The sequence below is a fragment of the Fibrobacter sp. UWT3 genome, assembly GCF_900230125.1.
GTDB lineage: Bacteria > Fibrobacterota > Fibrobacteria > Fibrobacterales > Fibrobacteraceae > Fibrobacter.
This window is the reverse complement of the sequence record NZ_OCSS01000001.1, coordinates 980,414-1,037,193: the sequence shown is the minus strand read 5'-3', so window position 1 is coordinate 1,037,193 and position 56,780 is coordinate 980,414. Positions and strand designations below refer to the sequence as shown.

Annotated in this window: 56 protein-coding genes and 2 tRNA genes (2 of these 58 running past the window's edge); 28 read left to right on the top strand and 30 right to left on the bottom strand. The window is 53.1% G+C overall.

The window, feature by feature from the left end; translation table 11 throughout:
• Together CRO08_RS04385 and CRO08_RS04380 are read right to left on the bottom strand one after the other, a co-directional pair.
• On the bottom strand, positions 1–1,437 hold the 5' portion of the coding sequence (locus CRO08_RS04385; protein WP_097035202.1) for an HD domain-containing phosphohydrolase. It extends 285 nt beyond the left edge of the window; the window shows 1,437 of its 1,722 coding nt (coding positions 1–1,437); the start codon lies at positions 1,435–1,437; its stop codon lies off the left edge, out of view.
• 3 nt (positions 1,438–1,440) lie between these two features.
• Entirely contained in the window at positions 1,441–3,135 is a 1,695-nt protein-coding gene (locus CRO08_RS04380; RefSeq protein ID WP_097035201.1) for an HD domain-containing phosphohydrolase, read from the bottom strand.
• Positions 3,136–3,250: 115 nt separating this feature from the next.
• On the opposite strand from CRO08_RS04380, the gene CRO08_RS04375 reads away from it, so the two are divergent.
• A complete protein-coding gene (locus CRO08_RS04375) occupies positions 3,251–4,021 on the top strand; it encodes a glycosyltransferase (RefSeq protein WP_097035200.1) in 771 nt (256 codons plus the stop codon).
• A 34-nt stretch (positions 4,022–4,055) separates the two neighbouring features.
• Here CRO08_RS04375 and CRO08_RS04370 read toward each other — a convergent pair whose 3' ends face one another.
• From CRO08_RS04370 to rpsO, 3 genes are all read right to left on the bottom strand, one after another.
• Entirely contained in the window at positions 4,056–5,978 is a 1,923-nt protein-coding gene (locus tag CRO08_RS04370) for an FISUMP domain-containing protein (protein WP_097035199.1), read from the bottom strand.
• A 62-nt stretch (positions 5,979–6,040) separates the two neighbouring features.
• Positions 6,041–8,317, bottom strand: a complete 2,277-nt coding sequence (gene pnp, locus CRO08_RS04365; RefSeq protein WP_097035198.1) for a polyribonucleotide nucleotidyltransferase — start codon at positions 8,315–8,317, stop codon at positions 6,041–6,043.
• Positions 8,318–8,338: 21 nt separating this feature from the next.
• The gene (rpsO, locus tag CRO08_RS04360) at positions 8,339–8,611 is read right to left on the bottom strand and encodes a 30S ribosomal protein S15 (RefSeq protein ID WP_072810239.1); all 273 of its coding nucleotides are present in this window, start codon (positions 8,609–8,611) and stop codon (positions 8,339–8,341) included.
• Between the two features lie 688 nt (positions 8,612–9,299).
• Here rpsO and CRO08_RS04350 point away from each other — a divergent pair.
• The gene (locus CRO08_RS04350) at positions 9,300–10,130 is read left to right on the top strand and encodes a hypothetical protein (protein WP_097035196.1); all 831 of its coding nucleotides are present in this window, start codon (positions 9,300–9,302) and stop codon (positions 10,128–10,130) included.
• A 179-nt stretch (positions 10,131–10,309) separates the two neighbouring features.
• Here the strand turns inward: CRO08_RS04350 and CRO08_RS04345 are convergent, their stop codons facing one another.
• Positions 10,310–11,506: an FISUMP domain-containing protein gene (locus CRO08_RS04345; RefSeq protein ID WP_141398231.1), complete on the bottom strand. Its 1,197-nt coding sequence runs from the start codon at positions 11,504–11,506 to the stop codon at positions 10,310–10,312.
• A 95-nt stretch (positions 11,507–11,601) separates the two neighbouring features.
• On the opposite strand from CRO08_RS04345, the gene CRO08_RS04335 reads away from it, so the two are divergent.
• The gene (locus tag CRO08_RS04335; protein ID WP_097035193.1) at positions 11,602–12,564 is read left to right on the top strand and encodes a bifunctional oligoribonuclease/PAP phosphatase NrnA; all 963 of its coding nucleotides are present in this window, start codon (positions 11,602–11,604) and stop codon (positions 12,562–12,564) included.
• Positions 12,565–12,984: 420 nt separating this feature from the next.
• Here CRO08_RS04335 and CRO08_RS04330 read toward each other — a convergent pair whose 3' ends face one another.
• Both CRO08_RS04330 and CRO08_RS04325 read right to left on the bottom strand, forming a co-directional pair.
• Positions 12,985–13,674, bottom strand: a complete 690-nt coding sequence (locus tag CRO08_RS04330) for a LysE family translocator (RefSeq protein ID WP_097035192.1) — start codon at positions 13,672–13,674, stop codon at positions 12,985–12,987.
• A 53-nt stretch (positions 13,675–13,727) separates the two neighbouring features.
• Entirely contained in the window at positions 13,728–14,111 is a 384-nt protein-coding gene (locus CRO08_RS04325) for a hypothetical protein (RefSeq protein ID WP_097035191.1), read from the bottom strand.
• 168 nt (positions 14,112–14,279) lie between these two features.
• On the opposite strand from CRO08_RS04325, the gene mraY reads away from it, so the two are divergent.
• A complete protein-coding gene (gene mraY, locus CRO08_RS04320) occupies positions 14,280–15,428 on the top strand; it encodes a phospho-N-acetylmuramoyl-pentapeptide-transferase (protein WP_072810228.1) in 1,149 nt (382 codons plus the stop codon).
• 3 nt (positions 15,429–15,431) lie between these two features.
• Here the strand turns inward: mraY and CRO08_RS04315 are convergent, their stop codons facing one another.
• The gene (locus CRO08_RS04315; RefSeq protein WP_141398230.1) at positions 15,432–16,466 is read right to left on the bottom strand and encodes a hypothetical protein; all 1,035 of its coding nucleotides are present in this window, start codon (positions 16,464–16,466) and stop codon (positions 15,432–15,434) included.
• 247 nt (positions 16,467–16,713) lie between these two features.
• Between CRO08_RS04315 and CRO08_RS04310 the strand changes: the two genes are divergently transcribed.
• The 5 genes from CRO08_RS04310 to CRO08_RS04290 all read left to right on the top strand — a co-directional run bounded on the left by CRO08_RS04310 (position 16,714) and on the right by CRO08_RS04290 (position 21,175).
• Positions 16,714–18,084, top strand: coding sequence for a hypothetical protein (locus tag CRO08_RS04310; RefSeq protein WP_097035189.1), 1,371 nt, complete (start codon positions 16,714–16,716; stop codon positions 18,082–18,084).
• Positions 18,085–18,111: 27 nt separating this feature from the next.
• Positions 18,112–19,446, top strand: coding sequence for a UTP--glucose-1-phosphate uridylyltransferase (locus CRO08_RS04305; RefSeq protein WP_097035188.1), 1,335 nt, complete (start codon positions 18,112–18,114; stop codon positions 19,444–19,446).
• Between the two features lie 27 nt (positions 19,447–19,473).
• Complete coding sequence (locus CRO08_RS04300) at positions 19,474–20,481, top strand: lauroyl acyltransferase (protein WP_097035187.1); 1,008 nt, start codon at positions 19,474–19,476, stop codon at positions 20,479–20,481.
• Between the two features lie 47 nt (positions 20,482–20,528).
• Positions 20,529–21,020, top strand: coding sequence for a Smr/MutS family protein (locus CRO08_RS04295; RefSeq protein WP_097035186.1), 492 nt, complete (start codon positions 20,529–20,531; stop codon positions 21,018–21,020).
• A gap of 81 nt (positions 21,021–21,101) precedes the next feature.
• Positions 21,102–21,175: transfer RNA gene (locus CRO08_RS04290), tRNA-Pro, on the top strand.
• Positions 21,176–21,401: 226 nt separating this feature from the next.
• Here the strand turns inward: CRO08_RS04290 and CRO08_RS04285 are convergent.
• On the bottom strand, positions 21,402–21,938 hold the full coding sequence (locus CRO08_RS04285; RefSeq protein ID WP_097035185.1) for a hypothetical protein: 537 nt from the start codon (positions 21,936–21,938) through the stop codon (positions 21,402–21,404).
• A gap of 181 nt (positions 21,939–22,119) precedes the next feature.
• Here CRO08_RS04285 and CRO08_RS04280 point away from each other — a divergent pair, with 181 nt between their 5' ends.
• The 3 genes from CRO08_RS04280 (at position 22,120) to CRO08_RS04270 (ending at position 23,410) form a co-directional block, all read left to right on the top strand.
• Complete coding sequence (locus tag CRO08_RS04280) at positions 22,120–22,401, top strand: type II toxin-antitoxin system RelE/ParE family toxin (protein ID WP_073115809.1); 282 nt, start codon at positions 22,120–22,122, stop codon at positions 22,399–22,401.
• Between the two features lie 9 nt (positions 22,402–22,410).
• A complete protein-coding gene (locus CRO08_RS04275) occupies positions 22,411–22,707 on the top strand; it encodes a HigA family addiction module antitoxin (protein WP_097035184.1) in 297 nt (98 codons plus the stop codon).
• A gap of 160 nt (positions 22,708–22,867) precedes the next feature.
• Positions 22,868–23,410 (top strand): TlpA disulfide reductase family protein, encoded by a 543-nt coding sequence (locus tag CRO08_RS04270; RefSeq protein WP_072810212.1) that lies wholly within the window; start codon positions 22,868–22,870, stop codon positions 23,408–23,410.
• Positions 23,411–23,570: 160 nt separating this feature from the next.
• Here the strand turns inward: CRO08_RS04270 and CRO08_RS04265 are convergent.
• Positions 23,571–23,644: transfer RNA gene (locus CRO08_RS04265), tRNA-Arg, on the bottom strand.
• A 96-nt stretch (positions 23,645–23,740) separates the two neighbouring features.
• Here CRO08_RS04265 and CRO08_RS04260 point away from each other — a divergent pair.
• From CRO08_RS04260 to CRO08_RS04240, 5 genes are all read left to right on the top strand, one after another.
• The gene (locus CRO08_RS04260; RefSeq protein ID WP_097035183.1) at positions 23,741–24,112 is read left to right on the top strand and encodes a hypothetical protein; all 372 of its coding nucleotides are present in this window, start codon (positions 23,741–23,743) and stop codon (positions 24,110–24,112) included.
• A gap of 106 nt (positions 24,113–24,218) precedes the next feature.
• Positions 24,219–24,743, top strand: a complete 525-nt coding sequence (locus tag CRO08_RS04255; RefSeq protein ID WP_097035182.1) for an HD domain-containing protein — start codon at positions 24,219–24,221, stop codon at positions 24,741–24,743.
• Positions 24,744–24,809: 66 nt separating this feature from the next.
• Positions 24,810–25,574, top strand: coding sequence for an EI24 domain-containing protein (locus CRO08_RS04250; protein WP_097035181.1), 765 nt, complete (start codon positions 24,810–24,812; stop codon positions 25,572–25,574).
• A gap of 104 nt (positions 25,575–25,678) precedes the next feature.
• Complete coding sequence (gene serC, locus CRO08_RS04245; protein ID WP_097035180.1) at positions 25,679–26,785, top strand: 3-phosphoserine/phosphohydroxythreonine transaminase; 1,107 nt, start codon at positions 25,679–25,681, stop codon at positions 26,783–26,785.
• A gap of 91 nt (positions 26,786–26,876) precedes the next feature.
• Entirely contained in the window at positions 26,877–27,767 is an 891-nt protein-coding gene (locus CRO08_RS04240) for a hypothetical protein (protein ID WP_097035179.1), read from the top strand.
• Positions 27,768–27,794: 27 nt separating this feature from the next.
• Here CRO08_RS04240 and CRO08_RS04235 read toward each other — a convergent pair whose 3' ends face one another.
• Positions 27,795–28,337 carry a hypothetical protein gene (locus CRO08_RS04235; protein ID WP_097035178.1) on the bottom strand — a complete coding sequence of 181 codons (543 nt, stop codon included), beginning with the start codon at positions 28,335–28,337 and terminating at the stop codon, positions 27,795–27,797.
• Between the two features lie 305 nt (positions 28,338–28,642).
• Here CRO08_RS04235 and htpG point away from each other — a divergent pair, with 305 nt between their 5' ends.
• From htpG to CRO08_RS04200, 7 genes are all read left to right on the top strand, one after another.
• Positions 28,643–30,529: a molecular chaperone HtpG gene (gene htpG, locus CRO08_RS04230; RefSeq protein WP_097035722.1), complete on the top strand. Its 1,887-nt coding sequence runs from the start codon at positions 28,643–28,645 to the stop codon at positions 30,527–30,529.
• Between the two features lie 95 nt (positions 30,530–30,624).
• The gene (locus CRO08_RS04225) at positions 30,625–31,062 is read left to right on the top strand and encodes a Fur family transcriptional regulator (protein WP_097035177.1); all 438 of its coding nucleotides are present in this window, start codon (positions 30,625–30,627) and stop codon (positions 31,060–31,062) included.
• On the top strand, positions 31,055–31,321 hold the full coding sequence (locus CRO08_RS16655; protein WP_141398229.1) for a hypothetical protein: 267 nt from the start codon (positions 31,055–31,057) through the stop codon (positions 31,319–31,321). The genes CRO08_RS04225 and CRO08_RS16655 overlap by 8 nt, the downstream gene beginning before the upstream one ends.
• Positions 31,322–31,405: 84 nt before the next feature.
• Positions 31,406–32,461, top strand: a complete 1,056-nt coding sequence (locus CRO08_RS04215; protein ID WP_097035175.1) for a metal ABC transporter substrate-binding protein — start codon at positions 31,406–31,408, stop codon at positions 32,459–32,461.
• A gap of 1 nt (position 32,462) precedes the next feature.
• Positions 32,463–33,119 carry a metal ABC transporter ATP-binding protein gene (locus CRO08_RS04210; RefSeq protein WP_072810186.1) on the top strand — a complete coding sequence of 219 codons (657 nt, stop codon included), beginning with the start codon at positions 32,463–32,465 and terminating at the stop codon, positions 33,117–33,119.
• Positions 33,120–33,160: 41 nt separating this feature from the next.
• Entirely contained in the window at positions 33,161–34,015 is an 855-nt protein-coding gene (locus tag CRO08_RS04205; RefSeq protein WP_176495054.1) for a metal ABC transporter permease, read from the top strand.
• A gap of 1 nt (position 34,016) precedes the next feature.
• Entirely contained in the window at positions 34,017–34,439 is a 423-nt protein-coding gene (locus CRO08_RS04200; protein WP_255252236.1) for a hypothetical protein, read from the top strand.
• A 12-nt stretch (positions 34,440–34,451) separates the two neighbouring features.
• Here the strand turns inward: CRO08_RS04200 and CRO08_RS04195 are convergent, their stop codons facing one another.
• From CRO08_RS04195 to cysT, 16 genes are all read right to left on the bottom strand, one after another.
• Positions 34,452–35,936: a DUF1846 domain-containing protein gene (locus CRO08_RS04195; RefSeq protein ID WP_097035174.1), complete on the bottom strand. Its 1,485-nt coding sequence runs from the start codon at positions 35,934–35,936 to the stop codon at positions 34,452–34,454.
• 104 nt (positions 35,937–36,040) lie between these two features.
• Positions 36,041–37,696, bottom strand: a complete 1,656-nt coding sequence (locus tag CRO08_RS04190) for a glycosyl hydrolase family 8 (RefSeq protein WP_097035173.1) — start codon at positions 37,694–37,696, stop codon at positions 36,041–36,043.
• A 205-nt stretch (positions 37,697–37,901) separates the two neighbouring features.
• Positions 37,902–38,312, bottom strand: coding sequence for a M67 family metallopeptidase (locus CRO08_RS04185; protein WP_097035172.1), 411 nt, complete (start codon positions 38,310–38,312; stop codon positions 37,902–37,904).
• A 67-nt stretch (positions 38,313–38,379) separates the two neighbouring features.
• Positions 38,380–39,189 carry a thiazole biosynthesis adenylyltransferase ThiF gene (gene thiF, locus CRO08_RS04180; RefSeq protein ID WP_097035171.1) on the bottom strand — a complete coding sequence of 270 codons (810 nt, stop codon included), beginning with the start codon at positions 39,187–39,189 and terminating at the stop codon, positions 38,380–38,382.
• A complete protein-coding gene (gene thiS / locus CRO08_RS04175; protein ID WP_072810170.1) occupies positions 39,189–39,395 on the bottom strand; it encodes a sulfur carrier protein ThiS in 207 nt (68 codons plus the stop codon). The genes thiF and thiS overlap by 1 nt, the downstream gene beginning before the upstream one ends.
• Positions 39,396–39,425: 30 nt before the next feature.
• Entirely contained in the window at positions 39,426–39,671 is a 246-nt protein-coding gene (locus tag CRO08_RS04170) for a sulfurtransferase TusA family protein (protein WP_097035719.1), read from the bottom strand.
• Positions 39,672–39,878: 207 nt separating this feature from the next.
• Positions 39,879–40,838, bottom strand: coding sequence for a serine O-acetyltransferase (locus CRO08_RS04165; protein ID WP_097035170.1), 960 nt, complete (start codon positions 40,836–40,838; stop codon positions 39,879–39,881).
• A gap of 99 nt (positions 40,839–40,937) precedes the next feature.
• Positions 40,938–42,683 (bottom strand): cysteine desulfurase, encoded by a 1,746-nt coding sequence (locus CRO08_RS04160; RefSeq protein ID WP_097035169.1) that lies wholly within the window; start codon positions 42,681–42,683, stop codon positions 40,938–40,940.
• On the bottom strand, positions 42,670–43,635 hold the full coding sequence (locus CRO08_RS04155; RefSeq protein WP_073115771.1) for a family 2A encapsulin nanocompartment shell protein: 966 nt from the start codon (positions 43,633–43,635) through the stop codon (positions 42,670–42,672). The genes CRO08_RS04160 and CRO08_RS04155 overlap by 14 nt, the downstream gene beginning before the upstream one ends.
• Positions 43,636–43,725: 90 nt before the next feature.
• The gene (locus CRO08_RS04150) at positions 43,726–45,204 is read right to left on the bottom strand and encodes a ThiF family adenylyltransferase (protein ID WP_097035168.1); all 1,479 of its coding nucleotides are present in this window, start codon (positions 45,202–45,204) and stop codon (positions 43,726–43,728) included.
• 158 nt (positions 45,205–45,362) lie between these two features.
• Positions 45,363–45,740: a Mov34/MPN/PAD-1 family protein gene (locus CRO08_RS04145; RefSeq protein WP_097035167.1), complete on the bottom strand. Its 378-nt coding sequence runs from the start codon at positions 45,738–45,740 to the stop codon at positions 45,363–45,365.
• A 9-nt stretch (positions 45,741–45,749) separates the two neighbouring features.
• Positions 45,750–46,607, bottom strand: a complete 858-nt coding sequence (locus CRO08_RS04140) for a 4Fe-4S binding protein (protein WP_097035166.1) — start codon at positions 46,605–46,607, stop codon at positions 45,750–45,752.
• A 49-nt stretch (positions 46,608–46,656) separates the two neighbouring features.
• Positions 46,657–47,883 (bottom strand): O-acetylhomoserine aminocarboxypropyltransferase/cysteine synthase family protein, encoded by a 1,227-nt coding sequence (locus CRO08_RS04135; RefSeq protein ID WP_097035165.1) that lies wholly within the window; start codon positions 47,881–47,883, stop codon positions 46,657–46,659.
• A gap of 122 nt (positions 47,884–48,005) precedes the next feature.
• Positions 48,006–49,064 carry an ABC transporter ATP-binding protein gene (locus CRO08_RS04130; RefSeq protein ID WP_097035164.1) on the bottom strand — a complete coding sequence of 353 codons (1,059 nt, stop codon included), beginning with the start codon at positions 49,062–49,064 and terminating at the stop codon, positions 48,006–48,008.
• A 17-nt stretch (positions 49,065–49,081) separates the two neighbouring features.
• Positions 49,082–49,924, bottom strand: coding sequence for a sulfate ABC transporter permease subunit CysW (gene cysW, locus CRO08_RS04125; RefSeq protein ID WP_097035163.1), 843 nt, complete (start codon positions 49,922–49,924; stop codon positions 49,082–49,084).
• Positions 49,924–50,754, bottom strand: a complete 831-nt coding sequence (gene cysT / locus CRO08_RS04120) for a sulfate ABC transporter permease subunit CysT (RefSeq protein ID WP_097035162.1) — start codon at positions 50,752–50,754, stop codon at positions 49,924–49,926. Before cysT ends, cysW begins: the two co-directional genes overlap by 1 nt.
• A 142-nt stretch (positions 50,755–50,896) precedes the next feature.
• Here cysT and CRO08_RS04115 point away from each other — a divergent pair, with 142 nt between their 5' ends.
• Positions 50,897–51,463 carry an HD domain-containing protein gene (locus CRO08_RS04115; RefSeq protein ID WP_097035161.1) on the top strand — a complete coding sequence of 189 codons (567 nt, stop codon included), beginning with the start codon at positions 50,897–50,899 and terminating at the stop codon, positions 51,461–51,463.
• 22 nt (positions 51,464–51,485) lie between these two features.
• On the opposite strand, the gene CRO08_RS04110 is transcribed toward CRO08_RS04115, so the two are convergent.
• The gene (locus CRO08_RS04110) at positions 51,486–52,544 is read right to left on the bottom strand and encodes an Rpn family recombination-promoting nuclease/putative transposase (RefSeq protein ID WP_097035160.1); all 1,059 of its coding nucleotides are present in this window, start codon (positions 52,542–52,544) and stop codon (positions 51,486–51,488) included.
• A 375-nt stretch (positions 52,545–52,919) separates the two neighbouring features.
• Entirely contained in the window at positions 52,920–53,969 is a 1,050-nt protein-coding gene (locus CRO08_RS04105) for a sulfate ABC transporter substrate-binding protein (RefSeq protein ID WP_097035159.1), read from the bottom strand.
• A gap of 245 nt (positions 53,970–54,214) precedes the next feature.
• Here CRO08_RS04105 and CRO08_RS04100 point away from each other — a divergent pair, with 245 nt between their 5' ends.
• The 3 genes in view from CRO08_RS04100 to bioB are tightly spaced (at most 10 nt apart) and all read left to right on the top strand, a layout consistent with a single transcriptional unit that may run on beyond the window.
• Positions 54,215–54,757, top strand: a complete 543-nt coding sequence (locus CRO08_RS04100) for a DUF6803 family protein (RefSeq protein WP_097035158.1) — start codon at positions 54,215–54,217, stop codon at positions 54,755–54,757.
• A 10-nt stretch (positions 54,758–54,767) separates the two neighbouring features.
• Positions 54,768–55,940, top strand: coding sequence for a MalY/PatB family protein (locus CRO08_RS04095; RefSeq protein ID WP_097035157.1), 1,173 nt, complete (start codon positions 54,768–54,770; stop codon positions 55,938–55,940).
• Positions 55,941–55,943: 3 nt separating this feature from the next.
• Positions 55,944–56,780: the 5' portion of a biotin synthase BioB gene (gene bioB / locus CRO08_RS04090; protein ID WP_097035156.1), read on the top strand. 114 nt of this gene lie beyond the right edge of the window; 837 of the gene's 951 nt are visible here — the first part of the coding sequence; its start codon is at positions 55,944–55,946; its stop codon lies beyond the right edge, outside the window.

Genomic DNA, 56,780 nt, shown 5'->3' with positions numbered 1-56,780 from the left:
CGCCACGTTCTTCGCAATCTCCACAAAGAAGGGTTCCTCGATTTCGGCAAGCAGGTTCTCCACGATGGCGGCCCCCTTCTCGGCATGCGTCTTCATCACCTCGAATTCTTCGGGCGTAAAGCTGCCGGGCTTGCGCAGGATCTTGTCGTCAATCGCAATCTTCCCGAGGTCGTGCATCGGCGCCGCCGCAATCAGCGCATCGTAATATTCCTTCGTGCGCCCAAAACCGGAATCCTTCCTGAGCTCTTCGGCCAGGATTCCTGCGACTGCACTCGAGCGCATGATGTGCCCGCCCGTATTGCTGTCGCGGCTTTCGACCATCTTCGCCATGCCCACAATCATCTGCTCCTGGATGGCGTGAATATGCCTGTCGTTATCCTTGATAACGTCCTTGAGCTTCGTATTGTGCGTATCGAGCTTCTTGATATAGCGCTGCAGCCTGGTTTCATCTTCGATGCGGAACAGCACGATATGCGAAATCTTGTTGCGGGCGACCTTGCGCACGCACACCCTATAGTTGCGTCTCCCGTACGCGAAGTAGCTGTCGCTCGGGGAATCCTTCCTCACGAACGATTCCATCAGCGAGCCAAAATGCTTGGAGATTTCAAGGTCTTTGGGCATCGCCCTATCCACGCGGAATTCACCAAGTTCCGGGAAGAACTTGTACGCAATGTCGTTGCACCCGAGGTAGATTCCCTTGTCCGAGAAGGCCACAAAGGCGTTCTGGTTTTCCGCCTCCAGCGATTCCAGCATGGCATCCGAGATATCGCCCATCCTTACGCGCAGGCACACGAAGAACAAGATGAACTCGTCTATCACGTACACGAGCGGCACCACCATCGTATCGCTCCCGATCTCGCGCGAAATAAGGAACGAGATGATGGAAATGAGCGTCATGAGGGCAACCGCAATCAGGTTCTTGTAACTCACGTTTATGCGGGTGCGGGCCGCGTAGGCGATTGTCACGATATTTGCAAGCGTATAGCCCACCAGCACAACATTCCAGAGGAAATGCAGGGGGCCGTATTCGCAGGCGCAGTACGCCACACCGTACATGTGCGTGTACGTGACCGACTTGTAGTAGATATCGCTATGCCCTATGGTACACGAAAGCAGGAGCACAGTAACCGAAAGCGCCCCCAGCAGGAGTTTCGCCCAGTCAGGGAAGTTGAACTTGCAAATGCGCAGAATCACAAAATACTCGAACATCGGCAAGAACACCGAACCCAGGTAACACGCCTTCGTCGCGATAATGACCGTTTCTTCCGATTCGGCAAGCGCCCCGGTGAGGTAGCCGACGTTCGCCACCAGCACGGACGCAAATATGGACGCGAAATAGAAATTCAGCTGCTTGCGGTACAGGAGTACCAGCGCGAACAGGTTCAGGAACGAGACCACGCACATCAGCACCAAGTAAGAAATCACCATGTTTTCCATACGCTAGTGCTCCACCGTCCTGTAGTATTCACGAAGCTTGGCCTCGCAATCCATGAAATACTTCTGGAGAGTCGGGTCAAACTGGGTCCCCATCCCCGCAAGGATAATCTCCCCCGCCTTGTCGTACGACATGCTGTCCTTGTAGCAGCGGCTGCTCACCAGCGCGTCGTAAACATCGGCGACCGCCATGATGCGGGCTTCCACCGGAATCGCGTCGCCCTTCAGACCAAGCGGGTAGCCTGTCCCGTCAAAACGTTCGTGATGGAAATTCGCCACGTTCTTCGAAAGTTGCACAAAGAACGGGTCTTCGATACCCGAAAGCAGGTTCTCGACAATCACCGCTCCCTTCTCGGCATGCGTCTTCATTTGCGCAAATTCGCTGTCGGTAAAGCGCCCCGGCTTCCGCAGGATTTCGTCGTCGATGGCGATTTTCCCGAGGTCGTGCATCGGGGCCGCCGAAATAAGCGCGTCGTAGAAGGAATCCGTCTGGGAATAAGCCATGTCCTTCCGCATCTCGGAAGCCAAAATGCGAATCACCTGGCTCGTGCGCTTGATATGGCCTCCCGTATTGCCGTCGCGGCTTTCGACCATATTCGCCATGCCTACAATCATCTGTTCCTGGATGGCGCTCACCGCCTGCGCGTTCTGCTCCACGACCTTCACCAGCTGGTTGTGGTCCTTGCCCAGCATGTCCACGTACATCTGCACCTTCGTGTCGTCCTCGATGCGGAACAGGCAAATCTGCATTACGTTCCATACCGGAATAATGCGGGCGGTACACCTGAAATGACGGTTGGCATACCAGAACTTGAGGGCATGCCGCAACCTGGTGTTTACCGCCTGCTCGAGCAGCGGCTTGAAAAGATCCCCCATCTCGTGCCCGCTCGGGATAGGCAGGTCCACGCGGCACTGCGCAAGTTTCGGGAAGAACTTGAGCGCGATTTCGTTGCAGCCGAGATATTCACCCGTGGAGGTAAACGAAACAAATGCGTTCCCGTTGTCCTTTTCGAGCGACTGCATCACGCTACGCGCAATATCGTACCATTTCACGTTCAGGCTTATGTAGAGCAAGAACACCTGGTCCGCGAGATACACGAAGGGCATGCAGAGCATGTCGTTTTCCATGTGCCTCGAAATGAAAAACGACGACACGGTGACAAGTTCCAGCATGAACATCGCAAATATGTTCTTGAGCGAGACAAACCGGCGCATCATGCAGGCGTGCACAATGACCCCGATATCGAGTACGGCGTACAGGATAATCATCACGTTGAATACGTCGTGACCCCAGCCGTAGGTCGCCACGTAGTTGCCCGCCCCGCTCTGCACCACGAACTCGACGGTCTTGTAGTAGATGTCGCTATAGCCCACCGTGAACGAGAGAAACAGCACAAAGCAGCTGAACACAATCAGGAGAATGCGCAACACGGGGAGAATCCGCAGGCGGCAGACTTCCGCAAGCGTAAAGAACATGAGCATCGGCAAGAACGCCGAGCCGAGGTAGTTTATCTTGTTCGAAAGGATGGCTCCGTCAACCGATTCCGAGAACCCCAGGAGCCAGTGACCGAAACAGCTGACGACGATGGCGACAAACGTAAAGAACATGTAATTGTTCTTCTGTTTGCGGAAAAGTTCCAAAAAGACAGCGAAATTCACTATCGATAAGACAAACGCCAATGTCAATAAATGCTGTCCCATTACTTACCTTGTTAGAAAAATATAACAAAAAAGGCCACTTTTACACATTTACGTGCATTTTTTCACACAAAATCGCAAAATAGGGGCTACGCTCGGTCAAAAAAAATGTTAAAATATGGGTATAGACGGAGCAAATCGTATGATCCCGAAGATATTTCATTATTGCTGGCTTTCGAACGAACCTTTTCCGGAAAAGGTTCAACGTTGTATGGAATCGTGGGAAAAATACCTGGGCGACTACAACTGCATTTTTTGGGATTACCAGAAGGCCAAGGCGACAGGCATTCCCTGGATTCTTGAAGCCATGGAGCAGGGCAACTGGGCTTTTGCCGCGGATGCGGTTCGCCTGTACGCGCTCTACACCGAAGGCGGAATCTACCTGGATTCCGACGTGCAACTTCTGATGTCGCCGAACCACCTGCTCGACCGCAAGTACATTCTCGGATACGAGAACGGTTCCAAGCGAATCGAGCCCTCGTTCCTGGGTGCAGAGAAAGGCTCGCCCATCATCGGCGAGGCGCTCAAGTACTACACCGAAAGGCATTACGAATACAGCGAGGAGAAGGTGGAACAGCTCGTGCTCCCGCAGATTCTCGCGAACGCCTGTGACAAGTTCAACGGGCTGGATATTCTGCCCGAATGGTACTTCTCGCCCAAGCGCTTCTTGGACGGGGCAATCAATACCGCCGACGAGACGGTGAGCATCCACCACTTCGGGAGCAACTGGCGCCCCGAGAACATCCGCATCGGCATGAAGCGCAGGCAGTACATCTTCAAGAAGTTCCCGCGCCCCATCGCAGAACTGCTCGCCGTCCCGACCACCTTCTGGTCCGACATGAAGGCCCAGGGAATCGGCGCCGCGTTCAAGCACCTATTCTCTAAATAGCGACTAGGGAGGGCGACGCCCTCCCTAAGACCCTCTATCTATTCTTGACGCACCTGACAGACACGAGCGCGCCTTCATGAAGGTACGCATCAACATCGAGATACATTTCGACTGTTTCGTTAAATAAGATTAAATTTATATTCACATCAGGGCTATCGAGCGCAGCGATATACGTCTTGTAGCCAACCCCGTCAAAAGCGCCTTTTTCCTTATAACCACAGGGCATCACCGACAAGCCATACTGATCAGCGAACCTTCCAGTAAAGAGGTCGGACTCCCAACCGAAGCGCGATGCGATATACTCCGGACGGCTAGTGCTCAAGAAATGTTTTATTTCCGCTTGTGTCGGGACATGCCAACCTTCGGGGCAAATTCCCTGGTGATTCCGTTGAATATACTCTCGAATAATGTAGGGATTACTCATGTCGATACCTCCGTTGATATTCATGATGGCGTGAATATCGTAGAGCGTCCCGCAAACATCGCAGTATTCGGCGCTATCCTTGTAACAGGCATACTTGTCCTTCATGTTTTCGACCAAGCTGGAATCTTCCAGGCTATTATCGACATATCCCCGGAAATCTAGATTCTGCGCCATCCAGACCATACCTTCGGCTGCAATCGTCTTATAAACCTTCCCGTCTCGCGGGTCTGTCACAGTGCCGTATTCGTGTTTCGGACTCAGCACGTAGTCCTTGTCGATATCCCAGCTCCAGCCCTGAGTGTTGATCCATTCTCCCTTCTTATTGCAGAAATACATATCAAAGCCCTGGTTTCCCAACTTGTATCCCGGAGTAGTACAAGGGCGTTCCCACTCGTAGGTATCAACCTCATAGGTATTCAGATGCCTCCATTCAAGGTTATCACATTTAACCGCTCCTGTTCCAGCACAACCAAAGTCAATCGTATCGATTACCCCTTCGTTTGCCGCAGTGCATTTCTCGCGTCCGCTCAAGGAATCACATACAGGGTACAACCTTTTATAAACGGCCGAATCACAGTAAATACGGCGCTCTCCTCTTGGGCAATAGTTTACACTATTCTGAATCTCTTTATCAATAATACCGGCGACACCAAGAGGGTCTACCGTTATTTCTCCCGTGTTAGTGTATTGACCGAAACCATACACACAGGAAGGGGCATAATACATCAGATTAACAAAGGATTTTGCCCACAGCGCACTATCGCTTTTGTCCGCCTCCAAATTGATTTTTTCAAGATTATGGAATCTCACGTCGCCGAGTATAGGGCGTTGTACTTCGTTTTCCGCCTGAATTTTCGCCTGGTCAAAAGAGGTATTTGTCGTGTTGATTAAAGCTTCGATTCTTCTTGAAATAGTCACTGAAACCGGATAAACGTATAACGTATCCACACCGGCAAGATTGGCATAAATGCTTTGGCTAAATCCTGTTTTTTCTAGCGTTATTTTAGCATAGTTCAAATCCAAAGGAAGATTCTTAACGACGATGGCAAGCGAGTCAAGTGCGCCAGAATACTTGGTATCACTTTGAGGGTGCAAAGTTGCATCAAGACTTTGGACAGAAGCATTAGTAAAATTAATGGTTACCTCCATATAAGTCTTTATTACAAGTTTTCTTCCGGTATCGGCAGACGACGATGAAACTTTTCCGCTCGAAGACGACACCGCAGACGACGAGGAGTTCATGCCGGAAGAACTTACAGCCGAGGAATTCGCGTCAGAAGAAGAATTCGGTCCAGACGACGAAGACTGCGCGCCCGAAGATGACGAGACGCCATCCACAGAGGACGGCCCGTTCGAAGAAGAACTACGGGTATCGGAATTCCCATCGCGATACGGATCCTCTTGCGACAGGCTATCTTCAGCAACCTGACCATCGTCACCATCTCTGGATACCGGGGTGAAAGATTCGTCGTCACCACAAGAGGTCAAAACGACAAGGAACAAAAATGGGATAAATATTTTCAAAACCTTCATGCAATCCAATATAAAAAAACGGCCGCGTTCATCACGCGACCGTTTCTGCAAATTTGTCTTGATTAGCCTTCAGCCGGTGCTTCCGGAGCAGCAGGTGCTTCAGGAGCAGCTTCAGCGGCCGGAGCGGTTGCTGAGCCTGTCGAAGCATCAGCCGGGGCAGCCTTCGGAGGGAGGAGCGCCTTCATGGAAAGCTTCACCTTGCCCTTCGGGTCGACACCGAGGCAGAGCACTTCGACTTCGTCACCAACGTGAACGACGTCTTCGACCTTCTCGACACGGTGGTCGGCAAGTTCGGAGATGTGCACGAGGCCGTCGCGACCCGGGAGGATTTCGACGAATGCGCCAAACGGCTGGATCGTCTTCACCTTGCCCTTGTACTTGCGGCCCGGTTCGGGTTCGGCAGTGAGTTCTTCGATCATGCGGCGGCAGACTGCAGCGGCCTTGCCACTCGGGGCGGCAATGTCGATGTTGCCATCGTCGTCGATGTTGATCGTGCAACCCGTCTGAGACTGCATGCCCTTGATCACGGAGCCACCGGAACCGATGACGTCGCGGATCTTGTTGGTCGGGATGCGCATCTTGATCATGGTCGGAGCCTTCTCGGAAACCTTCGGACGCGGAGCGGCGAGGCCGAGTTCAGCCATCTTGCCGAGGATGTGCAGACGGCCCTGACGAGCCTGTTCCAGAGCTTCGCGCATGAGTTCCGGCGTAATGCCGCGGATCTTGATATCCATCTGGAAGGCAGTGATACCTTCGGCAGTACCCGTCACCTTGAAGTCCATATCGCCGAGGTGGTCTTCCGTACCGGTGATGTCGGTCAAGATCTTGATCTTGCCGCCTTCCTTCACGGAACCCTTTTCGGAGATGAGGCCCATGGCGACACCTGCGACCGGAGCCTTGATAGGAACGCCAGCGTCCATCAAGCTGAGGCAGCCACCGCAAACAGAGGCCATGGAAGAAGAACCGTTGGATTCCTGAATTTCGGAAACCACGCGGATGGTGTACGGGAAGTCTTCCGGCAGCGGAAGAACGGCAGCGAGAGAGCGTTCGGCGAGGTGGCCGTGACCGATTTCGCGGCGGCTCATGCCGAGGCGCTTGCATTCACCCACGCAGTACGGCGGGAAGTTATAATGCAGCATGTAGCTCTTGGAGCCTTCGCCCTGCAGGCTTTCGTAGCGCTGTTCGTCGGCCTTGGAGCCGAGCGTGCAGACCACGAGACCCTGGGTTTCGCCACGCTGGAAGATCGCAGAACCGTGAGCGCTCGGGAGAACGCCGAGTTCGATTTCGATCGGGCGGACTTCGGTCGTAGTACGGCCGTCAAGGCGCACGTCTTCGTTCAGGATCATTTCGCGCATGGCAGTGCGTTCGTAGTCGCTAAAGATTGCCTTTGCATCGGCGACGAGAGCAGGATCCTGTTCTTCGTCCTTGCCGATGATGGCGAGAATGCGTTCGTCTTCGAGCATCTTCGCGCAGAGGTCTGCCATAGCCGGATAGAAGTCGGTCTTCACCATGTTGGAGTGGACGTCCTTGTTCAGTTCGTCCCACACGACTTCCTTCACCGTGGCGAGGAGCTTTTCGTGGGCTTCGCCAACGTGCTGCGGCTTGAGTTCCATCTTCGGCTTAGCGCAGCGGTCCACCAGTTCCTGTTGGGCCTTGCACATGGCCTTGATGGCTTCGTGACCGGCGAGAATTGCGTTGATCATCGTGTCTTCGGACACTTCGTAGGCACCGCCTTCCACCATGCAGACGGAATCTTCGGTACCGGCGACCACCAGGTCCAGATCGGCGCAGGCCATCTGTTCGTAGGTGGGCATCACGATGTTCTGACCATCGACCACGGCCACGCGCACGGCGGCAACCTGCTGTTCGAAGGGCAGTTCAGAAAGACCGATGGAGAGGGATGCTGCAGACACGCCGAGCACATCCGGTGCAAACTTGCGGTCAGCAGAAAGAACCTGCACAATCACCTGGACTTCGCGCGTGAAGTTCTCGGGGAACATCGGGCGAATCGGGCGGTCGATGATACGGGCAGAAAGAGTTTCCTCGTCAGAGGGGCGTCCGGCCTCGCGCTTGTTGTAGCCGCCCGGGAGGCGACCAGCAGCGTAGGCCTTTTCGCGGTATTCGACGGTGAGCGGGAAGAAATCGCCTTCCTTCTCTTCGCCGTAGCAGACAGTAGAGAGCACGAACGCGTCGCCCATCTTGGCGACTGCGGCACCGCGTGCCTGCTTGGCAATACGGCCCGTTTCGAACGTGATGACGCGGCCGTCAGGGAGCGTAACCGACACTTCCTTCGGGTCGAGCATCTTGCCGTATTTTTGATGGTATGCGTCAATAGACATAGATTATCTCCAGTCCGCAGATTAGCCGCGGAGACCGAGTTCCTTGATGAGAGCACGCTGAGCGAGAATATCCTGCTCACCGTAGTACTTGAGGAGGTTGCGGCGCTTGGCAACCATGGCAGACAGACCACGGAGGGAGTGGAAGTCCTTCTTGTGGCTCTTGATGTGTTCCGTCAGATTCTTGATCTTTTCCGTGAGGATTGCGATCTGGACGCGGACGTTACCGGTGTCCTTTTCGTTTGCACCAAACTTGGCGGTGAGTTCTGCAGCTTTTTCCTTAGTGATAGTAGCCATTATAGCCATTCCTTTTTTTTTGATTGTTGTTTCATTACAAGTTTTTGTCCGAGTTTCCCTGCTCTTGCACCAGTGGAATTGGCGAATCTGGTCACAGGACCCAGTCAAAAATGCAATTTGGGGGGAAATATAGTAATTTGGCTGGCTGGCAATGGGGTTTTAGAAGCGGGAACCGCTCCAAAAGGGTGAATAGGGCCGCTGAAAACGCGGGTGCGGCGACTTGCAGGCGAATTTCGGCAAATTGGGGGCGAATTTCAGCAAATTGGGGATTAAACGGGGCGTTTTTAGCCACTTCAATCCCCAATTTTTAGAACAAACTAACAAGATTTCAGCCAATCCAGGGCTTTTGAGGTCTAAATTCGCCCCAAGTGGGGATTAAATCGGCAATTTTTCGAGTTTCAATCCCCACCTCCCCTGCATTTTCGCCCCCGACAGCACATACAAACTAAATTTTTGGGGATTGAGCAGCGGTTTTTCAGCACATTTAATCCCCAATTTCGCAATTTTTCTTCACTCGCACGCCGAATCACGCAAGAAATTTGCACTTTTCGCCTTTATTTTTCGAAAAACGCCTCAGAAGTTGCTTTTCGCCGCAACTATTTTGTATTTTCCAAGCAATGAGGCTCAGCCCTCGTTGTGTCGCGATGCGAATGCACGCCTTTTCTTATATGGTTAACCCTATGTCCACATGAACAACCTGGAGCTCATCCATCCCGATGACCTGCAACAACGCATGCAGGCGCAATCCGAAAAAATCTTCGACACAATCACCCGCCTGCGCTCGCGCGTGGCAAAAGCCCCGCCGGGGCGACTCCGCACAACAATCCGCGGGAACAAGCCTCGGTACTACCACATAACCGACCCCAAGAAGGCGAACGGCCAGTATATTCCCCGCGGCGAAGAAGCCCTTGCGGCAAGGCTCGCGCAGAAGGAATACGACACCACGCTGCTTCCCCTGTTGGAGCGGCAACTGGAACTCGTCAACAACTTCATCGACGAATACCACCCGCAAGCGCCCGACGACGCGTACGCGGATTTGCCCGATTGCCGCCGGCAGTTCGTGACACCCGCGCGACTTGCCGACAGCGAATATGCAAAGCGCTGGCTCGCCGTCCCCTTCAAGGGCAAGTCCATCGCAGAAGACCGCCCCGAATATGCGACCGCCCGCGGCGAGCGCGTCCGCTCCAAGTCCGAGGTCATCATCGCAGACACCCTCCTGCGCATGGGCATCCCGTACCGCTACGAATTCCCGCTGAAACTGAAATTGCCGCACGAAAAAAGCGCGACGTTCTTCCCCGACTTCACGTGCCTCAACCTGCGCACCCGCGAGGAAATCCTGTGGGAGCATTTCGGCATGATGGACGACAGCGACTACGTCCGCAAGGCAATGGACAAGCTGGACATCTACGAAAGAAACGGGTTTTTCCCGGGAAAGCGCCTGATTATCTCGCGCGAGACGACCGAAAAACCGCTGAACGTAAAGGCCATCCAGAAGTTGGCGGAAGAATACCTGCGGTGAAACCGATTGATTGTCCGGAAGGGGCCACGTGCGAACGCGCATTTCCGAGCACGTTCTTGGACATGATTTTCGCCTTTTTAGTTAAAACTTTTTGTGTGGAATTTGAAGAAAATTCCATTTGGGATATACAAAGTACAGCGCACTTGAAAGTGCGCTGTGCCTTGTGTCAAAATTTTTGATTATTCAACCTTCACGCAACGGACTGAGAGACCATTTGTTTTAGCCATCTCATAGGTACTGAAAATTTCTCCAGTTTTTGCTGTCGACGAAACAAAGGCCCCTTCAGCAGGAGCATCCACTCCTTCTTCAGTATAAAACCAGCCAGCGGCTTCCCCTATATTTTGGAGTTTACGATTCAGCACATACCCGGCACCGACAAGGGAATAGCCGCTGTAATTAAAGCCACCAAATGATATAGCTCGAGCGTCTTGAATTCCGTGTTTATTGTTGTCCGCATGAAGCACAATGTAAAAATCGTCCTGAGTCAGAAGCCGCCAGCCATCCGGACAAATTCCCTGGTGGTTCGGCTGGATTAAATCGGCGCAGCTTTCGGTATTGCAGCGGCTCGGCAGCTGCATCATCTCGGCCCACTGGTAGAGGGCTCCGTAGCGGTCGCAATTTGTGGTATCCCTATCGTAGCAGTAACGCTCGATTAACGTATCGTTTGCCTGATCTTTTGTAATACCAACCATCTTGCCGATATTGAGGTTTTCTGCCATTACGGTCACAGAAGCGGCCTCGCCTTTTTTGTTTTTCCCGTTTATCGTAATGTAGTAGTAGCTACGACCATTGCGTTCATCAACAAAGGTCTTATAATCGCTGCTTTTGATACGAATAGCATCACCCAAATCAGCCTTATGGTCATACGGGACATAGCCGCTGCTACTGGGAACACTTGAACTCGACTGCGGAGTGACGCTGGAGGAGGAGTTCACACTACTGCTCGATTGCGGAGTGACGCTAGAGGAAGACTTCACACTGCTGCTGGATTTCGCAGAGCTGCTGGAAGATTTTGCGCTGCTACTGGACACACTTGTCTCGCTGCTGCTCGACTTCGGTGTGACGCTAGAGGATGACTTCGCACTACTGCTCGACTGCGGTGTGACGCTAGAGGATGACGACTGCGCGGAACTGCTAGACGCGACGCTCGAGGAAGACTTCACACTGCTGCTGGACTTCGCACTAGAGCTCGACTTCGCGTTGACTGAAGAAGAAGACTTGGCAGAGCTACTGGACACACTTGTCTCGTCTTCGCTCGACTGCGGTGTGACGTCTTCGATACTGCTGGACGACTCGTCGTCGCGCGGGGCAAAACTGCTCTCATCATCACAGGCGGCAAAAAATGCTAGACCCAATCCCAGCAAAAAACGCTTCATACAGAAAATCCTCCTACGTTATGTTGTATATTTAGCAAATTTTCCTTCTAGCCTCCACCCGGTTTTTATTATATTCCCCGCAAAAAGGATTGAACATGACGATTGACGAATTCCTGGGCGAAGCGAAAACGGTGGCGATTTTCGGGCACGTGAGGCCCGACGGCGACTGCGTGGGCAGCACCACGGCAATCTACAACTACATCCGCGACAACTTCCCGGGAATCCGCGCGGACCTGTTCCTCGAGAAGTTCCCCGAGAGCTATCGGATTCTGCGCGGGGCAAGCGATGCGCGCGAGGCCTACACCGCGGATTGCAACGGCGGGCAACCCTACGACCTCGCCTTCCTCATGGATACCCCGAGTTTCGAGCGCGTGGGGGCGAACGGCGCGGAATGCATCCGTGCCGCGAAAAAAACGATAAACATCGACCACCACATTTCTAACCCGCTGAATCTGTGCACCCTGAACCTCGTGGAACCCGAGGCGAGTTCCGCATGCGAGGTGGTGTACGTGAACATCGACAAGGCGAAGGTCGGGCGCGAGACCGCGAACAGCCTGTACCTGGGTATAGTGCACGACACGGGAGCGTTCAAGTTCAGCAGCACGGGCAAGCGCACCATGCAGGTGGTCGGCGATTTAATCGAGAAGGGAATCGACTTCGCAAAAATCGTGAACGAGACTTACTACACGCGCACCTACAAGCAGACGCTCGTGACCGGGTTCGTGATGCAGAACTGCAAGCTCGGGCTCGGGGGTAAAGTGGTCTACGCCCACATCACCCCCGAAGACATGGAACGCTTCGGCGTTACGCCCGTGGAACTCAGCAACGTCATCGACACCATCCGCGAAGTCGGCGGCACCGAAGTGGCCCTGTTCCTGTACCCGGTAAACGGCAAGTACAAGATTAGCCTGCGCAGCAACTACATCGTGGACGTGAACGCCATTGCCCGCGAGTTCGGCGGTGGCGGCCACACCCGTGCCGCCGGCGGCGACACCAGCGACGCGCCCGAAGTTGCGATTGAAAAGATTCTCGGGCTGGTGCAAAAGCAACTTGGATAAGCGCGGGTCGCCGCATGACAACAAAAGCGCGGGTCGCCGCATGGCAACAAAACCGCGGAAAAATCGCTGAAGTGTAAGAAAATTTCAGGAAAATGATGAAATTGGGGATTAAACCCCCTCTTTTGGCGGGTTTCAATCCCCAATTTCTTAGTTTGTACGCAACAAACCGCAGGGATTTGGGCTTGCAGTGGGGATTAAATCTGCATTTTCGGGCTTTTTAATCCCCACTTCGGGTGCTTATAGGGCGCCAATCACGCAAATCGCCCCTAATTTCTGTTAGTTTATATACAAAATTGGGGATTAAACAAGCAAAAAACACCCCTTTCAATCCCCAATTTTGCTTTTTTTGGCATATTTCACCCGCCAAAAAGGCTTTTCCGGGCAAAAAAAGTCGGCTTTAGCCCCAGAGCAGCAGGACTTCTACACTAAAAATAGCGCTATAGCCAGGAACACGAACATGCAGCCGCTGAACCAGTTCAAATTGCGGTTCGCCTTCGGGCTGTTGAGCATGAATTTCTTCACGGCGCCCGCAAGTAGCGCGATGGAGCCGAACACGATGAAGGTCGCCGTCACAAATTCCACCCCGAGAACAACCATCTGGAGCGACGGGCTCATGTCGCGGCTCATGTCGACTGCCGGCGGAATAAACGAAAGCGCGAAAAGAACCGCCTTCGGGTTCGTGAGGTTCATGATGATACCGCGAAGATAGAGCCTGCGGAACGAAAGGCCCGCGCCCTCCGCACCTGCACTGCCCGCGCCTTCCTTGCCCGCGACCGTTGCGCCCTCCCCGCCCGCGCGCATCTCGCCACCAGCATCACGCTCTTCCAATTTCACCACTCCAGCGCGGACCTGGAAACTCTTGTACGCGAGGTAAAGCAGGTACGCCGCCCCGCAGCACTGCAACACAAAAAATGCAATCGGGCTAGCCGCAATCAGCGCGGACACCCCCACAATCAGGAGTACCGTCTGCACGCAGATTCCCGTGCACAGCCCGCAAATCACGCTAAAGCCCGCCCGTGCGCCGTGAGTCGCGCTCTGGGCAAGCACAAACAGGTTGTCGGGGCCGGGGGCAAGCGCCACCACGAGGGCTGCTATGAAAAAGTTTAACATCTAAATAGATCCTTCGACTCGCTACGCTCGTTCAGGATGACACAACGGAGACTTTACAGTTTTTCCAAGAAGCTGTCCACGTCCATCTCGTCGAGGCCCTTCTGCAGTTCCGCAAGCGCCTCGTCGGATATCGCGACCGCGGGTTCGGACTCGCGCTCCTCGGCACGGGCGTTCGACTCGTCCACGAGCTTCTTGAGGGACGCAGCGACCTCGCTTACCTCGCCCTCGCGCTTCATGACGGCGCTCAGCACGCGGTTCAGGCGTTCGCGGAGGCGCGCAAACTCCTCCCGGTCCAGTTCCGAAGTCACTCCGGCCATGTGCATCAGCGGGGTCTTGCACTTGGCACAGGCAAAGACCATCATGGACGAGGGCTCCCCGTCCAGCATGACGTTGAAGGTGGCTCCGCAATGGGGGCAATCGATACGCAATTCACTCATGCCCCATAATGTAGAAATTTCGGGCAGTCCAAAGCCAACGCAGGCACAAAATTTTATCTTTGCAAAGAAAAAACACAAGTTTAAACACCAGATCCTTCGACTACGGGCTGCGCCCTCCGCTCAGGATGACACGACCCCCTCGCCGGGAAAATCTAAGATTTTATAACTATGCTCTGTCATTGGCTTTATCACGTTACCAGCATGGACATTTTCGATGGCCGTCTCTTCCGCGCAGGCTCGGCCGCCATGCTCTCCATCATCCTCGTGCTGTTCTTCATGCCCAAGTACATCCGCCTGTTGCAGGGGCTCGACGCCACCAGCGACTTCGACAAGGACGGTAAGACCAAGTCCCCACCCATCATGGGCGGGCTCCTCCTGGTAGTGGTGGTCGAGGTCGTCTCGCTCCTCGTCTGCAAGATGAACGGCTACACCATTTCGACGCTCGTGATTCTCGCGGCCTTCTCCGCCGTGGGCGCCATCGACGACATCGCGAAGGTCCGCGCCAAACGCCTCATCAAGCTCGGCAAGCTCAAGGCCGCCGACTACATGGACAAGGCCGACGGCATCTCCAGCAGTCTGCGCCTGTTCCTCTACTTCCTGTTCAGCCTTATCGTCGCGATTTTCTGCTACAAGTTCATCCCCGAGCTCAAGGGTGACCTCACCATCCCCTTCTGCCCCATCGACGTGTTCCAGCTGCACCTCCCCAACTGGATTTTTGTCGCCTTCATGACGTTTGTCATTGCCGCGAGCGCGAACGGGACGAACTTTACCGACGGGCTCGACAGCCTCGTTTCCGTGCCTATCCTTACCAGCATGATTTTCGTGGGGCTTGTCGCCTACGTGAGCGGCAACTTCATCTTCAGTACCTACCTGCACGTGCCGTACCTGCCCGGCTGCGATGAGCTATTCCCCATCGCCATGGCCATCGCGGGCGCACTGCTCGCCTACCTGTGGTTCAACAGCCCTCCCGCCGAAATCTACATGGGCGACGCGGGGTCCGTGGGCTTCGGCGCCACCATCGGCATCATGTTTATTTTGGTGCAGGCGGGGCTGTTCCTCCCCATCGTCTGCATCATCATCATCGCCGAGGCCTGCTCGGTGCTGCTCCAGATTCTCTGGTTCAAGTTCACCAAAAAAACAACCGGCACAGGCAAGCGCATTTTCCTTTGCGCGCCGCTCCACCACCACTACCAGAAAAAGTGGGAAGGTCGCTTCCCGAGCAAGCCCCTGATGAACTCAAAAATCGTGTGGCGCATGCACCTGATAAGCATCTTCGCGCTCATCGTGAGCATGGTGATATTCTTCGGGCTGCGCTAAAAACTATTCTGCAGATTCTTCCGTTTGGGCCTCAGCGGGCTCATCAACATCGCTATCTTCAGATTCCGTAGCGGTTTCAGTTTCTGCGGGCGCAGCAGTCTGTTCCTCCGCAACCTTTACAGGCGGTGTTTCCGCAGGCTGCAGCGCTCCATTTTCTGCAGACGCCCTTTTTTTCTTCATTTTAGACGATTGTTCTGCTATATTGAAGTCTATGGAGAACCTGAATCCCATATGGGGCTTTCTAAAATTACGTATAAACGAAATTACCGTTCCGCCACGTATCGACCATTCATCACTTAGGTGGATTCCAAGCGACGTGTAGTTCGAGATAACATAGGGCATATCGTAATCCATACGTTCAACATCTATCCCAGGGCGGTACATACTGACGGTATTGTTCAGCGATAGCCTCCACACGTGAGCCCCAACGTACGCACCGAAAAAGACATCGCCCAGCACGACAAAATCGCTAGCGACAAAGGAGTCGTCCATATCATCTTCCGAACAACCGTCAACGCCGCACCAATACCCAAAAAAGTCGACCGTCGTAAACTGGTTGAACTCCCCTAGAAACACTCCCCAATCATAATATTTATGGTTTGCACCGATGGCCACGTAGTAATAGAAGCCATCATACGCCGCAATGCCCACCTGGAAAAAGATAGGGTTGAAATTTATAATGAATTCCAATGAAGCCGAAATGTGGTAACCGTCTATTTCAAGGATTGCATTGTTCGAGTTGGTTCTTTTGACGGAATCCGGATTAACACGCTCTGTCAAGTTTGCAATCGTATTCGTGCCAAGCAGGGTTTCATCCAAGGCACGGCTCCTTACCGGGAAAGTCACCTCGTCTTCGTCTGCAGCAGTGAAAGAAGCCGAAACACGAGCCATGCTTACGCCATCCAAATCTTTTCCCGGGCCGTTGACTTCCGGCGAGGGAGATGCGCCAAACTGAAAGTTGCTGAGATGAGCAACAGAGCAGGCAGAAAGCACAAGCGATGTCGTTGCTATGGCAAGAATTCCAAAAAATCCTTTCATGGGACCTCCGCGGTTCTTTCTTAATATAACTCCTTTTTTGGCAAAAGTAAATAAAAAGTTTACAATTCCCCCAGATATCCCAAAAAACGGCTCCATCGGGGCCGATTTTGCGAAAAAATCATGTTCAAAATAAAAAAAAACGGGAAAACGATACTTCTATCATAAAAAAAGACCGCTTTATCTAGACTTTGAACAATAGCGGCCATCAAAGGTTCGCAGCACAGGGAAAAAACATATATTTATTTGTATGAAATACCGTTATGCAACTTTATCTGCAATACTAGCCAGCCTCCTTGCTGCCTGCGATTCCGGCAGTTCCTCCAGTGAGCCTGAACCGACGGAAGAACAGAAGAAAGCCTACGAAGACAGACTTGCACTGGAAAGCACCCTCGAATGGGAACCGGACGTATGCTTCTATGTTGAAAACGCGGGGCTGCAGAAGTGCCCGATACAGACGAATGCGTTTTTCCATGACTGGGCAAACAACCATCACGAAGACACCATCGAAGTCAAGTCACGCGTAACCGACATCTACTACAACCCACAATTACGCAAGGACACGGACTGCAGCCTCTCCGATATCACCGTCTCCTGGGATGGCACCCAAGCCGAAACTTACGAGACATCGGACCCACGCGCCATGCACCACCTGGGAATCAAGGTTCCCGAAACAATCTACACCCAGGAACACGTGCTCACAATCCAGATGGATTCTGCCAAGTGCGCCAACATTTCGCAGACAATCCACTTTATCCCCGGCGAGCCCTCCGCATTCTACAATACCGCATCTCCCGATATTAGCACACGCTCCAGCTGCACCGACAACTTTTTCGCATATATACACCCGAACTTCGAGTTTGTATGGGACTATTCGTCATCGGCCTTGGCGGCATACGGCGACAGCCTCCAATCCAACTGCTACCTGCAAAAGGGGGCTGATACGCTACGGGTGAATCTCAGTTTCGTCAACCCGGAAGTCCGCTCGCTCGTCCAAGCATCCCACGCCCAGGCATACCTGTACGACAATCCCCACATCATCGACTTTATCGGCAAAGATACTTCGGCCACCTTAAAATGCGCCCTTGTCTATCAAAGCGGCCTTGTTCCCGCCAAGGTTGAAAAACTGACCTACGGTGAAAAGGAAATTACTTTCCAGGAATGCGAAATCCACTCCATACAGGCTGTCTCGATAGACGATTCGCTCCGAGTCCAAGTTAGTGGGCGCCATATTGTGAATTATTTCTACGGAAGGGTCAAGAACAACGGCGAATACACGCGCTTTAGGCTAGAGCCGCAAAACCTGCAAACCATCCTTGACGAGGAATCCTGCAACGGTGCGGACTGCATCTTCTACAAGCAGTTCTCCTATGCGATGGATGATATTTGCGGGGAAAACTGCCTGCAAAACTTCGATTCCCTGTTAATCATTGCAAGTTTTTCCGGGCAACCCGCATCAAGTTTAAGCGAGTACCTTGTCTTTGTCCCAAGCAATCCTGAATTCCCTAAAGACACATCGGTCATCGATTCCGCGATAGCCGAAGTGATCGATTCCAACGGGAAATTCAGGGACAACTTCAGGAATTTCGACGTAAAACAGGTCGCCAACCCGCTGAAATGATACATTGACGTTTCTATATTAAGGCGCATGGATATTATCGAGACTCTGAATGCGGCCGGCCAGCAGGAACTGGCGGCGCACCTTGAAAAACTCTCCGGGGATGCCCGCAGGCTCCTCGAACGCGACATCGCAAGCCAGGACTGGGAAGAACTGAAGGCTCTCTACGCCGAAAAGTCAAGCGCGAGCAAGGCGGACAACGTATCTGCCGACCTGAAGCCCATGCCTTTCCGGATTGCGGAAGACAACCTGAAATACGACTACTGGAAAGAAATCGGAGAGATGCTGCTCGGGAAGGGCAAGGTGGCGGCGTTCCTCGTCGCAGGCGGCCAGGGTTCGCGCCTCGGGTTCGACGGCCCGAAGGGAATGTTCGATATCGGGCTCCCGAGCCACAAGAGTTTGTTCCAACTGCAGGCGGAACGCTTGCAGAACCTCGCGGCTCGCGTAGGCCACCCGATTCCATGGTGCATCATGACGAGCCCGCTGAACCACGAGGCGACCGTCAACTTCTTTACCGAACACAACTTCTTCGGGATGGACCGCGACAACATCCGCTTTTTTGAGCAGGGAACCATCTGCGCGCTTACGCCCGATGGCAAGGCCGTGCTCGACGGCGACAGGCTCGCTCTCGTACCCGATGGCAACGGCGGGTGCTTCCGCGCGCTTGCCCAGAGCGGTTCGCTCGCATGGCTCGTCGAGAAGGGTATAGAATACGTATTCCTCTACAGCGTCGACAACGCGCTCTGCCGCATCTGCGACCCCGCATTCATCGGGGCTCTCGCCGACAACGGGATGATGGCCAGCGCATCGAAGGTCGTTCACAAGGCGAACGCGCAGGAACGCGTGGGCATTTTCGCCTTCCAGAACAACAAGCCCGGCGTGGTCGAATACAGCGACTTGCCCGAAGAATACCGCGACATGACAAACCCGGATGGAAGCCTCGTCTTTGACGGCGGGAACCTCGCCATTCATTTGTTCAAAGTCTCGGCACTGCGCAAGTTGCAGACCGGCAAACTCCCGTGGCACACGGCCCGCAAGACGGTTTGCGGCATCGAGAACTGCTTCAAGTTCGAGCAGTTTTTGTTCGATGCTTTCCCGCAGCTCGGCACCATGCTCCCCTTCGGCGTCATCCGCGAAGAGGAATTTAGCCCGGTCAAGAACGCGGAAGGCACGGACAGCCCGAAAACAGCCCGCACGATGATCGGCAAGCTCCACCGCGAATGGCTCGTGAAGGCGCATGTCGAGGTGAAGCCCGGCAGGCTCTACGAAGTCTCGCCCACAATCAGCTATGCAGGCGAAGGCCTTTCGCGACGCGTATTTGAGCGCGAACTCGGAAGGAATATCCTGGAATTCGAGGAAGCGTAATTCCTGATCGGCAGGCACCGCGGCTCCATGTACAAATTCAAGGTAATTACATACAAATTACTACTCAACATCCTGCTGCGGCTGCCGAATGTTTTCTATGCAGCACTGTTCGCCATCGCATTCCCCATATACAAGGCGCTCCACACCGAGCGCGCCTACGGGCGTGTGGAAAAACATTTGGACGCGGCAAAGGGATATTTGGCGGCGCAGGATGAAGGCTGTGCGCCGGGGTTAAACTGTGCGCCGGGTTTAAACAGTGCGGCTTCGGGTTTAAACTGCGCCAGCCCCTTGCAGAAAGTGACCGCTCGCGACATGTTCCGCGGCATTTTCTGGAACGCGCTGGATTCTTACCGCGGCCTCGCCCGCTTCAAGAGCGTGGAACGCCGCATCGTGTTCGAGAACGAGGACATCATCAAAGGCGCCGTCGCCGAATGTGCTAAAATCGGGATGCCCGTTGCCGGCATCAGCATCCACCAGGGTTCCTTCGAGCTCATGCACCGCGCGCTTTGCCACTACAGCGAGCACGTGCACCTCATCACCGATTCCGTCGGGGATGCCGCCTTCCGCGACGTGCTAGCGGAACTCCGCAGCGACCCGCACCTCACAGAATACCACCCCGAAGAAACTGGCCGGCTCATCCGCGAACTCTTCCGCACCAAGGGAATCCTCGCGATGGTCTATGACCAGGGGAAAAACACGAAGGGCAACACCGCCGAATTGTTCGGCCGGCAAACCACACTCTATCTGCGGCTCATCGAGAAAATCAACCGGATGGGAGCGGGAATCGTCACCTTCCGCACCTGGACAGAAATGCACGGTTCGCCCTCCCGCGACAGCAAGTACCCCGAAGGGAGCATCGTCATCCGGTTCGAGACGTTCTACCCACCGAAATATGACGAGACCGTCGCCGGCAAGGCCACAAGCCAAGCCGGAGAAAGCGCCCTCGTGAAGGACATTGCCAGCGAGACGGAGCGCTGGATAGCGGAGCACCCCGACCAGTGGAGCTGGAACTACCACCAGAACTTCGTCGTCTAGGGCGCAAACCACGGAGCCGCTTTCTATATTTGGGCTGAGGATTTGAGATGCCCCTGAACGCAGAAGAAGAATTCCAGATGCAGTGGATTATGAACCACCGCATGGAAGACAAGGACGAGCAGATGCGCGTCGATGCGGAGAATGCCGCCGTGATGCGCCCCGCCCGCCTTGCGCGCGGGCGCAAGATGCGCCGCAACCCCGCGGCCTGGGACCTCCCCATGCCCGAAGACGAGATTGACCTGCACGGCATGACCGCCGATGAAGCCGCAGAGGCCGTCGAGCGGCGCATCGATGACCTGAACATCGCTGGTCTCAAGGTCCTGAGGGTCATCCACGGCGGCGGAAACCCGAGCTACGGGAACGTCAAGCGCATCATTGACCGCAAGGTCCGGTCCGAATGGAACCACCGCATTCGCCTGTACAAGGTCGAACCCGACAACGCAGGTTCGAGCATCATGGTCCTCGGGAAACCCGCCCAAAGCGACACCCCCGCACGCCCCGACCCCAAAAAGGCCAAGAAAACCGCCCGAAAGAAGTAAATTTTGGGTATTTTTACAAATTTTTCGCCCCCTACCCCTTTGAAAACCCGCACTTTTTATCTATAATTGTGCCCACAAAACCGGAATATAGCTCAGCCTGGTAGAGCGCTTGCTTCGGGAGCAAGAGGTCGTGAGTTCGAATCTCGCTATTCCGATACGAAAAGCACCCCTTGTGGGTGCTTTTTTCGTATCGGAATTATACGCGAGATGAGAACTCACGAAGTGAGTTCGACTAAATCGCCATTTGAACGCAGTGAATTTAGGCGATTTAGAGATTACGCCGCCAGGCGTAACCCGAAGGGCAAAAGTTGAACAACGTGAAACTTTTGTCAATCTCGCTATTCCTGAAAAGGAAGCGCCCCCCAACACATTCAACTTACCCTACCAGCATTGACATGCCTTAACTAAAAAGAAAGCGCCGACAATACAAAAGAAACCCACTATGGACCAAAACCTTTTTGGATGTTCTTTTTTTGTCAGGATTACCGCCCATCCTATTAGGTATATCTTAATCTTTCCATCGATTAAATTGCATAATCCTACAATTAAGCACCCAAGACCGCTGAGAAAAAGAGATATTGGATTCGAACTGGTTTCTGCAAGGTGAGGATTTCGCGGGCACACACCTCCTATTAACATTAGGACAACTCCAAAAATTTCAAGTCCGACTGCCAAAGGATTTGTCTTCTCGATATATTCCTGTTCCACTTTTTTATTAAACTCTTCACGAGACAAAATGGATTCTTTGTCACCAGTAAGTTCAATAATGCGCTTTTCAACAATCTGGACTCTTTCAGGAGAATCATCTGCTTTTAAGGGATGGTCACGAATTGTGTCAAGTATTTCATAAAGTTCATCGACAGGGAGCTTCCGGATTTTATTTTCGTAATCTTTGAGGTATTCTTCTGAAAAAGGCATGAATAGAATATAAAAAAGTTCTCGTTTTTGGCAATCTCGCTATTCCCTTTTGTAAAAAACAGCACGTTACCAAAATTTTTCGGCTTATTTTACCCCCTTTCTCCGTTTTATATATAGGGGCATCCTAAATTCCCCTAAAAAACTACCCGCTTGACATATACACGCAAAAAAGGTATATTGAATGATACAAAGTTTTGCAAACAAAGAAACCGAACTCATTTACCACCAGGAGTTTTCACGACGATTACCCCAAGCGATCCAAAAAGTTGCTCTAAGAAAGTTAATGATGATAGACAATGCAAAATCGCTTAACGATTTACGCATCCCACCAAACAACCGATTGGAGCCACTGCATGGAGATAGAGAAGGGCAATACTCCATCCGCATCAACGACCAATGGCGTATTTGCTTTACAATGACTGATAACCAGTTTTACAATATCGAAATAGTTGATTACCACTAGGAGCAAGCCATGACCAAGCACATAAAGACACCGACAATCGGAGAAATTCTGAACGAAGAGTTTTTCACCCCCATGGGTTTGTCCGCCTACAAGGTCGCCCAGGCAATCAACGTTCCCGTTTCCAGAATCCAAGACATCCTTCACGACCGCCGGCGAATCACAGTCGATACCTCTTTGAGGCTTGCCAAGTTCTTCGGCGTATCCGATGATTATTTCATCTCCCTGCAAGATGACATCGACATTCGAAACCTCAAGATAGAGCTATCAAAAGAACTCGAAAACATCAAGCCAATTGCGGCTGCCTAGTTTTTCCACCCCTACCCCCACCAAAAATGTGATTAAAATTCCCTTTTTGCGACAAAAAAGCGCATTTTTGCGTTTTCATGACACTTTTCACGCCATTTTTTGGTATTTTACAAGGCGTGAAAGGCCGTTCATACCGGCCCATCGATTTTCAGGAGTATCTATGCGATTCGCAAAACGTATTTTGACATTATTGACTTTGACCGCCACCATGTCGCTGGCCCAGCTAGCCCCCGAACCGCAGATGGCAGACGTGCCCCTCATGAAGGATTCCGCAGGGACGGCCATCAAGATGGATTTCAGCCTGCCGCTCTCCGGAGTGAGCGACCCGGGCATTCTCTTTAGTCACTTTGCCAAGCGCCCGCTGATGATATACTACTTCAGTCCCAAGTGCCCGCACTGCCAGAAGCACATGCCCGAAGTGCAGGCCATCATGAAGGAATACGAGGCGGCCGGAGTCACGGGTATCGCCATCGCAATCGGCGGGAACATCAAGAAAAACGACATCCGCATGTTCATCGACCAGTTCAAAGTGGTCATTCCGGTATTCCAGGACGGCTCGCAGAAATTCGGCCCGCTCTACGGCAACGGCTACGTGCCGGTGCTCTACCTCGTGATGCCCGACGGCACGTTCTACCGCTACGAGAGCATGGACGAGTCGCACATCAACCACCTGCGGACGATGCTGAACAAGATAAAGAAATAAGCCGGATTTTTCACGGCGGGAGGCTGCTCCGCTTCGGCTCGGATATGCCGGCGAACAAGTTCGCCGTCGCATCACTCGCCTTCTGCCGTAGTCGAACCCGGGATCTCCTCCCGAGAAAATAAATAGCCCGGACACCTTTACGGTGTCCAGGCTATTTATATACTCACGGCGGGAGTCGAACCCACGACCCGCTGCTTAGAAGGCAGCTGCTCTATCCAACTGAGCTACGCGAGCAAGTCGCGCACAATATAGAAAATTTCACCCAGTTTGTGCACAAACTTTCTTTTTATGCTATATTAAGAAAGGAAACTCCCCAAAAAGGACATTCAAATGACCGACGAACAATTCGAGAGACTCCTGCAAACGATTCAGGCACAGACCCGCGCACTGGAAGCCCAGGCCGAGGCGCTTGCAAAGATTGCAACCGCCGTAGCCAGCACGGAAACCGTACACACGGAACTCGCGACCGAAATCAAGCAACTCCGCAACGTGAACGTGCTCGGGACCGCCCTCAGCCTGTGCCGGTCCAGGTCTACAGAAAACGAGCCCCTGCAAGAAAGCGGAGGCCTCGCGGGCGCCATCGCCGACATCTGCAAGTTCGTCGATACGGGCAAGACCCCCGAAAACTGGAAGGATTACGTCACGAACGAGATTTACGTGAAGACGTTCTCCGGCAAACCGCTAAAAATGGAAGAAATCTGACAATCATTCCATTTTGGACGATAACGCAACAAACTCTCCGGTTCATTTTATATATATTGTGCTAGAGCCCACCGGGCAAACAAGTTTTTTATCACAAGGAACAAACATGCTCTCTTACGCAGACGCCTACAAGATTGCCGCCGAAGTCCACAAAGACCAGAAGGACAAGGCCGGCGGCCCCTACATTGACTTTCTCCAGAACGTTGCGGATTACCTCAAGAACAAGGGCGAATCCGAAGACGTGCAGGTTCTTGCGATTCTGCAGGACCTGATTACGGGCGCCACCAAGAAGACCCCGGAAGAAGTCATCGCGATGGGCGTTCCGGCAGACATGGTCGAACTTATCCAGAAGATGACCTACCACAAGAACCAGGGCTGGATCGACGAGTACAGCTGCAGGCTCATGGAAAAGGGCGTACCCGCAGAAGACGCGACTTACGACGCCCGCGAGAAGGACTTTGTGCGCTTCGTGGAAACCCTCAAGGACAACCCGACGGCAGCGAAGGCCAAGAGCGCCATCTTGAACGTGCTCATGGAAGACAAGTACATCCACAGGCAGGAACGCCGCGAACTCAAAACGAAGTTCCGCCTCAAGAAGTACAAGGCCGCCATCGAAGCCCTCGGCGTGTAGCACAGCCCCAAAGGCGCATTTTCCGCCCCGCATCGCGGGGCATTTTTTTATAAAGGAAGACAAAGAATGGTTCGAACAAAGGAACAGATTGTAAGCGGGCTCGCCGCATACCCAAAGGCGCTCCGTCTGATATGGACAAATAAACTCACCAAGTACCTGGCACTGCCCGTTGTCCTCAACATCATCCTGGTAATCGCCCTCATTTTTTCCGGAATCGGCATCGGGGACTGGATTAACGGCATCATCGAGCGGCACACCGAGAACATGAACGGCTGGATACAGGCCGGCATGGTCGCCATCAAGATCGTGCTCCCCATCATCTTCTTCATCGTCTTCATTTTCATCGGCGGCACCATCGTGAACGTCTTGATGTCGCCCATCTACACGATGCTTTCGGAAAAGGCCGAAACCATCCTCACCGGCAACGAGTTCCCGTTCGACGCGAAACAGACCCTGAAGGATATCTGGAGGGCTCTGCTCATCGCCCTCCGGAACACGGCAAAGCAACTGCTGCTGACCGCACTCTGCCTCCTCCTGAACCTGATTCCCGTCGTCGGGAGCGTCATCTCGATTTGCCTCATCTTTATCATCAACGCCTACTACTTCGGGAGCGGCTTCATGGACTACACCTTCGAGCGCTGGCGGTATTCCGTCAAAGATAGCCTCAAGGGCACGAGCGAGTTAAAGTACCTGGCTATTGCGAACGGGGCCGTGTATTCACTACCGCTATACCTGTTCTGCGGGACTTTTATCGCGGCTTTCATCGGGGGCGTTTCTGCCGTAGCCGCGACAATTTCACAAATAGAGATAAAGGGAAAAACGAGGCGATAGGTAGCACCCGTAGACCATTGCCGAGCAGGGCGCAATTTGCTATTTTTACGCCCGTAAATTTATAGTCCGGGACGTTCCCCGGCAAAACAAAAAGGAACACAACCATGGCAAATAAGGTCTATAACTTTAGCGCAGGCCCGTCCGTCCTGCCCGAACAAGCACTCAAGGAAGCATCTGCTGCATGCATCGACTACGCAAATAGCGGCATCAGCATTCTCTCCATGAGTCACCGTTCAAAGCCGATCGAAAACATGTTCGCCGAAACCGAACAGTTCCTCCGCGACTTGATGGGCATTCCCGAGAACTACGACATCGTCTTCCTCGGTGGTGGTTGTTCACTCCTGTTCTGCATGCTCCCGATGAACTTCCTCGACCAGAACGCAACGGCCGACTACGCGCTCACCGGCGTTTGGGCAAACAAGGCCTGCAAGGAAGCCAAGCTGTTCGGTAACGTGAACGTCGCCTGTGACACCAAGGCTGATGTGTACAACCACATCGACAAGAACCTGAAGCTCAGCGACAACGCCACGTACCTCCACGTGACTGCCAACAACACCATCTATGGTACGGAATGGCAGAGCTTCCCGAAGCCGAAGTCCGGCTTCCTCATGGCCGACGTGAGCTCCGACTTCCTCGCCCGCAAGATCAACGTCTCTGACTTCGGCGTTGTGTACGGCGGCGCCCAGAAGAACATCAGCTGCGCTGGCGTGACCGTGACTATCATCCGCAAGGACTTGCTCGGCAAGGTGAACCGCACCATCCCGACCATGCTCAACTTCCAGACCCACATCGACAACAAGAACATGTTCAACACGCCTCCGGTTTTCGCCGTGTACGTGATGAACCGCACCCTCAAGTGGCTCAAGGAATTCGGTGGCGTGGACGCAATCGAAAAGGTGAACCGCAGCAAGGCCGCTCTCCTCTACAGCGCCCTCGACAACTCCAAGGTGTTCGTTGGTACCGCCGCCAAGGAAGACCGTTCCATCATGAACGTTCCGTTCGTGTTCAACAAGGACGTGGTCGCTGCCGACAAGGCCGATGACCTCGCCAAGGAATTCCTCGAATTCGCGAAGGAACGCGGTCTGCAGCAGCTCAAGGGTCACCGCTCCGTCGGCGGCTTCCGCGCTTCCATCTACAACGCGATGCCGGTCGAAGGCGTGCAGGCCCTCGTCGACTGCCTCGGCGACTTCGAAAAGAAGGTACTCGGCTAAGCGACCAGTCCATCCATTTTAAAAAGAGGTGCTCTTGACAGAGCGCCTCTTTTTGTGTTATTATTACAGTATCAAGAAAGGAGAACAAATCATGAAATTCACCACATTTCTATTTGCGGGCGCGTTTTGCGCAGGCGCCTTGGCTACAAGCCTACACGCGGCGGAATGCAGCGTCACCCACCATCAGGGCGGGGGCGGCAGCACCGATGTCTACATGGGGTACCCGGCGACAGCGCTCTACCTGTTCGAAGGCGACTACCTGGACCTCTCCAAGATGAGCCAGCGCGAGCCCGCGGTCAAGAACGCCTCCAGCACCGATACTGCTTGGGTCTACAGGTCCGAACTGGACTCCACCATGATAGTGATTGTCACCGAGAAGGTGGTCAAGGTGGCACGAGTCACCTATTCCGACGACGAGAATACACGAATGGATTCACTTTTCACCGTGAAGCACAAAGACGTGTACAAGGACGAGTTCCCGCGCCTGCAGAAGGCGGGCGTATTCAAGGGCACGGCGGAACAGGCGGACTCCCTCGTGACACACGTATTTGAATTATGCCAGCGATTCTACAGCAAGGATTACGGTTACGGAGGCTGTGTATTCAATCCGCCCGAGCAGAGAGGAAGAAACGGCGGGAAGGACGTCGACATGGTCGACATGCCACTTGCTCTTGCAGCCGTTGCCGGCGAGTTCACCATCCTTCTCGATACGCTGAACACGTGCCCGGACATCAAGTTTCCACCCGAATCTACGACCGTCTCCCCCGCAATTCTGGGACTATCGCAGGCAAGAATCAGCTTTGCGAAACTCGGCCAGAACCGCTACCTGATTGCAGGCGCCAGGCCCAACACCCCATACAAGGCATTCAGCCTGAACGGCCAGTTCCTGAAAGGTGGCGTTCTCGAGGGCAATGTATTTGTCGCACCGGCACTCCCCATCATCCTGATGCTGGAAAGCGGGCAAAGAATTTACCTGAAGTAACGGAAATTAATTTATCTTAAACGCAATTTATTTCTGGTAGCGGGCGTACTCGCCCTCTTCCCAGTCGCGCTCGTAATCTTCGCAGTCTTCCCTGAAGGATTCTGCGTACGAGGCGAGTCGTTCCAGCTTGACTTTTTCAAACTCAATCACGAAATACGAAACGCCTTCGCCACAATAGGAATCGGTAACATTTTTATCTGCAAGGTCTTCCCGCAGCGCCTGTTCGAATTCCAAACACATCTCGGCCTTATCCATCGGCGATATCTTGAAATAGGACTCTTCATAGTACTGCGAGCCGTTACCCGCATCATCGAACACGATCCGTTCCACAAACCCCTTGTAGTTCGGGATATTCAACTTTATCTGGCTCCAGTTTTTGCCGTCGGAATCAACACCGGTGGTCGCCTCGCAGTAAAAATCCGGGTCACCACCTGCAGGGAAACTCCCCTTCGCTTCCGCAGACTTACCCGAGTCTCCCCCGTTTTCGGGAGAACCCGATGCGGAATCGTCGCAGGCACAGAACGCTACAGCCAGCGACAGGATAAATATGTTCAAGAACGACTTTTTCATAAATCTCCTTTTAGCCCCAAAAAGCAGGCTTTTCCGAAATATAATATATTGGTGCACTTCGGCAACGCTTCGACAAACTCAGCGCACCGGCTCAGTGACCTTACGTCGAACCACGGTTGGTGAGCTTGTCGAACCACGGTTGGTGAGCTTGTCGAACCATTGGCACGGTTCTTGCATCTTCTATAGCGAAAACAAGGCAGGACCGCCAATTTGTTTCATTTTGAAACGCTTTGACAGTCTAAACCGCTCGAAAATTAAACATCAAGGAGATCCCCGCCTTCGCGGGGATGACAAAGGACAGAAAAATGGCTACAGAAAAGATGGAGTTCCAGACCGAAGTTCGCGACATGCTGAACTTGATGATCAATTCCCTTTACAGCAACAAGGAAATCTTCCTGCGCGAGCTCGTTTCGAACGCGGCGGACGCACTGGACAAGCGCCGTTTCCTCTCGCTTTCAAACGCCGACTTGCTCCCGGTGGGCACGCAGCTCCGCATCGATATCTCGGTGAACAAGGAAGGCAAGCGCATCGTTGTCGAAGACAACGGTATCGGCATGAACAAGGAAGACTTGATCAACTGCCTGGGCACCATCGCCCGTAGCGGCACCAAGAACTTCATCAAGAATTTGAAGGAAGGCGACAAGGGCAGCGTCGATCTCATCGGCCAGTTCGGTGTGGGTTTCTACTCCGTGTTCATGGTTGCAAAGAAGGTCGAAGTGTTGACCCTTAAGGCCGGCGAAACTCAGGGCTATATGTGGTCTTCCGAAGGCACGGGCGAATTTGAAATTTCTGAAGCCCCGCGCGACAAGGTGGGCACCAAGATTACTTTGTACCTGAAGGACGACGAAGATGCCGAAGACTTTGCCAGTGAATGGAAAATCAAGGACATCGTCCAGAAGTACAGCGGCTTTGTAAGCTACGGCATCTACTTCCACCCGGAACCGACCAAGAACGACAAGGGCGAAATCGAAGAAAAGCCCGAAGAACGTTTGAACGAAAAGCAGGCCCTGTGGCGCCAGAGCGAAAAGGAAGTCACCGAAGAACAGTACAAGGATTTCTACAACGTCATCAGCCACGAAGCCGACGAACCGGCCGCCTGGAGCCACAGCCACGCCGAAGGTTCCCAGGAATTCTGGAGCCTGGTGTACATTCCGTCGAAGGCCCCGTTCAACATCTGGCACAACGACGCTTTGCACGGCCTCAAGCTCTACGTGAAGAAAGTCTTTATCATGGACGACTGCAAGGACTTGCTGCCGCCGTGGTTGCGCTTTGTGCGCGGCGTGGTGGACAGCGAAGACTTGCCGCTGAACGTGTCCCGTGAAATCTTGCAGAACAACAAGATCATCACCAACATCCGTAAGCACGTCATCAAGAAGGTGCTCGATACCTTGCAGAACATGGCCGACAAGGATGCCGCCAAGTACAACGCCTGGTGGCGCGAACTCGGCATGGTCCTTAAGGAAGGCTTCTACATGAACTGGGAACATCTTGACGAACTCAAGAAGTTGCTCCGTTTCGAAAGCACCAAGACCGAAGGCGACGCTCTCGTGGGCCTCGACGAATACGTGAAGCGCATGCCGGAAGGCCAGAAGGAAATCTACTACCTTATCGGCGACAAGAATGCCGTGAAGAGTAACCCGATGCTCGAAGCCTTCAAGGCCAAGGGTTACGAAGTGTTGCTCATGAGCGACGGCATCGATGAATTCATGATGTCGAGCCTCACCGAATTCGGCGACAAGAAGTTCCACGACATCGCCCGCGGCGACGTGGACTTCGAAAAGACCGAAGACGAAAAGAAGGCCGAAGAAGCCAACAAGGGAATCTTCAAGGGCCTCTGCGAAAACCTGCAGAAGGTCTTGGACGAAGACATCAAGGAAGTCCGCGTGTCTAGCCGCCTGAAGGATAGCCCCTGCTGCCTCGTCACGAGCGAAGACGCCATGAGTGCCCAGATGGAACGCATGATGAAGGCGATGGGCCAGAAGAACTTGCCGAAATCCAAGCGCATCCTCGAAATCAACCCGACGCACCCGATTTGCGAAATGCTCAAGAAGAAGGCCGAAGCGAAGGAAGATCTGGGCGACTGGCCGAAGGCCCTCTACGGTCAGGCTCTGCTTGCCGAAGGTTCTCCGCTCCCGAACCCCGCTGAATACGTCAGCGCGATTACTAAACTCCTGACCGCCAGCGTGAAGTGACGCTAGATACAACCACATTTACGAGAAGCCCGCGACCCATTCGCGGGCTTTTTCGTTGACAACACACCCATTTTTTGTTAAATTTGAATTTGCGAATGATTTGCAAATTAGAATACAAGACGAAAACGCGACAAGTCATCATGGACTTCATGGTCAAGAATCCTGACCGGATTTTCAAGGCCTCCGATATAGCCCAGGACCTGCGCTCCGTTTCCCTGAGCACCATCTACAGGAACCTCGCCCGTCTCGAAAAAGCGGGTATCGTCCAGATTGTCGGGGCCGAAGAGAACAAGGAACTCCAGTACCGCTACACTGGCCCGAGCAAGTGCCAGGAGAAAATGCACCTCGTGTGCAAGGAATGCGGCAAGTTTTTCCACCTGGAAGGCCCCGCACTCAAGATGCTGCAACTTTCGGTACAGCGCGTAAGCGGCTTTGAACTGGACCAGCAGCAGTCGGTTTTGCTCGGGCGCTGCGCCGGATGCTCCATAGCCGCGAAGAAGCCCCTCCCGCGGAGGCGTATGCACCATGTTTAAGGCCCTGTTCGACAGGCTTCTGGTTATCTTGGCGTCACTCTACGTGTCACGCCACCTGGAACACCATTGCCACGGCGAACATTGCCACGTCTGCCACCATATCCATCGCTGTCTGGAACTGATTACGGTCTGCATGGAAATGGTCGTCGCTCCTTTTGAAATCGCGCTCCGCTGCGTGTTTTTCAGGCTCCCCCGCGTCAAGGTTCTCGATACGTGCCGAGCCACCCTTGTTTCGCAAAAGGTCCTGTTGTTGAATTGAAGTGCGTCGCACCCAAGACGACGAGCGGTACAAAGCCGCATAACAACATCAACAACATTTGTCCATACGGACAAGGACCTTTATATGAAAAAAGTTGCATCCATTGCAATATTGTTTTTTGCGTTAGCGTCCATGCTGACCGCCTGCAACACGGAATCCGGGAAAAAGGATTCCGCACCGAAAAAGATTTCCGTCGTCGCGACCATCTACCCGCAGTACGACTGGTTGAAGAACGTGATCGGCGAGCGTGCCGATGCAGTTGACCTGAAACTGCTCATCAAGAACGGCACCGACCTTCACAGCTACAAGCCCTCGGCACAGGACATCGCGACCATCGCCAAGGCCGACCTTGTCGTTTACGTGGGCGGCGAGTCTGACGAGTGGATCGAGAAGGCTCTTGAGGCCACCCCGAAAGAAGGGCGCATCGCGTTGAACCTGATGAAGGCACTCGGCGACCGCGTGAAGGAAGAAGAAGTCGTGGAGGGTATGCAGGTAGAGGAACATCACCATGAGCACGGCGAAGAAGCCGAAGAACATGAGCACGAACACCATGAGCATGCCGAAAAGCACGAAGACGAGCATCATCACCACGAAGAAGTCGAGAACGACGAGCACATTTGGCTTTCGTTGAAGAACGCTTCGATTTTGGTGAGTGCGCTAGCCGAATCGCTTTCGAAGGTGGATTCCGCGAATTCGTCTATCTACATAGCGAACGCGGCCACCTATAACGCGAAGCTCCAGGAACTGGACGAAAAATTCACCACGGCCATTTCGGGAGCTTCACAAAAGACCGTACTGTTCGGAGACCGGTTCCCGTTTCGTTATCTGGTGGACGATTATGGCATTAAGTATTATGCCGCGTTTGTTGGCTGTTCCGCCGAAAGCGAGGCGAGTTTCGAGACGGTTACGTTCCTTGCGGGGAAGATGGATTCTCTACAACTGCCAGCCATCTTCACGATTGATGGAAGCAACGGGAAAATCGCCCGAGCCATTCTCGAAGCAAGCAAGAACTCCAAGAACGCGCAGGTCTTGACGCTCAATTCGATGCAGTCGGTGACGGACGAACAGATAAAGGCCGGCGTCGATTACCTCTCCATCATGCGCGACAATCTGGAAGTATTGAAAAAGGCTTTAAAATAACATGAACGAAATAATCCCTCTGATCAAATGCCGCCAGCTGACGCTCGGCTACGGAAGCAAGGACCTGGTCCGCGACCTGGATTACGACGTGAATGTCGGGGACTACCTCTGCATCATCGGACGCAATGGTTCCGGCAAGACAACGTTCCTCCGTGGAATTGCAGGCTTGCTCAAGCCCAAGTCCGGAGATATCGAACTCTGCGAAGGGCTCAAGCGCAGTGAAATCGGTTACCTGCCGCAGATGACGCTAGTCCAGAGGGATTTTCCCGCATCGGTGGAAGAAATCGTTCTTTCCGCATTCCAGGGCAAGTTCCGCCTGCTGCCGTTTTATGGACGGGCCCAGCGGGAACGCGCCATGGAATGCATGGCGCTCACCCGCACCGAAAGCTTGCGCAAGTCGTGCTTCCGCGAACTTTCGGGTGGCCAAAAGCAGCGCGTGCTTTTGGCCCGGGCCCTCTGCGCTGCCGAACGCTTATTGCTTCTCGACGAGCCCGTAACCGGCCTCGATCCCGAATCTACGGAAACGATGTACCGCGTCATCAATGACCTGCACAAGAAGGGCATGACCATCGTGATGGTCACGCACGACGTGGACTCAGCCCTGGACGATGCTACCCGCGTGATGAACTTCGACCAAATATCAGTTAAAGGAAGATAAAACCTCAAGTCAAGGAGATCCCCGCATTCGCGGGGATGACAATGTACGGTATGCCAATTGATACGCTTCTTTTCTATCTAGACTTTCCCTTCGTGCGCTACGCGATTATCGTAGGCGTACTCATATCGCTCTGCTCCTCGCTGCTGGGCGTTACTCTCGTACTCAAGCGCTACTCCTATATCGGTGACGGCCTTTCGCACGTTGCATTCGGCGCACTTGCCATTGCAGCAGTGCTCAAGGTGACAAACAACATGCTCATCATCTTGCCGGCAACCATAGCCGTGGCAGTACTCCTGCTCTGCACCGGGAAAAACGCTCGCATCAAGGGCGATGCCGCAGTCGCCATGGTATCGGTCGGAGCGCTTGCCATCGGCTACCTGCTGATGAACATATTTTCCACCTCGGCAAACATCTCGGGCGACGTGTGCACTACGCTTTTCGGTTCCACGTCCATCCTCACGCTGAAACTGGAAGAGGTCATCCTGTGCATAGCGCTCTCGTGCGTGGTACTTTTCTGCTTCGTCCTCTTCTACAACAAGATTTTCTCCATCACGTTCGACGAGAATTTCGCACGCGCCACGGGCGTCAACACTGCACTTTTCAACCTGCTGATTGCCGTCATCGTCGCAACGATTATCGTACTCGCCATGAACCTTGTGGGTGCGCTTTTGGTATCGGCCCTCGTGGTTTTCCCGGCACTTTCGGCCATGCGCGTATTCAAGAGTTTTTTCTCGGTGACGGTCGCTGCGGCCACCATATCAGTGATTTGCTCGCTTATCGGCATCGTAGTCGCCATCCTCGCCGGGACTCCCGTGGGTTCGACAATCGTGGCGGCGGATATCGTCGCCTTCGGGCTATTCTATTCCATCAGCATGATTCTTGGCAAGGGAAATTAATTTGTATAAGATAATTCTTTCACTCCTGCTTGCATGTACGGTTTCATTTGCAAAGGAACCGGGCGCGGCTCATAAAAAAATTGACATCAATCTCGCCCGCATGAGCGGCACCATGGTGTATGCGCAGGTCTACAAGATGGTAACCGAGCCCGCAAAATTCATCGGGAAGCGCATCAAGATGAAGGGGATTTTTTCAAGCTACTACGATTACGAGACCAAGAAACGATTTTATGGTTGCGTGATTGCAGATGCGCTTGCGTGTTGCTCGCAAGGGCTTGCGTTTGAGCCCGCCAAAGACCGCAAGTTCCCTGACGACTTCCCCGACGAAGGTGCAGAAATCACCATCATCGGCGATTTTGAGATGGAAGAATACGGGGACGACGCCTACCCCATCATCCGCAACGCAAAAATGTCGAACGAGTAATAATAGGCGTTATTACCCGTGGTAAAGGTTACCGGACTGGTAATTCGGTTCCGTGGTGAGATTCACGCCCAGACGACGGAACACGCCCACATCGACCTGCGAGAGGATAACGCTGGAATGCACTTCGCAGTGGCGGAGTTCCGGCAGTTTCTCTAGGGCGATTTTCGCGTTGTAGTCCGTGAGGGCACACACAGAGAGCGCCACGAGCGCCTCGTCCATGTGCAAGCGCGGATTCCTGTGGCCAAGCTGTTTCGTCTTCAGATTCTGAATCGGCTCGATGACCATCGGCGAAAGCAGGCGCACTTCGTCGGGGATACCCGCAAGATGCTTGAGTGCGTCAAGCAGCATGGCAGAGGACGCTCCCAACAGCGAAGAGGTCTTCGCCGAGATGATGGCACCGTCGTTCAACTGGATGGCAACCGCTGGGCCTTCGGTCAACTGCGCGCGTTCCACGGCAGCGGCAATCACGGGGCGGTCGGCAGTACTAATCTGCGCCTGCTCCATGATGAGTTCCTGCTTGTAAATCTGGTCCTTTTCCGCATTGCCCTTGCGCACGTCGCAGAGCGTGTTATAGTAGCGGCGGATGATTTCCTGCTTGGCGGCCTCGCAAACGGCATCATCGTCAATAATGCAGTTGCCCGCCATGTTCACGCCCATGTCCGTGGGGCTCTTGTACGGAGATTCACCCAGAATGCGCGTAAACAGCGCGTTCAGCACTGGGAAAATTTCCACATCACGGTTATAGTTGATTGTAGTTTGTCCGTAAGCTTCCAGATGGAACGGGTCAATCATGTTCACGTCGTTCAGGTCGGCGGTGGCCGCCTCGTACGCGAGGTTCACCGGATGCTTAAGCGGGATATTCCAGATGGGGAACGTCTCGAACTTCGCGTAACCCGCCTTGATGCCGCGCTTGTTCTCGTGATAAATCTGCGAGAGGCAGACGGCCATCTTTCCACTCCCGGGGCCGGGAGCCGTCACCACCACAAGTTCGCGAGTCGTTTCGACAAATTCATTCTTGCCGTAACCGTCGTCGCTTACAACCAAAGGAATATTGCTCGGGTAACCCGCAATCGGGTAGTGGCGGTAAACCTTGAGTCCCAGTCCTTCCAGCTTCTTCTGGTAGGCAACGGCGCTCGGCTGTTCCTGCCAGCGGGTCAGCACCACGGAGCTCACGTAAAGGCCGTAACCGCGGAAAGCGTCAATCAGGCGGAGCACGTCCTGGTCGTAGGTAATACCGAGGTCGCCGCGGACCTTGTTCTTTTCGATGTCACCCGCATTGATGGCGATAATGACTTCGGCCTTGTCCTTGATTTTTTCGAGCATGCGGATTTTACTGTCGGGCGCGAAGCCAGGCAGCACGCGGGATGCGTGATGGTCATCAAACAGTTTTCCGCCAAATTCCAGGTAAAGTTTCCCGCCGAACTTCGCAATGCGCTCGGCAATTTTTTCGGACTGCGTCTTGAGGTACGCTTCGTTATCAAAACCTACTTTAAACATCTTTTTCTACCGATTCAAAATTAAAATTCAACGTCCCAAAAATAAAAAATTTTCGGGGCAAACACGATGCCTGCCCCGAAGCAAAAACACGCGGTCAAGAAAATTTATTTCACGACTTTGTACGCCCTGTTACCGACAATCACGAGCAGCGCTCCCCTGTTTTCAACGAGCACTTCGTGCATCGAGGACTGCGTTTTCGATTTCGCAAGCACACGACCACTGAGATCGGAGACCTTGAAGTTGGAACCGACAGGCGCATTCTCGATAAAGATGGAATTTGCATGTGCACGTATCTTTATGTCAGTATTAAAGTTAAGTGCATTTGCGATTGCATCCGGGTCGACAAGCGAAGTGTCCGGACCCGGAGCAGCCTTCTTCGCAGTCACCGCCACCTCGTAGAGCTTGCACGATTCAAACGCGTGGAACGTGGTGTCGTTTTCATAACTTACGCCGTTGTATTCACCCTCTGCAGTCTTTTTCTCGATCTCGGGCTTCTTCTTCCAAATCTTGAAGTTGCCGGTGAGATGGAGCATGGCGAGGTAATGTACCAGGCCGTCGTAGTAACGCTGGCTACCGACGATGGGCTTGGAATCCCAGGCCTTCTGCAACACCTTCTTCACCAAATCCTTGTAGTCCTCTTCTTCAAGCAGGGCGTAGGTAGCAACCGCATTCGCACCCGCCTGGCCGATGGTGAAATCGCCGTATCCGTTGGTGCCGTCCCAGTTGAAATGCCCGTGCCTGTACCCGTCCTTCTCGAAGAAGTCGGTAATCACCTTCGCGATTTTCGTCTGGCGTTCCATATCCACGCCGAACAGGTAGCTGTCCATGCCGTAATTCATGGGGCAACGGATGGCATCAAACGCGTATTTCGTAGAATTGTCGCTAAAGGCGTAGTGCGGAGTCCCGTCGAAGTTGCTGTAGTCGCTACACAGGCCCGACTGCGGGTTTGCGGAATTGTAGATGTGGTCGCGGGTGGCCTTCGTCGCCTTTTTCCACTTGTCGGTGTTGGTATCGGACCAGCGGCTGAACAGGTCCACGAATGCGGGCAAACTGTAAGAGGCATCGCCCCAGGTGTTGTTGCCGTCGCTCGGCTGGAAGGTTGCGATAAAAGACTGTTCGCTGTACAGGGATTGGCCGTTGCCTTTCCAGCAGGCCTTCAAGATGCTCTGTGCGTCCTTCATGTAGTTCGCGTTGTCCCAGCGGTTTGCCGCAAACAAAAGCGCCATCATGAAGTAGATTTCGCCGTCGGGAGCGTTGCCCCAGTCGCGCACGGAACCGTCGCGGTTCGCCTGCCACGCGAAATAGCCGGAACCACCCGTGGCAGGATTGCTCCACATGTGTTTTTTGGCCCAGTTCCAGAGTTTGCCGAACTGTTCCTTGTGGTTGGTCTGCACGGCAATCATCATGCCGTAGCTCATGCCCTCAGAGCGAATATCGTTGTTGTTTATATCGACAATATAGCCGCCGTCGTTATCTTCGTAATACACGGTCTTGTCATTCTGCCCGCCAAAATAATGATTCCAGAGTTCGTCCAACTTATTCTGTATGTCTTCGTCAGTCTTGCCGAGAAACGTCTTGAACGGACTCGTGTAATCGCCCGTGTAGTAGGCGCCCGTAGATTGCGAGCCATCCTTTTCGCAGTCGGGGCCAAAGTATGCTCCGCTATCGTCGAAGAATGTGCCGGTGTATATTGAATTTTCCGCCGCAGTGGCCATGGAAGCGCACAGCAGGGCGACCGATAATACGGACAGGTTTTTCATTTCGTTCTCCCAAGAGTTGATTTAACCTATCCATAACAAACCCGGCTATAATATAGATAAGGGAGCCCAAATTTCACTTATCGCGCAGAAAAAGCCGTTGTTAGGCAAAACAACGCAAAAATACCATTTTTGCACTAAAAACGCAAAAGTGCCTCCAGGGCAGGAATTTCACATAAGCCCCGGAGGCACCGTTGTACGGAGATCTTTAGCCGATTACGAGACCTTCGTTCGTGGCGATATCACCTTCAATGTGGAAAGAATTCAGTACCGGATGTTCGCGGTCCTGTAAAGAAAGGATCAAATAGCTCGCCCTGCTATCGTAGGCAAGGCGCTTGTCTTCTTCCGACGGGCGCGAAGGGGATTCCGGATGGGAATGCCAGTTACCCAGCGGCGAGAGGCCGTTTGCACGCATGTCCTTGATGGCGGCAAGCTGCTCCTTGGGGTCCAGCGAAAAATGCTCGTTCGAATGATCGATATTCGTGAGCAGGTAGACCTTCTCGATATGCTTATCGCTACCTTCGATGCGCCCCGCAATCAGCCCGCAGGCCTCTTCGGGGAGGTTCTTTTCAGCATGCGCGAGGATTTTTTCATATTCAGATTTCGGTAATGTAATCATTTGAAATAATTCCTATGACCATCTATCGTCTTTCGTCTATAGGGCGAAGCCCGTTCTTTCGTCTAATTTAGTGCTTCAAGTCGCAGACCGCCTGCTCGTAGTCGATAAGCTGCGTGATGGTCGGGTGCGTGCCGCACACGGCGCAGTCTTCGGTATGCGTCGGCAGTTTCACCTTGCGGAATTCCATCGTGAGCGCATTATAAGTGAGCAGATAACCCGTGAGCAAATTGCCCACGCCGAGAATGTACTTGACGGCTTCCATCGCCTGCAGGCTACCGATAACGCCGCCCATCGCGCCAATCACGCCCGCCTGCTTGCAGGTCGGCACGGCATCTTTCGGAGGCGGTTCCTTGAACACGCAGCGGTAGCAGGGGCCCTGGCCCGGCACATACGTCATGAGCTGGCCCTGGAAGCGGATGATTCCCGCATGGGAGAAGGGTTTCTTCGCCATCACGCAAGCGTCATTGATGAGGAACTTCGCCGGGAAATTGTCCGTTCCGTCGATGACGAAATCGTAATCCTTGATAAGGTCAAGGATGTTTTCGCTCGTCACGAAGGTGTGGTATGTAATCACCTTCACGTCGGGGTTCATCGCTTCCATCGTCTCTTTCGCGGATTGCACCTTGGGCTTGCCCACATCGGCTGTAGCGTGAATAATCTGGCGCTGCAGATTGGAAAGGTCGACCACGTCGGCATCGGCAATGCCGATGGTGCCCACGCCTGCTGCAGCAAGGTACATCGCCACAGGCGCTCCGAGGCCGCCTGCGCCAATCACGAGCACCTTCGCATTCAAAAGCTTCTTCTGGCCCTTCGCGCCCACCTCTTTCAAGATGATGTGGCGCGAATAGCGCTCCAGCTGTTCGTTAGTAAAAGCCATTAACAGCCACCTCCCATGAAGTAGAGGAACTCGACGCTGTCGCCATCCTTGAGCACAGCCTTGTCAAAAGTTCCACCCTCAACAAACTCCTCGTTCACCGAAACGGTCACGTAAAGCGGGTTGTCAATCTTCTCGGCTTCAATCAGTTCTGCGACGGTGAGGCCGTCCTTGTATTCTTTCTTGTTTCCTGCAACAGTAATAATCATTTTATACTCCTTGGGGTCGCGCCCCGCTAATTAGTCGCCGACCTTCTTCACGATAAGCGTGAAGGTGCCGTCCTGGTTGTCGTCAAGTTTCAAGATTTCGTGCCCCTCTTCCTTGATGCTGCGCGGCACGTTCTGCACCGGTTCGCCGTCGTTCAGGCGGATAGAAAGGATTTGGCCTTCTTCCAGTTCCTCGAGGGCGACTTTTGCCTTCACGAAAGTGGTCGGGCACACGACATCGGTAATGTCGATGGTATCGTCAATTTTTATTTCTGCCATTGTTGTTTCTCCGTACATTGATGTTTTAAATCTGGCCCAAATATAGAACGCGTTTTCGCACGCGTCCAATACATTGTTTTTATGCTGAATTATCAGTTTTTTCTATAGCAAGTTGCCATCCTGTGATTTTTTGATGACGTTAAATTAATTCAGAGCACATTAATCTATCGTCTTTCGTCTATAGCGAGCTTGCGAGCGTTCTCTCGTCTAAATAATGTAGTACCACTCCTCGCTCTGGGTAATTTCTTCTGTCTTGTGCTGCTTATCGGTAGAGACGTAGTCCATTTCGAGGCTCTTCATGCTCACGCGGGTATTGGGCGCAACAGAGCTCGTGATGAAAGCGCTGCCGCCGATAATCGCATTTTCGCCAACAACAGTGTCACCACCGAGAATGGAAGCGTTCGCGTAAATGGTTACGTTGTCTTGAATGGTCGGATGACGTTTTTTTCCGGAGAGGCGCTGGCCCCCGCGCGTCGAGAGCGCACCAAGAGTTACACCCTGATAAATTTTCACGTTATTGCCAATAACCGCAGTTTCACCAATCACGATGCCCGTACCATGATCAATAAAGAAGTACTTGCCGATGGATGCACCCGGATGGATGTCAATTCCCGTCTTGGAATGCGCATACTCTGTCATGAGCCGCGGGAGAACCGGAACGTGCAAAAGGTAAAGTTCATGGGCAATGCGGAAAATTGTTGTCGCCATAAGGCCCGGATACGCAAGGATAATTTCGTCGAGACATCCGGCAGCAGGATCGCCGTCATAAGCAGCATGCAAATCGGTTTCAAGACATTCGCGAATCCAAGGAATCTTCGCGAAAAATTCCTTGCAGATGCGGTAGCTTTCAATCTTGCGCTCGTCCGAAGTCATGGTACCACGGAGCTTGCAATAATCAAGCGCGATGACCACCTGCTTGTGGAGGTGGTAAAAAGTATCTTCGATAATGACCGCGAAGCTATTCTTCGGATTGTAAATTTTGTGCGAGCGGTCCCTGAAATGTCCGGGATAAACCACACGGATCAGGTTCTGCAAAATCGTCTGAATCTCGGCCTGGTCAGGCCGATTGTAGATGTCGATGTTGTCGATATGCTTGCCGCGATTGTAATCGGCAAAAATCGTCTGGACAGCTTTTTCGACTTCTGATTCCTGGATAAGTTCGTGCATGAGTCAAATTTGTTGAAAGAGTATTACGGCGTTCACTTCGACAAGCTCAGTGAACTTGTTTAGGTCCCTGAGCCTGCCGAAGGGCCGTCTTAGTCTAACCTATGCGAACGTCTTCAGCGCCCTCACGAGAGCGTCGATGTCGTCCGGAGAGTTGTACAGCGCAAGCGTCGGGCGAACGGTACTTTCGTAACCGAAATGCCTGAGCACCGGCTGTGCGCAGTGGTGACCTGTACGCACGGCGACACCGTAGGCGTCGAGCCTCTTGCCCACTTCTTCGTCGGAATAACCGTCGAGCTTGAAGGCGAGAGCAGAAGCCTTGTTGAGTGCCGTACCTACAAGGTGCAGACCCTTGACGGTCTTCAGTTCCTTGAGGCCATACTGCAGCAGTTCATGTTCCCAGCGGAACACGCAGGGCATCCCGATTTCGGAGAGGTACTGGAGGGCCGCACCGAGGCCAACAGCGTCGGCGATGCTTCCGGTTCCTGCCTCGAACTTGTTCGGGATTCCGTTGTAGATGGTGCGTTCGAAGGTCACGTCGGCAATCATGTTGCCGCCGCCGTGGTACGGGCGGGCCGCTTCGAGCAATTCCTTTTTGCCGTAAACGACGCCGATACCGGTCGGGGCAAACACTTTGTGCCCGGAGAACACGAAGAAGTCTGCATCGAGGGCGGAAACATTCACCGGAATGTGCGCGATGGACTGTGCGCCGTCAATGAGGATTCTCACGCCGTGCCTGTGGGCAATGGCAATGAGCTCTTCGATCGGGGTGACCGTACCGAGCACGTTTGAGACATGCGTCACGGAAACGAACTTGGTGCGCTTGGTGAACAGAGCCTCGTAATCGTGCAATTTGAGCTGGCCGGTAGAATCGCAGGGAATCACCTTGATAATCGCGCCCGTTTCTTCGGCGACGAGTTGCCACGGCACGATGTTCGCGTGGTGTTCCAGGATGGAGACGATGATTTCGTCGCCCGGCTGGAGCGTCGGTTTCACGTAAGCGTTTGCAACCAAGTTAATGGCTTCGGTGGTACCGCGCACGAACACGATTTCCTGCGAAGACGGGGCCCCGATAAAGTCACGCACGATGTTGCGGGCATTTTCATAGGCATCCGTCGATGCAGCCGCCAGCGTATGGGCACCACGGTGCACGTTGGAGTTCTCGTTTTCGTAGTAGTACTTGAGGCGGTCAATCACTACTTGCGGGCGCTGTGTCGTTGCACCGTTATCGAGCCAAACGAGAGGATGCCCGTTTACCTGCTTCGAAAGAATCGGGAAGTCGCTACGGATTTGCGCAAGGTTCTTGGAACCGATGCGGATGGATTCGTTGCGGGAATTGGAGCCGCTGTTAGCGTTGCCGGCCTTGTTCACGGAATCACCACCGAGGGACGTCGGAGCGTCAATCGGGCGAGCATTTTCTGCCGCCTGGGTCTTGGAAAGAACCTTCGGAGAATACCCCGTCGCAGGCGTAGGCGCTGCCGGAACATCGCCGAACTGCGACAAAAATTCCGCTTCGGGAACCGCAGGGGCTTCCACGGAGTTGAGCCAGGTATCGGTGGAATTGCCGCCGTAGGCAAACGGAGCCGAGGACGTCGGCTGGTCGCCATAGGTCGCAAACGGATGTCCCCAGTCGAATGCGGGAGTCTGGTTGATGGCAGCTGCCCCTTGGGCGGCGCTCACTCCCTGAGCCGCCGAAGCGTTCTGCACTTCAGGTGCCGCGGGAGTTGCAGCATAAGCACTGTCCGTCAGGTCGGGAAAGTACTCATTTGCCAACTGCTCCAGTTCAGCCGCATTGGGAACTCCGGCGAGCTCTTCCAGCGATCTGGTATCTGGATTATTCGTAATCATAGTATTCGCCAACCTCTACGTCTTCGAGAACTGCAATGGCGTCGTCGGCAAGGATAGCCGCAGAGCAGTACAGGGAAAGCAGATAAGAAGCAACACCCTTGTTGTCGATGCCGCGGAAACGCACGGAGAGACCGCGAGAGTGTTCATTCTTGAGACCGGCCTGGAAGAGGCCAATCACGCCGCGCTTGGCTTCGCCAGTGCGCACGAGCAAGATATTGGTCTTGCCGCCCTGGGACTTCGGGTTCTTCACGCCGTCCACGAGAAGCTTGTCGGTGGGGACCAGAGGAATGCCGCGCCAGGTAAGGAACTTGCCACCGGCGATGTCCACGACAACGGGCGGCACGCCACGGCGGGTGCATTCGCGTTCGAATGCGGCAATGGCACGCGGGTGAGCGAGGAAGAAGGACGGTTCCTTCCAGACCTTCGAAATGAGTTCGTCGAGATCGTCCGGAGTCGGGCGGCCGTCGGCGCGGAGCGGCTGGATGCGCTGGGAATCAGCCACGTTCTTCAGCAGGCCGTAATCATCGTTGTTGATGAGCAGGCTTTCCTGACGTTCGCGGAGCGATTCGATAGCGAGACCGAGCTGTTCCTGAACCTGGTCATACGGAGAGCTGTAAACGTCTTCGATAGCCGTGTTCACGTTGATAATCGTGGAGATGGAATTGAGCTTGTATTCGCGCGGTTCGGTTTCGTATTCGACGTAACCTTCCGGGATAATATCCGTCTTCTTGGTCTGGCTGCAAAGAACATCGAGCGGGGTTTCGCCTTCAACGACCTTGTTCACGCGGAACAGGCCCGTTTCGAGACCCTTGAATTCAAGGAACTTGGTGAGCCACTTGGGGGTCAGTGCACCAAATTGCGGCTTGGTCTTGGTGACGTTCGCCAGGTTGTAGGCAGCCTTTGCGCCAAGCGCATTGATGCCGGTTTTCTTTTCTGTAGCTTCATTTGCCATAGTGGTTTACCTCTTGGGTTTGAGTTAAGTGTTGCAGTTCTATAAAGTTTTATTTCCTATCTATTTTGTAGGATTTTACGAGAAAAAATTTTACAGCCATGCGCCTTCGTGCGAGAACATGATGTCCTTCATGGCATCGACGCCGCCTTTAAGGTTGTAGAGCGGCCCCGTGTAGCCCGCCTCGCGCAAGGTGTTGATGGCGAGAATGCTGCGTTTGCCCTGCTTGCAGATGAAAACCGTATCCTTGTTCGGGTCCAGTTCTTTTTGCCTGCGGGCAAGCTGCCCGATGGGAATCACAATGGCGTTCGGGAAGCGCAAAATCGCGCGTTCATGGGGTTCGCGCACATCGATAATGGTCAGCGGGTCGCCATTGTCAATCTTCTTCGCAAGTTCTTCGGGAGTAAAGCCCTCCACCGGAATTTCGTTTCCGGTCTTGAGCCCGCAAAGTTCATCGTAATCGATTTCTTCCACATCGGTGATGGTCGGGTTGTTCCCGCAAATGGGACTGTTCCTGTTGCGTTCCACCTTCAAAATTCGCGAGGTTAGGTACAGGCTATCAATATGCAGGAGTTTTCCGTTCAGGTGCTCGCCGATACCCAAGATCAGTTTGAGCGCCTCATTGGCCTGGATGCTCCCGACAATGCCCGGAAGCGGACTGATCGCACCACCTTCGGAACAGGAGGGAATGAGCCCAGACGGAGGGGGCGACGGGAATTGGCAACGGTAGCACGGGCCGCCATCCAGATTGAAAATACCAACCTGGCCTTCGAACTGGTAAATCGCGCCGAACACGACGGGAATGCCATGCAGCGCACAAGCATCGTTAATGAGGTAGCGCGCCTTGTAGTTGTCGGAGCAGTCAACCACCAAATCGTAACCGTCAATCTGTTCCAGGATATTCGAAGAATCGAGCTGCACCTTTTCGGCGATAAGTTCGATATTCTTGTTGATATTCTTTACTTTGTCCTTAACGGAAGCGACTTTCGGGCGCTTGATATCGCGGGAACCGTGAAGTACCTGGCTCTGCAGGTTTTCGAGCGAGACCTCATTGAAATCAATGACCTTGATGGTCCCGACACCCGCCGCGGCAAGGTACTGGATTACAGGCGAACCGAGCGCGCCCGCACCCGCGACAACGACCTTGGCCGCCTTGATGCGTTTCTGGCCCTTCACGCCGATTTCCTTAAGCATTAGGTGCTTGCCGAAGCGTTCCACCTCACTGTCATCGAAGGCGACTTCCTTGCGCCTCTCGTCCGAAATGAGACTTTCGACCGCAGCGCTCTGCGATTCTTCAACAGGCGCTCCGCCGGCGATTGCCGGCAACAGCAAGATTTCCGTATCTTCGGGCAGGGGCGTTTCCCAGAGGGTTTCCACCGTCAGGTTCTTGCCGTTGACATAAATCTGGATAAAATTCCGTAATTTTCCACCATCATCGTAAAGGACGTTCTTGGCATCCGGATACATATCCAAAAGGATGGCGAGAGCCTTCCTGACTGTACTCGCGGGAATTTCTATCCGCGCATTTCTACCAAAAAAATTTCTAAGGGTAGCCGAGATGTATATTTTCACTTTTTCCTCCGTACAAAAAAAAGTGGCTTTTTGAACAAAATAACCAACAGGATTATTTTCAACGCGAAATATAGAACCGGATTTTGCCTACGTCCAATACATAATTTTTATGCAGTCCTATCACTTTTTTTTATAACGCCTATAACGGCAAGGGCCTGTCAGCATTTGATATCATTTTTGTAACTTCTGATATCGGCAATACCCTCTCTTGTCACGGAAATTATCACGTAAACAAGCCCAGGGACCATATTTTCGACATCTTCCCTGGACGGGATCGCCTCATAATCGGGGTGCGAATGGTAGAAACCGACGATTTCAAGCCCGCTTCCCTCGATTTCCCGCTCCACCTGGTAAAGAAAGAGAGGGTCCGCCTCAAAATGCGTCCCTCTCCCCTCTCCCTGAATCCGGTTAGGCAAAGCACGTATTTCCGTCACCTCGAACTTGCCATCCGGGGCGTTTTTCCCGAGCAAAATCCCGCAACATTCGTGCGGATAACTTTGCTGAGCTTCTTCTGCAATACGTTGCCGCCAACTCATTTCTTAAAGCTAGACACTCGCTTCCAGGATTTTCTTCGCGAACACATCGCGGCCGATGCGGTCGATAGTGTACTTGAAGCGTTCGCCGGGGTTCGCGTTCTCAGCAAAGAACGTGATGGCGGCATCGCAGATGTCGAGCAGTTTTTGCTTATCTTCGATGAAGGGGATAATCGTTTCGCCCTTGTTGATGTTGTTGCCAAAAAGCCCGCCGAAAGACACGATGTAGCCGTGGGTATCTTCCCAGGCGTCCGTCGGGCAAGACTTGTAGCAGCGACCGCAGAAGTTGCACTGCGATTCGTCGAAGATGACCTTCTTGTTTTCGACCTTGATGGCGTCCTTGCGGCAAGTCTTTGCGCAGAGCCCGCAACCGATGCACTTGTCCTCGATCCACTTGACCTTGATGGCACCCTTGATGCCCACGTCGTTTTCTTCGGCCTTGAGGCAGTTGTTCTGGCAACCGGTCACGCCGAACTTGAACTTGTGCGGGAGTTCACGGGCAAAATAGCGGTCATCGAGTTCCTTGGCAAGCGCGTAGGTATCAATACAGCCACTCGGGCAAACGGCTTCACCCTGGCACGCCGTAATGGTACGCACGCGCGGTCCGCAAACACCCGGTTCTACACCACCTTCGGCCAAAGCAGCCTTCACGTCTTCCACGTTTTCCAGCTTGATGAACGGGATTTCGACGCTCTGCCTGGAGGTCAAATGGGCGTAGCCTTCGCCATACTTGTCGGCGACTTCCGCGATTTTAGCGAGCTGGGTAGCAGTCAAATTTCCGCCCACGACGCGCACGCGCAGCGAGAAGTTATTCTTCTGCTTCTGGCGCATCCAACCGCCCTTTTTAAGAGTTGCATAATCCGTTGCCATATTTCTGTGTCTCCGTTATTGTCATGCCCGCGAAGGCGGGCATCTCCGTTTAAATTTTCTTTATAGCTTGTTCGAAATCTTCCTTCAGATCCTCGATATTCTCGATACCGATGCTCACGCGGATAGTCCCTTCGAAAATTCCCGCATGTTCCTTCTGTTCCTTGGAACTGTGCGTAAAGATGGTGCTTTCCGGGTGTATCACCAACGTGCGGATATCCCCGATATTGGTGGCGATGGTGGCGTACTTTAGGCCATTAATCAGCTTGAACGCCCTTTCCTTCGTGCCTGCATCAATCGTGAGGATTGCGCCTCCCCTGCCACCAAGTTGCTTCTGCACCAGGTCGTAATAGGGGCTGCTTTTCAGGGCCGGATAGTTGACAGAAACGTCATCAAAACCCTGCAAAAATTCCGAGAGTTGCAGCGCATTGCTGCACAGGCGATCCATGCGCAGGCCGAGAGTTTCGAGCCCGAGCGAATTGAGGAAAGATGTCTGGGGAGCAACGCAGCAACCCACATTGCGCCAGATTCCGTTGCGCAGTTTCGCAATGTAGGCGAACTTGCCGAAACGCTTGTATTCCTCGAGGCCCTTGTAGCGGGCGTAATCCCAGGGGAAATTTCCGCTATCGACAATGAGGCCGCTTATCGCAGAACCGCTGCCGTTAATGTACTTCGAAGACGAATGCACCACGATATCCGCGCCGAAATCGAAGGGATGCACAAGGTACGGCGTAGCCGTCGTGCTATCGACGATAAACGGGACGCCGCCCTCGTGGGCAGCATCCGCGACGGCCTTCAGGTCAACGACATTCAGTTTCGGGTTTCCGATAAGTTCGGTAAATACCGCCTTTGTCTTTTCGTTCAGCTGTTCGCGGACACTTTCGGCGGTCACTTCGGTAACGAACCGCGTCGTGATGCCGAACGCCTCCAGGTCGTGGAACAGGTCGATTGTACCGCCAAAAAGCCCGGCGCTCGCAATCACCTCGTCGCCCGCGTGCAAAATATTCAAAAGCGAGATAGTCACCGCCGCCATGCCCGAAGAGCACGCCACCGCGCCGATTCCCTTCTCGAGCGATGCAATGCGGCGTTCAAAAGAATCGTTCGTGGGGTTCGCGATGCGCGTATACGCAAAACCCGGAGCCTTGTTGTTGAACACGGCTTCGAGTTTTTCGGCGGAATCCTGGGAAAAGGCGCTCACCTGGTAAATCGGCGCAAGCGTAGAACCGCTACATCGGTCACTACCAAAATTCTGGTGCAATAAAGCAGTATTGAATTCCATTCAGCATGTCTACGTACAATTTTTATCCGCAGCCAAATATAGAACGGTATTTCAACCCCGTCCAATACTTAATTTTTATGCGGAATTATCAGTTTTTTCTATAACGAAGCCGCATCCGTTCGTTAAATCACCACCACCGGCTCACGCAGCGACTTGTTTTCGAGCAAGGTCGCCGTATCGCCCTGCGTCACGAACATGCGATAGATGAACACGTCCACCTTCTCGCCCACCTCGATTCTCGGCTGATCGAAGGAGCGCCGCGCCGTAAGCAAGACTCCGTTCACGCGGACGCGCAGTTCGATACCGTAACCGCGGAAATCCACTTCTTCCACGACGCCTTCTTCTGCAGAATTCTTGTACTTCTGCACTTCGGTTTTCTTGGTGACCTTCACAAATTCCGGCCGCACAATCGCGTTTTCTGCATTTTCGAGGATGTCGAAGCGGCGGAAATGGCTGTAGTCCTTAAAAATGCTGGGTTGGCCAAAGAACGATGCCGTAAAGGCGGTTTTCGGGTTGCTGTAGACCTCGTACGGCGTACCCACCTGCTCGATGCGGCCCCGGTTAGTGATGATGATTTCGTCGGCCACCTCGATGGCTTCGTCCTGGTCGTGGGTCACAAAAATGCTGGTGACACCGAGCTTCTGGATCATTCCCTTGAGCCAACTGCGCAGTTCCTGACGCACCTTCGCGTCAATTGCGGCAAAAGGTTCGTCAAGCAAAAGGAGCTGCGGGTTGGGAGCAAGCGCACGGGCAAAGGCAACACGCTGGCGCTGTCCGCCCGAAAGTTCGCTCGGGTAACGTTTCTCGAGCCCAGAAAGGCCCACCAGTTCCAAGAGTTCGTGGACACGTTCCTTGATTTCATTCGCTGGCTTTTTCGCAATCTTCAAACCGAAGGCCACGTTATCAAAGACCGTCATGTAACGGAACAGGGCGTAACTCTGGAACACGAAACCGATACCGCGCTTGCTCGCGGGCACATCGTTGATGACCTTCCCGTCGATGATGATTTCACCGCTGTCCGGGTTCTCGAGCCCCGCAATCATGCGGAGAATCGTCGTCTTGCCGCTACCGCTCGGGCCCAGAAGGCCAATGAGTTTCCCCTTCTCGATGCCGACAGTCACATCGTCCGAGGCCTTGAAATTTCCGAAATGCTTGTTGATATGTTTGAGTTCGACGTACATAAAATCTCCCTTCAAGGCTATTTCTTTCTTCCCTTATGTTCAATGACGCTTCTTGCAACCAGAATGAGAATGGCAAGCATCACCAGTATCGACGCCACCGCAAACGCAGGCACGTACTGAAACTCGTTAAAAAGGATTTCCACATGGAGCGGGAGCGTGTTCGTCTTTCCGCGCAGGTGGCCCGAAATCACCGATACCGCACCGAATTCGCCCATGGCGCGCGCCGCGCAGAGCACCACGCCATAAAGAAATGCCCACTTGATATGCGGGAAGGTGATTCGCCTGAAAATCGTGAAGCCCTTCGCACCCATGAGCGCCGCCGCCTCTTCCTCGTCGGTTCCCTGCGATTCCAGCACCGGAATCAGCTCGCGCGAAATAAACGGAAATGTGACAAATATCGTCGCAAGCACGATTCCCGGCACCGCAAAGACAATCTTGATATCGGCATCCTGCAACAGTGGGAAAATCGGGCTCTGACGGCCAAACGTGAGCAAGAAAATGAGACCCGCAATAATCGGCGAAACCGTCACCGGCAAGTCAATGAGCGTCGCGAGAATCTTTTTTCCCTTGAATTTGAACTTCGTAAGGCTCCAGGCAGCACACAAGCCAAAGACCGTGTTTATGGCGACTGCAAAAAACGAAGCCTCTAGCGTAAGGAGTATCGCCTTGATGGTGTAATCGTCGGCAACCGCCTTGCTGTACACCGCAAAGCCCTGCTTGAACGCTTCGGTAATCACCGTAATCAGCGGAAGAATAAGCATCAGGAATACGAAAAGAAGGCTTATGCCAATCAGCGAATACCTGACCAGCTTAGAACCCTTCGTATCCCGATGAAGTCCACCCTGTATAGCAGTACTCATTAGCAACCTCCCTTGAGAATCTTGGCGTTTCTGTTCTGCACCACGTTAACTAGGAACAAAGTAACGAACGACGCCACCAGCATCACGAGGGCAATCGTCGTCGCGCTGGAATAGTCGTATTCCTGAAGTTCCGACATGATGATGAGCGGTGCGATTTCGGTTTCAAAGGGCATGTTACCCGCGATAAACACGACGCTACCGTATTCGCCGAGGCAGCGCCCGAAAGCGAGCCCGAAACCCGTAAAGATGGCGGGAATCAGTTCCGGCAATATTACCTTCCAGAAAATCCGCGTGCGACTTGCGCCCAGCACACCCGCGGCCTCTTCGTAGGCGGGGTCCAGTTTTTCAAGCACCGGCTGCACCGCGCGCACTACGAACGGAATGCCGATAAACACGAGTGCCACCGTAATGCCGATGCGCGTGAAAGCAATCTTGATGCCGAAATTCGCGAAAAAGCCGCCTATAAGGCCCGTATCCGCAGTGAGCGCCGTAAGCGCGATGCCCGCCACCGCCGTAGGGAGCGCAAACGGGAGCTCAATCGTTCCGTCCACGATGCGCTTGAGCGGGAACGTGTAACGCACCAGCACCCAGGCGAGAATCACGCCCATCACCGCGTTGATAAGCGATGCGATAAAGGCCGTCAGGAAACTCACCTTGAAACTGGACAGCACGCGCGGACGGGTAATGACATCGATAATCTCGCTTGCGCTCATCTGGGCCGAAAACACGACCAGCGAAGCAAGCGGAATCAGCACCACCACGCTCAAAATCGCCAGGGTCACCCCTGTTGTAAGGCCGAAGCCCGGTATGACAACACTCTTTCTTTTCATAAGCGTCGCCAAATATAGAACGGGATTTCACGCGTGTCCAATACTTAATAATTATGCTGAATTATCAATTTTTTCTATAACAAACAGGGTGCAATAGGCGCCCCAAATTATTTATATTACCGACAAAAATCGGAGAATTCAAATGAGCCTGACCGTCGAACGCGCAAAAGAAATCAGCAAGGGCCACGTGACCGAAGAATCGCTGGTCATCCATTCCCTCAACGTATGCTATGCCATGGGCGCGATGGCCAAGCACTTCGGCGAGGACGTTGAGCACTGGCAAGCCGTGGGCTACCTGCACGATTACGACTACCAGGAATTCCCCGAAGAACACCTGCAGCACACCGAAAAGGAACTGCTCGCGCAGGGCGTCTCCGAAGAAGACGTGCGTGCCATTTTGGCACACGGTTTTGAAATCGTGAACCAGGTGGAACCTAAGACCAACATGGAAAAGAGCCTGTTCACCGTGGACGAACTCACCGGAATCATCCAGGCATGCGCGAGAATGCGCCCCAACGGCATTCTGGACCTCGAAGTGAAAAGCTTCATTAAGAAGTTCAAGGACAAGAAATTCGCCGCCAAGTGCAACCGCGACTACATCCTGAAAGGCTGCGCCCTGCTCGGCATGGACGTGAAAGACGTCGCCGCCATCTGCATCGAGGGCATGCGTGAACACGCCGCCGAAATCGGATTGGCGGGGAACGCCTAAATCGTTTGGAAGTTGTCAACTCCTAGGGGGTTGATTCAATCGCGTGAATCTCGGATTCCGTGAGCCCCGTAAATTCCACGATTTCTTCGACAGGCTTGTTCTTGGCGAGCATCTTTGCCGCTATTTCGCGAGCCCTCTTGAGTTCTCCTTCGGCTTGACCGAGCTCACGCCCTTCGGAAAGACCGAGCTCACGCCCTTCGGAAAGACCCTGCTCACGACCTTCAGAAAGACCTTGTTCACGACCTTCGGAAAGACCTTGTTCACGGCCTTCGGCTTGACCGAGCTCACGCCCTTCGGCGAGTCCTTCTTCGTGTTCAGCACGCAAGTCCGTCATGTTCTTTACCTCGGCGTTAAAAAGTTCTTCTGCAAAGTTAATCAATTTCACAGAATTAATCAAGTGCTGAAAAGTTTCATTCTGCAAAATCTTCTCGGGAGCAGGTTCCTCCTTGATAATCGCCTTGAGGGCACGCAGCCACTGTGCCGCCTCGGAATTGTCGTCATGGGTAGTCCCAGCGTTTTCAAGCTCGAAAAACTTGTCGATTTCAACGAAAACCTTCTGAATTTTCGGGAAGAACTTCTTGCCATGGCACATTTCGTCCACGTGATGGATGTATTCGGCGGGTTCTTCCGGGAACATTTCGAAATCAAGGAGGCCCAAAAAATAGATGCGCGGCAGTTCGTATTTTTCGTTCACATGGACCTGGTTCTCAATGACGCGGGAAAGGTAATACTGCACGCGATCCCTGAAAAACTTGTCCTTTTTCTGCTGGACCTCAACCAGGACCTTTTCGCCTGCGTTGGTCGTGCCGATGATGTCGAGAATGCAGTCCTTCTTGCTGAAAATGCCGGGATACTCCTGCATTTCGAGCGTGATGGACTTGATGGCGTCGCCGTCGTGCAGGTCGAGCATCGCGTTCACCAGCGAAATGAGCAGCGTGTGATCTTTTTCCTCGGCGAAAACAATCTTGAAAACACCGTCACTCAGGAGGTAGGCGTACTTGTAAATCTGCTGGTACTTGAGCAGGTTCTTCTTGTCGATTTTCATGGCCTCGAGCATAGCCAAATGTTGAGTGCGATTCATAGAATCTCCTGTTTAATTTATTGAAGTTTGCAAACAGGAGCATGAGTGTAGAAACGCAGAACACCGGTTCACAAACCTGTTGATGACAGATTGGGAATCCCACAAAACGTGGGGGTGCTCTACGTTGATCGCCAGGGGCCGGCCTCCCCATAGGGTTCCTGTCCTCGAATCGCAGGCATGTCGCGCCAGCAAAGGGAGAACGGCGTCAAGCAGAGAGTTGAACTACCCGCCCGGAATTTATCGCTGTCAGCGGGATTGACTGCTATATGGGTAAATATACAAAAAAATCCCCGCTCCGGAGAGCAGGGATTTTCGCTATGACAATTTGGTTCTAGATTCTATCGCCTCTTCGAGGCTCCAGAATGACAACCTGGCTTACTTCTTTTCGTAAATCTGGTCGAAGACGCCGCCGTTGGAGAAGTGCGTTCCCTGCGCCTTGTCCCAACCGCCGAAGTGCTCGATAGAAATCAAGTTCACGTTCTGGTCGAATTCCTTGTACTGGTCGAGAATGGCCTTGTTGGAGGGGCGGTAATGGTTCTTCGCGGCAATGTGCTGGCCGTCGTCGCTGTAGAGGTAGTTTAGGTACTCGGTGGCAAGTTCGCGGGTACCGCGCTTGTCGACCACTTTGTCCACGATGGCAACGGAAGGTTCAGCCAGAATGTTGATGCTCGGGATTACGATTTCGTAGTCGTTCGGGTAGTCCTTGAGAGCGAGGAAGGCTTCGTTTTCCCATGCGAGAAGCACGTCGCCCTGGCCGTTTTCGATAAAGGTCGTGGTAGAGCCGCGTGCACCGGAAGCGAGCACGAGCACGTTCTGGAACAGTTTCTTGATGAAGTCCTTGACCTTGGCCTCGTCATTGTTGTACTGCTTTTCGGCCCAGGCCCAGGCGGCGAGGTAGTTCCAGCGTGCGCCACCGGAAGTTTTCGGGTTCGGCGTGATGATGCCAATGCCCGGCTTCACGAGATCGCCCCAGTCCTTCAGGTTCTTCGGGTTGCCCTTGCGGACCAGGAACACGATGGTGGATGTGTACGGGGAGCTGTTCAGCGGGAATTCCTTGACCCAGCCGTTTTCGATGAGGCCCGCGTCGCGCACTGCGTTCACGTCGAATTCGAGTGCGAGCGTCACCACGTCGGCTTCGAGACCGTTGGCCACTTCCAGGGCCTGCTTGCCGGAACCACCGTGAGACTGCGTGATTTCCACTTCGCCACCGGTCTTTTCTTTCCAGTGCTTCTTGAAGACTTCGTTGTAGTTGGCGTAGAGTTCGCGGGTCGGGTCGTAAGACACGTTGGTGAGCGTCTGCTTTTCGACCTTCTTGACGGAAGTTTCGCTCTTCTGTTCGTCAGAAGAAGAACATGCGCTAAAACCGATAGTTCCCGCAATCAGGAGACTTGCCGCAATGGCGGACTTGACAAAATTCTGATTCATTCTTGTACCTCGCTTGTTTATTGTTTTTTGTTTGTTGTTTTTTTGTGCGCCGAAATATAGAACCCGTTTTTGCCGTTGTCCAATACTTAATTCTTATGCGGTATTATCGGATTTTTTTATAAGTGCCGAACGCAAAATAGCCTTTTGCTATCGGCAGGTATAAGAAAATAGTATAACGCCAGATATTGTGCCGCAAAAAACCGATTTGTATTTTATAGTATCACCCCAAAATTCAAGAGGTCAATATGTATTCTACCCACTATATGGATTTGCTTATGCAAAATTCCCCGTGGAACCTGATTTACTTTATGGCAATCCCGGTAGTGCTTGCCGAAACGGTCGCCATTACGGAACTGCTCTTGCCTTTTGCGGATAAACGAAGTAACCTAATAAAAAAGATAAACCGTGTCTGCGGAATTTTGGGCGGAATCGCCTTTGCTATCATCGCCATTTACTTTGTTCCAAATATCGTCGTACCGCTTGCATCTAACGGTGAATTCCGCACCTGGGTCGATGCCGTTGCCATCGGTTCATACGTGATTGCCGCCATCCCCATGATTTTGCTTGCTTTGCTCAACGTGCGCGCATTGTGGCGAAAGGCTAGCGAAGCGCAACGTTCACTTGTCCGCATTCTGCTGTTGGCGGCGTTCCTCGTATTCTCTCATATCGCCATGATTTTCGGTATGGTAGATCCGGGCATTACCGGTTATTCCCCCGACAAGGCGACCTCTGCGGTATCAGCCCCTGCGGTAGAGATGGACCACCATCATCATCACCACCATCACTAAACACTTTTTTATGTATGATTTCGATACCGTCATAGACCGTCGAAATGACGATTCTATAAAATGGAAAGTCGCCGAAAACGAGCTCCCCATGTGGGTGGCGGATATGGATTTCCGGACTGCGCCCGAAATTCTGGAGGCTCTCCGAAATCGCTTGGAACTTGGCATCTTTGGTTATACGGACATTCCCGATTCGTGGTATAACGCCTACATTGACTGGTGGGAAAGACGGCACGGCCTTAAAATGGAACAGAAAAACCTGTTTTTCTCTACGGGAGTCGTCTATTCTATCTCGGCTATTCTCAAGCATCTAGCGACCGCAAACGAAAAGGTCGTGGTGCAGTCGCCTGTTTACAACAACTTCTATAATTGCATAGAAGACGCTGGGCTTCGCGTGGCGGAAAATCGCCTTTTGTACAGGGGCGGAACCTACTCCATTGATTTTGCGGACTTAGAAGAAAAGTTCTCTGACCCGCAAACAAGCCTGATGATTCTTTGCAATCCCCATAATCCGATTAGTAAAATCTGGAACTCTGAGGACCTGGCAAGAATTGGTGAACTTGCAAAAAAATATAGCGTGACCGTTATCGCGGATGAAATTCATTGCGACATCACGAGACCGGGAACACGCTATATGCCTTTTGCCGCCGTGTCGGAGGCATGCCGCGAGGTGAGCATAACCTGCATCGCCCCGACAAAGACTTTCAACTTGGCCGGGCTCCATACATCGGCAGTGTATGTGCTGAATCCCGCTTTGCGGAGAAAGGTTCGACATGCGCTGCACGCAGACAAGTTTAGCGCACCAAATTCTTTTGCGACAGTGGCTACCGTCGCCGCTTTTGAGCAAAGCGAAAAATGGCTCGATAGCCTGCGTGAGTACGTTTTTGAAAACCGGAAACTCGTCGAAGCCTTTTTAGCGGAAGAACTTCCGGAAATTTCTGCCGTGAAGGGCGACGCCACCTATCTCGTGTGGCTTGATATTTCATCATTGAAAGATACGGGAAGGAATGTTGCCGCCTATTTAAGGCGAAAAACAGGCCTGTTCCTTATCGGAGGCGACGCCTATGGTTCTGGCGGAGAACATTTTTTGAGAATGAACATCGCCTGCCCCAGAAGCATTTGCCTTGACGGGTTGAATCGCCTTAAGCAGGGCGTGAAATCCTTAGAAACTGAAAAATTAGGATAGATCATGTCTTTGAATCGACAAACCGCTCTTGAAATTCTGAACGCAAATGCAGATTCGCTGTCGAACCTTATTGAACAGGCGTACCAACTGCGCACGAAATACAAGGGAAACCGCGTCAGCATCCAGTTGCTGACCAATGTCCGCAGCGGAAACTGCACGCAGAACTGCGCCTATTGCGCCCAGTCGCGCGATTCCGAAGCACCGATTGAAAAGTATCGTTATGTAGAAGACAAAAAGCTGTATGGCGACAACGATCTCGTTGACGAAATGCATTTGGCGAGGCACTGCATCGGGCTCAGCGGCATCCGCTTTGCCGACGACGATATCGAAAAACTTGCCGAGCGCATCCGCAAGATGAAAAAGAACGACACGCAAATCTGTTGTTCCATCGGGTTCCTGACCGAAAAGCAGGCATTGATTCTTAAAGAGGCCGGCCTCAACCGCATCAATCACAACCTGAACAGCAGCCGTCGTTTTTACCCGAGCATTTGCACGACGCACACCTATCAGGAGCGAATCAACAACCTGAAAATGCTGAAGGGCCTCGGTTTCGAAATTTGTTCCGGTGGCATCATCGGAATGGGCGAAACGCCCGAAGATGTGGTGGACATGCTTTTTGAACTGCTGGAAATCAATCCCGATTCGGTGCCCATCAATTTCTTGCTGCCAGTAGAAGGCACGCGTCTTGCGAAGCGCGACATTTCGGCGCTGACGCCCGAATACTGCATCAAGGTGCTTTGCCTTGCGCGCCTGATGCTCCCGAAATCGGACATCCGCTGCGCCGCTGGCCGCGAGGTATATTTCAAGGGCCACGAAAAGACGCTCTTCAAGGTGGCCGAT

Coding starts and splice junctions, on each gene's coding strand:
- CRO08_RS04380 (WP_097035201.1), bottom strand. CDS start 3,135: ATGGGACAGCATTTATTGACATTGGCGTTTGTCTTATCGATAGTGAAT.
- CRO08_RS04375 (WP_097035200.1), top strand. CDS start 3,251: ATGGGTATAGACGGAGCAAATCGTATGATCCCGAAGATATTTCATTAT.
- CRO08_RS04370 (WP_097035199.1), bottom strand. CDS start 5,978: ATGAAGGTTTTGAAAATATTTATCCCATTTTTGTTCCTTGTCGTTTTG.
- pnp (WP_097035198.1), bottom strand. CDS start 8,317: ATGTCTATTGACGCATACCATCAAAAATACGGCAAGATGCTCGACCCG.
- rpsO (WP_072810239.1), bottom strand. CDS start 8,611: ATGGCTACTATCACTAAGGAAAAAGCTGCAGAACTCACCGCCAAGTTT.
- CRO08_RS04350 (WP_097035196.1), top strand. CDS start 9,300: ATGAACAACCTGGAGCTCATCCATCCCGATGACCTGCAACAACGCATG.
- CRO08_RS04345 (WP_141398231.1), bottom strand. CDS start 11,506: ATGAAGCGTTTTTTGCTGGGATTGGGTCTAGCATTTTTTGCCGCCTGT.
- CRO08_RS04335 (WP_097035193.1), top strand. CDS start 11,602: ATGACGATTGACGAATTCCTGGGCGAAGCGAAAACGGTGGCGATTTTC.
- CRO08_RS04330 (WP_097035192.1), bottom strand. CDS start 13,674: ATGTTAAACTTTTTCATAGCAGCCCTCGTGGTGGCGCTTGCCCCCGGC.
- CRO08_RS04325 (WP_097035191.1), bottom strand. CDS start 14,111: ATGAGTGAATTGCGTATCGATTGCCCCCATTGCGGAGCCACCTTCAAC.
- mraY (WP_072810228.1), top strand. CDS start 14,280: ATGCTCTGTCATTGGCTTTATCACGTTACCAGCATGGACATTTTCGAT.
- CRO08_RS04315 (WP_141398230.1), bottom strand. CDS start 16,466: ATGAAAGGATTTTTTGGAATTCTTGCCATAGCAACGACATCGCTTGTG.
- CRO08_RS04310 (WP_097035189.1), top strand. CDS start 16,714: ATGAAATACCGTTATGCAACTTTATCTGCAATACTAGCCAGCCTCCTT.
- CRO08_RS04305 (WP_097035188.1), top strand. CDS start 18,112: ATGGATATTATCGAGACTCTGAATGCGGCCGGCCAGCAGGAACTGGCG.
- CRO08_RS04300 (WP_097035187.1), top strand. CDS start 19,474: ATGTACAAATTCAAGGTAATTACATACAAATTACTACTCAACATCCTG.
- CRO08_RS04295 (WP_097035186.1), top strand. CDS start 20,529: ATGCCCCTGAACGCAGAAGAAGAATTCCAGATGCAGTGGATTATGAAC.
- CRO08_RS04285 (WP_097035185.1), bottom strand. CDS start 21,938: ATGCCTTTTTCAGAAGAATACCTCAAAGATTACGAAAATAAAATCCGG.
- CRO08_RS04280 (WP_073115809.1), top strand. CDS start 22,120: ATGATACAAAGTTTTGCAAACAAAGAAACCGAACTCATTTACCACCAG.
- CRO08_RS04275 (WP_097035184.1), top strand. CDS start 22,411: ATGACCAAGCACATAAAGACACCGACAATCGGAGAAATTCTGAACGAA.
- CRO08_RS04270 (WP_072810212.1), top strand. CDS start 22,868: ATGCGATTCGCAAAACGTATTTTGACATTATTGACTTTGACCGCCACC.
- CRO08_RS04260 (WP_097035183.1), top strand. CDS start 23,741: ATGACCGACGAACAATTCGAGAGACTCCTGCAAACGATTCAGGCACAG.
- CRO08_RS04255 (WP_097035182.1), top strand. CDS start 24,219: ATGCTCTCTTACGCAGACGCCTACAAGATTGCCGCCGAAGTCCACAAA.
- CRO08_RS04250 (WP_097035181.1), top strand. CDS start 24,810: ATGGTTCGAACAAAGGAACAGATTGTAAGCGGGCTCGCCGCATACCCA.
- serC (WP_097035180.1), top strand. CDS start 25,679: ATGGCAAATAAGGTCTATAACTTTAGCGCAGGCCCGTCCGTCCTGCCC.
- CRO08_RS04240 (WP_097035179.1), top strand. CDS start 26,877: ATGAAATTCACCACATTTCTATTTGCGGGCGCGTTTTGCGCAGGCGCC.
- CRO08_RS04235 (WP_097035178.1), bottom strand. CDS start 28,337: ATGAAAAAGTCGTTCTTGAACATATTTATCCTGTCGCTGGCTGTAGCG.
- htpG (WP_097035722.1), top strand. CDS start 28,643: ATGGCTACAGAAAAGATGGAGTTCCAGACCGAAGTTCGCGACATGCTG.
- CRO08_RS04225 (WP_097035177.1), top strand. CDS start 30,625: ATGATTTGCAAATTAGAATACAAGACGAAAACGCGACAAGTCATCATG.
- CRO08_RS16655 (WP_141398229.1), top strand. CDS start 31,055: ATGTTTAAGGCCCTGTTCGACAGGCTTCTGGTTATCTTGGCGTCACTC.
- CRO08_RS04215 (WP_097035175.1), top strand. CDS start 31,406: ATGAAAAAAGTTGCATCCATTGCAATATTGTTTTTTGCGTTAGCGTCC.
- CRO08_RS04210 (WP_072810186.1), top strand. CDS start 32,463: ATGAACGAAATAATCCCTCTGATCAAATGCCGCCAGCTGACGCTCGGC.
- CRO08_RS04205 (WP_176495054.1), top strand. CDS start 33,161: ATGTACGGTATGCCAATTGATACGCTTCTTTTCTATCTAGACTTTCCC.
- CRO08_RS04195 (WP_097035174.1), bottom strand. CDS start 35,936: ATGTTTAAAGTAGGTTTTGATAACGAAGCGTACCTCAAGACGCAGTCC.
- CRO08_RS04190 (WP_097035173.1), bottom strand. CDS start 37,696: ATGAAAAACCTGTCCGTATTATCGGTCGCCCTGCTGTGCGCTTCCATG.
- CRO08_RS04185 (WP_097035172.1), bottom strand. CDS start 38,312: ATGATTACATTACCGAAATCTGAATATGAAAAAATCCTCGCGCATGCT.
- thiF (WP_097035171.1), bottom strand. CDS start 39,189: ATGGCTTTTACTAACGAACAGCTGGAGCGCTATTCGCGCCACATCATC.
- thiS (WP_072810170.1), bottom strand. CDS start 39,395: ATGATTATTACTGTTGCAGGAAACAAGAAAGAATACAAGGACGGCCTC.
- CRO08_RS04170 (WP_097035719.1), bottom strand. CDS start 39,671: ATGGCAGAAATAAAAATTGACGATACCATCGACATTACCGATGTCGTG.
- CRO08_RS04165 (WP_097035170.1), bottom strand. CDS start 40,838: ATGCACGAACTTATCCAGGAATCAGAAGTCGAAAAAGCTGTCCAGACG.
- CRO08_RS04160 (WP_097035169.1), bottom strand. CDS start 42,683: ATGATTACGAATAATCCAGATACCAGATCGCTGGAAGAGCTCGCCGGA.
- CRO08_RS04155 (WP_073115771.1), bottom strand. CDS start 43,635: ATGGCAAATGAAGCTACAGAAAAGAAAACCGGCATCAATGCGCTTGGC.
- CRO08_RS04145 (WP_097035167.1), bottom strand. CDS start 45,740: ATGAGTTGGCGGCAACGTATTGCAGAAGAAGCTCAGCAAAGTTATCCG.
- CRO08_RS04140 (WP_097035166.1), bottom strand. CDS start 46,607: ATGGCAACGGATTATGCAACTCTTAAAAAGGGCGGTTGGATGCGCCAG.
- CRO08_RS04135 (WP_097035165.1), bottom strand. CDS start 47,883: ATGGAATTCAATACTGCTTTATTGCACCAGAATTTTGGTAGTGACCGA.
- CRO08_RS04130 (WP_097035164.1), bottom strand. CDS start 49,064: ATGTACGTCGAACTCAAACATATCAACAAGCATTTCGGAAATTTCAAG.
- cysW (WP_097035163.1), bottom strand. CDS start 49,924: ATGAGTACTGCTATACAGGGTGGACTTCATCGGGATACGAAGGGTTCT.
- cysT (WP_097035162.1), bottom strand. CDS start 50,754: ATGAAAAGAAAGAGTGTTGTCATACCGGGCTTCGGCCTTACAACAGGG.
- CRO08_RS04115 (WP_097035161.1), top strand. CDS start 50,897: ATGAGCCTGACCGTCGAACGCGCAAAAGAAATCAGCAAGGGCCACGTG.
- CRO08_RS04110 (WP_097035160.1), bottom strand. CDS start 52,544: ATGAATCGCACTCAACATTTGGCTATGCTCGAGGCCATGAAAATCGAC.
- CRO08_RS04105 (WP_097035159.1), bottom strand. CDS start 53,969: ATGAATCAGAATTTTGTCAAGTCCGCCATTGCGGCAAGTCTCCTGATT.
- CRO08_RS04100 (WP_097035158.1), top strand. CDS start 54,215: ATGTATTCTACCCACTATATGGATTTGCTTATGCAAAATTCCCCGTGG.
- CRO08_RS04095 (WP_097035157.1), top strand. CDS start 54,768: ATGTATGATTTCGATACCGTCATAGACCGTCGAAATGACGATTCTATA.